We start from the raw sequence: 55,887 nt of genomic DNA on the forward strand, positions 1-55,887 counted from the left end.
CCACCGTATAGGTCTTCGTCGTGCTGCCATCTTCGGCCGTCACCACCGTGGTGATCGTATTGGTGCCGACCGACAGGCTGATCGACCCCGACGCCGTGCCGGAGGTGACCGTGGTGTTGTTCACCGTCACCGTCGCATTGGCGTCCGTCACCGTCGGCGTCACGGTGATCGACGTCGTCGTGTTGGGCACCGACGCCGTGTAGCTGACCGTGTTGGCGGTGAAGCTCGGCGACAGAGTGCCCGACGACAAGGACAGCGCCGACAGCGTCGCATCCGTCGAGGCGGGTGCTGCCCGTGTCACCACCACCGTATAGGTCTTCGTCGTGCTGCCATCTTCGGCCGTCACCACCGTGGTGATCGTATTGGTGCCGACCGACAGGCTGATCGACCCCGACGCCGTGCCGGAGGTGACCGTGGTGTTGTTCACCGTCACCCTCGCATTGGCATCCGTCACCGTCGGCGTCACGGTGATCGACGTCGTCGTGTTGGGCACCGAGGCCGTGTAGCTCACCGTACTCGCGGCAAAGCTTGGCGAGAGCGTGCCGGACGACAGAGACAGCGCCGACAGCGTCGCATCTGTCGAGGCGGGTGCTGCCCGTGTCACCACCACCGTATAGGTCTTCGTCGTGCTGCCATCTTCGGCCGTCACCACCGTGGTGATCGTATTGGTGCCGACGGAAAGGCTGATCGCGCCCGACGCCGTGCCGGAGGTGACGGGAACGTTGTTCACCGTCACCGTCGCATTGGCATCCGTCACCGTCGGCGTCACGGTGATCGACGTCGTCGTGTTGGGCACCGAGGCCGTGTAGCTGACCGTGTTGGCGGTGAAGCTCGGCGACAGAGTGCCCGACGACAGAGACAGCGCCGAGAGCGTCGCATCCGTCGAGGCCGGTGCTGCCCGTGTCACCACCACCGTATAGGTCTTCGTCGTGCTGCCATCTTCGGCCGTCACCACCGTGGTGATCGTATTGGTGCCGACGGAAAGGCTGATCGACCCCGACGCCGTGCCGGAGGTGACCGTGGTGTTGTTCACCGTCACCCTCGCATTGGCATCCGTCACCGTCGGCGTCACGGTGATCGACGTCGTCGTGTTGGGCACCGAGGCCGTATAGTTCACCGTACCCGCGGCAAAGCTTGGCGACAGCGTGCCGGACGACAGAGACAGCGCCGACAGCGTCGCATCCGTCGAGGCGGGTGCTGCCGGAGAACAGGTAGCAACCATGCTTACAGAAGCGACATCCAATCCCCCCTGATAATTTATGCCGATGTCCAGTGAGAAATCGGAAATTGTTCCGTCAAAGGTATAGGATCCAGCTGCCGAAAATGGAGCGGGACCATATGAAGCGTCGTCGAAGTTAACATTCGTATAATCGCCCGCGTAATAGTTTATGTAAGTCAAACCGGAAACGTTGGAAGTCACCTGCCCGCTCACAGACCAGGAAATCTTTTCCCCCACTGTGAAACCACTGTAATCCTCGGGCACGTTGTGAAACGTACCGACCAACAAGGTGGACGTGTCCAGCGTTCGTCCCGCCCCGCCCCAGTCGGCATTGAGCTCCGTACATGCCGTCGACAGCGCAGCCGCTCTGGCAGGCATGGTCATCATGCCAGTTGCCACGAGAAGTGCGACAAGACCGGCTATCGCCATCCCCGAATTGTCCGAAAGCGCCTTCAGACAGCGACCGGCAAGCCGGAGACCACCTGAAGCGGCGCCACCAAGCAGAAGCAAAACAAAGAATAGAATCATCCCAAATCTCTGCCTACCGAGGATCCTTGAGGAATAAAATCACGACATATATTTCAGAACCCGATTCTTACATTGAATTTTCTTCGACAGAAACTCCCAGTTCAAATCCTGCGAGCAAAATCCCCCCTCTGCAACCAAGAACTTTTTGGTTGCGCGAAAAATGCAACACACTTGCAATCTGAAATAGATGCTGTCGCCATCAAGGGAACACAACCTGAAGAGGAGCAGACGGTGTAATCGCCCTTGCGGCAGCGATGGCGGTACCCGGCCGGCGCTTGCGCCGCGCGGACGCTCAGGTGCTTCAAAATTCGGGGCGGCAGCCGGGAACATCCGTTGTGGCGTTCTGCAGGCGCTATTTTTTGATGCATCCTGTTTACGATACACTTTTTAGGTGTATATTCCCGCATGGCTTTCGCTGAAGCGTTGAGCGCAGGCCCATCAGCAAAGGGAGAAGGTAATGATCAACGTGAAGACACTCAGCCAAATCATACTTCGCGGCCTTGCCGCATCCGGAACCATGGCGACCCTTGTCGCAAGCGGCGGCGTCCTTTCGATGACGACGGCATCGCCGGCGCTGGCATGTTCACCGGAGGATTATATCGGGTCGATTTGCATCATGGCCGGCGATTTTTGCCCGCGAGGCTATGTCGAAGCCAAGGGACAGACGGTCGAAGTCAACCAGAACCAGGCCTTGTTCTCCATCCTTGGCTACCGTTATGGCACACAATCCAATCCTAATATGTTCACCCTTCCCGACCTGCGCGGGCGCAGTCCCATCGGCTCCAGCCCAGGGCCTGGGCCTGGGCTTAATACTGCTGTTAACCTCGCCGCAAAGGTCGGTGCGCAGCAAATCTTTCTCAACCCCACGCAAGTTCCCGTGTCGCCGCATACGCATCCCGCGACATTCACCGGAACGGGCTCCGGAACGAAGACAGTGGACGTGCCGGCTCAGGCCGGGACGCTTGCGGTCAGCGCCAAGCTGATTGCCAAACAGACACAAGGCGTGCAGAGTGCTGTTAACGGTGCATTTCTCGGCCAAGGATCCGCCACCGGCGCAACGCAGGCACCCATCTACGTGCCAGCGGCACTGGTGGCAGGGACTGCCGAACTGGGTGGTCTTGACGTACAACTGACGGGAACACCGGGCAGCCCGAAGATCACTTTCGATGTGCCGGTCGGGATTACGGGTGGCACCGTTGCGGTTGGACCAAACTTGCTGGTTGCACCCACCACCGCCGTCAGCACCCAGTCCCCCGGCCTCGGCCTGACCATGTGCATAGTGACGGACGGCCTCTATCCGCCGCGGCCCTGACATTGATGCCCAAGCGAGAAACGCCGGCCCCTGCGTCACAGGGCCGGCGTTCTTCGTGTCGATCGATGCTGATCAGGCGGAAAGCTTCGCCATGACTTCGTCGGACACCTCGAAATTGGAATAGACCGTCTGCACGTCGTCATCGTCTTCGAGATTGTCGATGAGCTTCATCAGCGACTGGGCCTTTTCCTCGTCCACCGGCACGGTGTTCTGCGGCTTCCAGGCGGATTTCACCGTCTGGGCTTCGCCGAGCACGGCTTCGAGAGCCTTGGACACTTCACCCATGCTTTCGAAGGCGCAGATGATGGTGTGGCCGTCCTCGTCGGAGATCACGTCGTCGGCACCGGCCTCGATGGCGGCTTCCATCACCGTATCGGCATCGCCCGCGGATGCCTTGTAGACGATTTCGCCGACATGATCGAAGGAGAAGGACACCGAACCGGTTTCGCCGAGAGCGCCGCCGGCCTTGGTGAAGATGGAGCGCACGTTGGAGGCGGTGCGGTTGCGGTTGTCGGTCAGCGCTTCCACGATGATCGCCGTGCCGCCCGGGCCATAGCCCTCGTAGCGGATCGCATCATAGCTTTCGGCATCGGCGCCGGACGCCTTCTTGATGGCGCGGTCGATATTGTCCTTCGGCATGGACTGCGCCTTGGCGTTCTGGATCGCCAGACGCAGCGCGGCGTTCATGCTCGGGTCGGGCAGACCGCTCTTTGCAGCAACGGTGATTTCGCGTGCGAGCTTGGAGAACATCTTGGACCGGATGGAATCCTGACGGCCCTTGCGGTGCATGATGTTCTTGAACTGTGAATGGCCAGCCATGGCACCCCTTCATGCGTAAAATGTCCGGAATGGCGGGCTTATAGGCACGAATGCGGCTTATGTTCAAGAAAAAAGCGGGCGATCTCGTGTAGGCGGGCAAGCGCCGGCCCGGAACAAAGAGCAGCCGCTCACGTTCTTGCCCCGACCTCCACATCAGGAAAGGACCAGCAATGGCAAGTCTTACGGAAGCACGCGAACAGCCTGCACGCCAGCTCTTTGAAGAGATCGACGCAATTCATGCGGGCATGCTGGGCATCGAAGGCTCCAGCATGCACATGCAGCCGATGGCCCCGCATGCAGACCGCAAGACCAATACGGTCTGGTTTTTCACCCGCAACGATACCGATCTCGTGAAGGCGATCCGCCCCGGCACGCGCGCGCATTTCTGCGTCGTCGGCAAGAACCACGATTATCATGCCTGCCTTGCCGGCGTGATCGAGGTGCGCAAGGATACCGCAAAGATCGATGAATACTGGAGCGCGGTGACGGCTGCCTGGTACGAGCACGGCAAGGACGATCCGGCGCTGACCCTGCTTGCGCTTCACGTCGATGATGCAGAAATCTGGGCCTCGACGGACAGCAGCCTGAAATTCGGCTGGGAAATCGCCAAGGCCAACCTCAATGACGAGAAAATGCCGGATGTCGGCGTCAAGCAGCACCTGACCTTCGCCTGACGCTGCATAAGCCCTCCTGAGGCGATCGATGCGCCGCGTGTCCGAAAAAGGGATGCGCGGCGCTTTCGTTACAGCCCCGCAGGCACCACGATCCGCGGCTTGCGCGGCAGGCTGCGCAGGGACACGGTAAGTGTCGGGCTTTCCGCGTAGACGATGTCATATCGGCTGTCGAACATCGCCAGGAACCGGTCGAGCGACGGCCCGCCGCGATGCATCGGCAGGATCAGCGAGGAGCGCAGGCGCTGCACGACGCGGCTCATGCTGTCCGCCCCCATGGTCAGTCCGCCATCGGTCGGCACCATCAGCACATCGAGACGGCCGATCTCGGCATAATGGGTGTCCGTCAGCTCATGATGCAGATGGCCGAGATGCCCGATGCAGAGGCCTGCTATTTCGAAGATGAAGATCGAATTGCCGTTTTCCTCAAACCCGCCATAGCCGCGGATATCGGTCGTGACATTGCGGATATAGCTGTCGGCGACCGTCACATGATGCTCGGCCTTTTCCCCCGGCACGTCGCTCCAGCCATGAAGGACATGGGCGATGGCGGGATCGGGAGAGAGGGTGAAATGGGTCGAATGCGCCTTGTTCATCGTCACCACGTCAGGCTTTGCCTTGGGCGTGTGATAGCCGCTGAAATCCGTAGCGATCACCACCCCGTCCGGGCTTTCGATCTGATAGGTGGAATGACCGATGAAGGTGATTTTGACCTCTTCACGGCCGACGCGCGCCTGCGCCATCTCGACCGGGCTGACACTGGCAAAGGTCGCCCTTGGAACAGCTTGCGCGATGGCCTGGCACTGGCTGGCCGGCTGCGTCCGCGAGGGGGGCGACGGCGAAGGGATGACCGCCTGAGCTTTTGCCTCGCCCAGTTGGATCGTTGCAGCCAGAAGAACGAATGCGACAGTCCGCAGCATCATGCCACTCCCTTGTCCGGACCCGTTCGGAAAGGATGCGGCAGGACGCGGAGGCCGTAAAGCCGGAAGTTGCGATGACGGCTCACAATGGCGTCATTGCAGCACCTCCCGCAGGTTTGGGTAGCGCGGGCGAAAAAAGGGTCAGCGGGCTTCGCCGTCGGCGGGCGCACGCGGGTCGAGCATCAGGCTTTCCGGCGTGGCAAGCGGCGCATTGGCGGCAGGGGCCGTGGCGTAATTATCCTTTTCCGTGCGCGGCAGCGCTGCCCGCATCCGGCTGCGGAAAATGGCATGGGCGACCACGGCGATATGGGCGCAGGCGGTGACGGCAAACAGCGCGTGCGGGCCGAAATGGGTCATCACCGGGCCGCCAAGCGTCGGGCCGATGATCGTGCCGATGCCGAAGAGCAGCAGCAGACCGCCCGAGACCTTCACGAAATCCTCCGAAGAGGCAAAGTCGTTGGCATGGGCAACGGCAATCGGATAGAGCGCGTTGGCAGCCGCGCCATAGATCGCCACCAGCACGATGATGACATAGACATTCATCGGCTGAAGGACGAAGAGCAGCAGACCGGCGAGCGCCGAAAGGCCCGACAGCCCGGCCAGAACGAAGCGGCGGTCCATGCGGTCCGACAGGCGGCCCGCCGGAAACTGCATGATGGCCCCGGCAAAGATCGTGGTGCTGACCATGATGGCAATCGTGGACTGGTGCATGCCGGCCTGCGCGGCAAACACGGCCACCAGCGTGCCATAGGCGCCATTGGCAATGCCGATCATCAGAATGCCGACGAAGGAGACGGGCGAGTTTCGATAAAGCGCCGGCAGATCAAGGCTCACCCGTTTCAGCGGCTGCGGAGACGCGGCCGTCGACAGTGTGGTGGGCAGGATGGCCAGGCAGTAGAGAATGCCGCAGACCATGAACAGCAAGGGCGTCGTGACATCCGCCACGCCGACCATCAACTGCCCGCCGACCACGCCCAACAGGGTGATCGAAATATAGAGCGAGAAGATCGCGCCGCGGCTCTCATTGGTGGCGCGTTCGTTGAGCCAGCTCTCGATGATCATCGAGGTGCCGGCCGTGCAAAAGCCGGTGACGGCGCGCAGGGTCAGCCAGGCTGCGTCATGGACGAACATGCCGGTGACCAGAACATTCAGGCAGATGATCGCCCCAAAGCCGGAAAAGGCCCTGACATGGCCGATCCGGCGCACCAGTTGCGGCGCAATGAAGCAGCCGAGCACGAAGCCACCTGCCCAGGTCGTGCCGAGGAGACCCAGCACCTCGTTCGAATATCCCTCATGCGTGCCGCGCACGGGCAGCAGGAGCCCCTGCAGGCCATTGCCGAGGAACAGGAAAAGCGTACCGATGAGGAGACTGAGAACAGGCAGGATATTGCGTGGCATCGAGACGGACCGCTGGCGTTCGGTTCAGGTTCTGCCCTGCAGAAAAGCACGGCAATGGTTAAACTTGCAGTGCCAAACGCGCGTAAACGGCAAATTGCCGCACAAAACGACGGTTGACGGCTGAAGGGACAGCGAGCCGGCATCCAATCATGAAAGAACTGGTATCGAATCTCTCTCCCCGGGCCTATCTGTGGTGCAGACCAAAAATGTCCAGCCTGTGGCTGACCGAGCATAAGCTTTGAGAAAATCATGACGAAACTGATCGGCCTCCTGCTTCTGCTCGCCATGATCGTCCACCTCATCAAGCCGCTTGGCCTGCCGTTCCTGAAACGCCGGAGCGATTTCTGGAAGATCGCCATTCTCGCCTTCGTTCTGTGGGCGGCAGCGCTTCTCCTGCGCGATTTCACCTGAGCCCAATGACCCTGCCTGCAAAGGCGTCGGATTTTTTGCGCCCCAGCGGCCTTGAAATCTCTACCGGATGGATAGAGATTGGCCGCTTGGCAAAGGAACCGCCCGGTTCTCGTAACCGGCGGACAAACTGGAGCGCGCATGAAGTATGATGTCGCCGTCGTCGGGGCCGGATTTTCGGCCATCGCAGTCACCATCAACCTGATGCGGCAGCTGCCGGCATCCGCCCGCATTGCCGTGGTCGGAGACGATCCGGGGTTTGGACGCGGCACGGCCTATCGCAGCGAGTTCCACCTGCACCGCCTCAACGTGCCGGCCGCACGCATGTCGATCGACCCGGAAGCGCCCGATGATTTTCTGACCTGGCTTCACGACCACGACCGCGCGATCGGGGGACATGATTTTGCCCCGCGCAGCGATTTCGGGCTTTACCTGCGCGATCGGCTGGCCGCACTTTTGCGCGAACGCGACAGCCGCGCCAAGGTGGATTTCATCAAGGCAAAGGCGGTGGGCTGTCTGGATATCGGCCCTGAAACCACGCTGATCCGGCTCGACAATGGCGACGGGCTGGCGGTGAAGGCGACGGTCCTGTGCCTTGGCGTCGGGGCCGCCCCCTTGCCGCTGCCCGGTGATGCGATTGCGCCATCAACGCGGGCCGCCATCGTGGAAAATCCCTGGCGGCTGAGCTGGCTGTCGAAGGTCGGGCGCCATGACCGCGTCTGCATGCTGGGCTCTGGCCTCACCATGGTGGACCAGGTTCTGGCGCTTCGGGCGACCGGTCATCGCGGCCAGATCCATGTGCTGTCACGGCGCGGGCTTCTGCCGCATGCCCACGAGGTCCATCATGCGGCCGCCGTGCCGCCGGACCTTCCGCACGGCGACCGGCGGCTCAGTGCGCTGCTTGCCCATCTGCGCCGGAAGGTGCGCGAGGGAGCCCCCTGGCGGGCGGTGATGGACGGGCTGCGGCCCCACACGCAGCGCCTCTGGCAGGAGCTGGACGAGGCACAGAAGGCGCGCTTCCTGCGCCATGGGCTTGCCTGGTGGACCGTCCACCGGCACCGGCTGGCGCCCGATGTCGGCGAAAGCCTGAAGGAACTCGTGGCGCAGCAGAAAATCTGCGTACATGCGGGCTACCTGAACCGCATCGAGGCCACCGATCCGGGCGTCACGCTCTCCTATCGCAAGCGGGCAACCAGCACGATCGAACGGCTGACGGTGGACTGGGTGGTCAACTGCACGGGCATGGAACGGGCCGGCATTCGCCATTCACCGCTGCTCCAGGCCATGGCCGGGCGTGGCCAGCTGCAGGGCGACCCGCTGGGCCTCGGCATCGTCGTCAACGGCCAGTCGCAGCTCATCGCCAGGAACGGCGAGACGCATCGCCACATCTATGTGGTGGGCGCGCTGACGGCCGGCCGATTCTGGGAAATCACCGCCGTGCCGGATATTCGCGTGCAGGCGCATGCCGTTGCCCGCGATATATGCGGGGCGCTGGAGATGGCGCCGGCATAATCTCACCGCAGATGCACGTCAAAGGCGGATGTGTCCTTCCATGACGCTGACGCAGCGCCCGCCGATGCGCACCTCCTGAACAGCGCCAGCCAGCTTGTCGACCGTGACCGCAATCAGGCTGCGGCGTCCCATCTCGACGCCCTGTTCGATGGTGATGTGAAACGGACCGTCCGGCGCACTGTCGAGGTGCGCGAGAAAGGCCGAGAGGGCGCCGGACGCGCTGCCGGTGGCCGGGTCCTCAAGCACATTGTCGAGCGGGGCAAACATGCGGGCGCGCAGATGCCAGGGATCGGCGCTGTCGCGCACATAGAGAAACAGCGAAAAATCATGCGGTGACGGTCCGTGGCTTGCGGCCGCATCGCCAAAGGCCGCAAGGTTCGGACGGGCACGGGCAAGGCTTGCCAGATCGGTCAATTCGGCCACGACAAACGGGAGGCCGACCGAGACGGCGCGTGGCGGGTGCCTGTCAACCCGCACAGCTCCATCCGGCAGACTAGCGCAGGACAGAATGATCTCTGGCGGAACCATCTCACCGACAGTCAGCGGCTGCGGCGCACGGATGGTGGCGCCCACCACGGCGGCCTCCTCGCGCTGGAGCACCACCTCGACCAGGCCCGCCTTCTCCTCGAACCGCAGCACATCGCCGATGGCGCGGCCGAACAGGTGGCTCTCCTGCCCGAGAACGAAGGCCGTGCCGACATTCGGATGGCCGGCAAAGGGAATTTCGGCGGTGGGGGTGAAGATGCGCACCCGCGCATCATGAGCCGGATCCTGCGGCGGCAGCACGAAGGTGATTTCCGAATAGCCGAACTCGGCGGCGATCTTCTGCATGGCGTCGTCGCTGATGCCGCGCGCATCGGGAAACACCGCCAGCGGATTGCCGCTGAACCGCTCCTGCGTGAAAACGTCAACGGTCACGAACGCTGCCTTGCCCATACCTGCCTCTCCGGTTTCTTTTTGGAAAGGCATGGCTAGCGCAGGCGCTCCTGCGCCACCAGCCAAAGCTTTTGACGAAAGCCATCAGAAAATGTGAAGGGCCGCCCCCTTTTTAGAGGGCGACCCTTCTCCTCCTCCAGAAAGGCGGGAACTTATACCTTGTTGACGCTTGCGCCGTAGATCTGGTCGATGGTTGCGCCGAGGCTCGTATTGAACTCCTCGTCGCTCATCGACACGCGCAGCCCCTCGGTCAAGCCGCGTGAAAAGCTGGCGATCATGCCGTGATTGTGCGTGAGCTTCTCGCAGGCATCTGCCGTGCTGTAGCCGCCCGACAGGGCAACGAGGCGCACGACCGCCGGGTGGGCGACGAGCGGCGCATAGAAATCGGCAACAGTCGGAATCGTCAGCTTCAGCATGACGGTGACGCCTGCCGGCAGCTTGTCGAGTTCCGCGATAATCTCGTCGCGCAGGATGGCTTCGGCCTCCGCCTTGGTCGGGCTCTTGATCAAGACTTCCGGCTCGATGATCGGCATCAGGCCCTGCGCGATGATCTGGCGGGCCACCTCGAACTGCTGCTTCACGACGGCTGCGATGCCTGTCTTGTCGGCATGGGCGATGACCGAGCGCATCTTGGTGCCGAAAATCCCCTTTTCGCGGCCGCGAATGAGGAGAGCGTCGAGATCCGGCATCGGCTTCATCGTCTGAACGCCGTTTTCTTCCGCGTTGAGGCCCTTGTCGACCTTGAGGAAGGGCACGACACCCCGCTTTTGCCAGAGATAGGTCGGCACTGGCTCGCCATCGACATCGCCGTCCATCGTGCGCTCGAACAGGATGGCGCCGATGACCTTGTCACTCGAAAAGGCCGGCGCCGTCATGATGCGCACGCGCATGGCGTGCATCAGGCGGAACATGTCTTCTTCGCTGGAATAGTCCGTCTCGGACACGCCGTAGAGACGCAAGGCTCCGGGTGTTGAACCACCGCTCTGATCCAGCGCCGCAATAAATCCGGGCGCGGACGTCATCCTGTCCAACATCTTGGCGTACCCCATGCTTACACTCCTGTCCCTTAAGTCGGTGCACAACGCGTTCGTATTTCTCAATACCATTCGCGGATAACAGAAGTTTTTTTTGAGGGAAATCCTACGCTTAAGGCTTGAAACGATTGAAATTATTTCAATCGTTTAAAATATCTAAATTAATTTAAAGTTGTTCGCATCGACAGGCGGCGGACTTGGAAAAGCCGCCGCCTGCGCTAAAGCGTCGCGCCTTAAGCGCCCTTCTGCAGAACGGCAACGCCCGGCAGTTCCTTGCCTTCCATCCATTCGAGGAAGGCGCCGCCCGCCGTCGAGACATAGGAGAAATCATCGGCAACGCCGGCATGGTTGAGCGCCGAAACGGTGTCGCCGCCACCGGCCACGGACACCAGCTTGCCGGCTTTCGTCTCGGCCGCGGCAAGCTTTGCGGCGGCAACGGTTGCAGCGTCGAAGGGCTCGATTTCAAAGGCGCCGAGGGGGCCGTTCCAGACGAGCGTCTGCGCCTTCTCGATCCAGCCGCCGATCACCTCGATGGATTTCGGACCGACGTCCAGCACCATGGCATCGGCCGGGATGGCCTCGATATCAACCACCTCATTGGCGGCACCGGCCTTGAATTCGCGGGCGACGACGCCGTCGACCGGCAGCACGATGGCGCACTTGGCCTCTGCCGCCTCGATCATGATCTTCTTGGCAAGGTCCGCCAGATCATGCTCGCAGAGCGACTTGCCGACATTCGTGCCGCGGGCGGCGATGAAGGTGTTGGCCATGCCGCCGCCGATGACCAGCGCATCGACGCGCTTTACGAGGTTCATCAGGAGATCGATCTTGGTCGATACCTTGGCGCCACCGACGATGGCCACCACCGGACGCGCCGGATTGCCGAGCCCCTTTTCCAGCGCTTCCAGTTCCTGCTGCATGGTGCGCCCGGCATAGGCCGGCAGAAGATGGGCGAGACCTTCCGTCGAGGAATGCGCCCGGTGGGCAGCGGAAAAGGCGTCGTTGATGTAGATGTCGCCGTTTTCTGCGAGCGCCTTCGTGAAGGCCGGATCGTTCTTTTCCTCGCCGGCGTGAAAGCGGGTGTTTTCCAGAAGCAGGATATCGCCATCGGCCATGCCGGCCACGGCGTCGGCGGCGGCCGGTCCGATGCAGTCGGCGGCAAAGAGCACGGCATGGTCAAGCACGGCCTCGACGGCCGGCGCAATCAGCTTCAGCGACATGTCGGCGACGGCTGCGCCCTTCGGGCGACCGAAATGGGCCAGCAGGATGACCTTGGCGCCCTTGCGCGACAGTTCCAGAATGGTCGGCGCCACGCGCTCGATGCGCGTCACGTCGCTGACCTTGCCATCGGAGACGGGCACGTTGAGATCGACACGCACGAGAATGCGCTTGCCGGCAATATCGGTAAGGTCGTCGAGGGTCTTGAAGGCCGCCATGGTCTGCATCCAATCTTGAAGGGTTGTCATTTCGATGCGGACCATACCCCACCTGACCGGCGACGCAAGCCGGGACAGGGGGCGATCAGGGCTGATTTTCACCCGGTCCTGCCGGCGGCGGCAGATCCGTTTCCGGTGTCGCCGGGGCCATCGCCAAGGCAGGCGCAACGGTTGCGGCCGGCGTCGGCTTTCCCCGGTAGCGGCGCAAGGTGTCGCGCACCCGGTGGGCGATTTCGCGCATGTTGATGAAGATCGGCAGCGAGATGGCCGGCTCCACCGGTTCAAGCGAAATGCCGACCGAACGAATATGATCGCTCTCGTCGAGATCCCGGACGATCAGGATGATCGAGCCGAGGCGCACGCGGTCGGCATATTCCGCATTGCCGCCGAGACGATAGGTCATGAGATCGCCGATGGTCATGGCCTGTTCGGCAACGGTGAGGAGCCCCGGACCATAGGCGGCATCAAGCTCACGCGAGGGCCGGCTTGCGGAAATCGCAAAGGCGCCGAAGAAATCCGCATCATCTTCATCGACAGGCGCGCGGCTGGCAAACAGCCGGTCAAGCAGGCGCGAATAGCCGGGAGCGATGAAGAGATAGACGTAATCGTTTTCCCTGAGTCTGCCGGCATACTGGTAGCGCATGCTGCGGCCGTCGCGCACCACGAGAGACGGCGTTGCCCAGCGCGGAATGCGCTCGCCGCGCAGAACCGGACTGTCCTTGATGACGCGGTAGGAAATCAGCTCGTGGGTGGCGCGGCCCGGCAGATCGAGCTCCACCTTGTCCACCTCGCCGAGCCGCGGCGGGATGATGAGGCCGAGCCGTTCGGCCACCGGTTTGATCGTCCAGCCCTGAACCAGAAGCGAGACCAGCACGATGATGAAGGCGGTGTTGAAATAGACATGGCCCGCATCGATGCCGCCGAGGATCGGCATGATGCCGAGCAGGATGGAGACGGCGCCGCGAAGGCCAACCCAGGCGACAAAACCAATCTCCTGCTGGGTAAAATCGAACGGCAGCAGGCTGAGCCACACGGCAATCGGACGGGCGACGAAGATGAGGAAGAGCGCAAGGCCGATCGCCGGCAGGAGGATCGCCGGAAACTGCGAGGGCGTTGCGAGCAGGCCGAGCAGCAGGAACATGATGATCTGCGCAAGCCAGGTCAGCCCGTCCTGGAAACGGGTGATCGCCTCCTTGGCAAAGATCTTGCGGTTTCCGGCAAAGATGCCCGCGACATAGACGGCGAGGAAGCCGCTGCCGCCGACGGCGCCGGTGAAGGAGAAGACCAGAAGCGACAGCGCCAGGACGAAGATGGGAGCCAGCCCCCGATCGACCGGCAGGCGGTTCAGCACCGCGACGATCATGATGCCGCCGAGAAGACCGAGCGCGCCACCGAGCCCCATCTGCTTGACGAACATGGTCAGCAGATCGAGGTTGAAGCCGGAGGCGCCGTGGCCGCTGCTGATGAGTTCCACCAGCGCGATCGTCAGAAACACCGCCATCGGGTCGTTTGTGCCCGATTCCACCTCGAGCGAGGAGCGCACCTTGTCGCGGATATGAATGCCGCCGATGCGCAGAAGGAAGAACACGGCCGCGGCATCCGTGGAGGCAACGATGGAGCCGAGCAGCAGGCCTTCCAGCCAGCTCATTCCCAGAAACAGCGAGGCGGCAAAGGCGAAGATGGACGCCGTCAGCACCACCCCGAGCGAGGCCATGGTGATGGCGGGAACGGCTGCAATGCGAAAGGCATGCAGCGAGGTGCCGAAGCCGCTATCGAACAGGATGACGGCCAGCGCCAGCGACCCCATCATATAGGCTACGGGGTAATTGCTGAACTCGATGCCGATGCCATCGACACCGGCGACAAGCCCGATCAGCAGGAAGACAAGCAGCAGCGGAGCGCCGAACCGGAAGGCAAGAAGGCTGGAAAAGGCGGCCGCCAGCACCAGAACCGTTGCCACCAGCAGGATGATATAAAAGGCCTCCAAGGCTAAAGTCCCCTTTCCGCTCCGTCTTTTGCCGCGCCTTCCGCCTCAACGCTTGTCTTCGGTCGCAATAATCCCGTGCACGGCTTTTGCGTCTTCGCGCCGCGTCACCGCCCCAAAGGAAAGGGGCGAAGGTAAAAAGGAATGCTGGTCCGACTTGCGCCGTAAGGAATCAGGCAATGGCCAATTAGGCATCAGCAAATCCGGCAAGAGAAGGGCGAAGCGCCAAAAAGCTCGGGCTCTGCCGGGTTTTCTTGCCACCATGGGATGTGAGCGCAACCGCCTGCCGGAACGCGGGAGCCCCTCCCCCGCTCGCGACAGTTCTTCAGACGCAAAAGGGCGGCCGAACCGGTCGGCCGCCCCCTCGTTCATCCGTCGGATGACGATCAGATGGTCTTGGCGAGCGCCACGGCCGTGTCCGACATGCGGTTGGAGAAGCCCCACTCGTTGTCGTACCAGGTCAGGATGCGCACGAAGTTGCCTTCGAGAACCTTCGTCTGGTCGAGCGCGAAGATCGAGGAATGGCTGTCGTGGTTGAAGTCGCGCGAAACCAGCGGCTCGTCGGTATAGCCGAGGATGCCCTTCAGCGCGCCGTTGGAGGCAGCGATGATGGCATCGTTGACTTCCTGAACGGTGGTCGTCTTCTTGGCAACGAACTTGAAGTCGACGACCGAGACGTTCGGGGTCGGCACGCGGATCGAGGTGCCGTCGAGCTTGCCCTTGAGGTGGGGCAGAACGAGGCCAACGGCCTTGGCAGCGCCGGTCGAGGTCGGGATCATCGAGAGCGCTGCCGCGCGGGCGCGGTAGAGATCCTTGTGCATGGTGTCGAGCGTCGGCTGGTCACCCGTGTAGGAGTGGATCGTCGTCATGAAGCCATGATCGATGCCCAGCGCGTCATCCAGCACCTTGACCACCGGCACGAGGCAGTTCGTCGTGCAGGAGGCGTTGGAGATGACCAGGTGTTCGCTGGTCAGCTTGTCGTGGTTGACGCCAAAGACGACCGTCAGGTCCGCGCCATCGGCCGGAGCCGAGACGATGACGCGCTTGGCGCCGGCCGTCAGATGCGCGGCAGCCTTTTCGCGCGAGGTAAAGATGCCGGTGCATTCCATGGCGATGTCGACGCCCAGTTCACCATGCGGCAGTTCCGCCGGATTGCGCACGGCCGTCACCTTGATCGGCTTGCCGCCGCCCACGATGATCGTGTCGCCCGACACTTCGACCGAAGCCGGGAACTTGCCGTGGATCGAGTCGTAGCGCAGCAGATGCGCATTCGTTTCGACCGGGCCGAGGTCGTTGATGGCAACCACTTCGATATCCGTACGACCGGATTCGACGATGGCGCGCAGGACGTTGCGGCCGATGCGACCGAAACCATTGATGGCAACCTTGACAGTCATATGCATTCACTCCCTCGAAAATGGGCTTTTATCGAAACTGCGAGGCGCCGGCGGCGCCTCGCCAGATGGATGCGGCAGCCGCGCCGTTACCTGGACTTTAAAGCGCAGGCGGCGCTGCTGCCTGGACCTAGATCAACTCAAAGCTTGGCTTCGGCAGCCGCCACCACGGCTTCGACCGTGATGCCGAAATGCTTGTACAGCTCCTTGGCCGGACCCGAGGCCCCGAAGGACTTCATGCCGATAAAGGCGCCATCATGGCCGATGAAGGCATCCCAGCCCTCGCGCACGGCCGCTTCCACGGCGATCTTCACCGGCGAGTGGCCGATGATCGCGCGGCGGTAGTCCTCGCTCTGTTCGAAGAACAATTCGACGCAGGGCACGGAGACGACGCGGGTTGCAACGCCCTTCGCCTCAAGCGCCTGGGCGGCCTTCACCGCAAGTTCGACTTCCGAACCGGACGCGAAGATCGAGACCTTGGCATCGCTCGACGAGACCAGTTCATAGGCACCGTTGGCGCAGAGGTTCTTTTCCTCGTACTCGGTGCGCACCGGCATCAGGTTCTGGCGGGTGAGCGCCAGGCCCGAGGGGCGATGCTTCTGGTTGAGCGCAATCTGCCAGCACTCGGCCGTTTCGGTCTCATCGGCCGGGCGGAAGAGAAGAAGGTTCGGGATGGCACGCAGTGCGGCGAGATGCTCGACCGGCTGGTGCGTCGGTCCGTCTTCGCCAACGCCGATGGAATCGTGCGTCCACACATGCACGACGCGAATGCCCATGAGAGCGGCAAGACGCACCGAGGGGCGGCAGTAGTCGGAGAAGATCAGGAAGCCGCCGGAATAGGGAATGAGGCCGCCATGCAGCGCAATCCCGTTGATGGCAGCCGCCGTCGCATGCTCGCGAATACCCCAGTGCATGTAACGTCCCGAAAAGTCGTTCGGGCTGATCGACGTCATCTGGCTGGTCTTGGTATTATTGGACGGCGTCAGGTCCGCCGAGCCACCCAAGGTTTCCGGCAGCAGGCCGTTGATCACTTCCAGCACATCTTCCGAGGCCTTGCGGGTGGCAACCGTCGGATTGTTGGCGGCCACCTTCTTCTTGAAGGCATCAATGGCGCTGTCGAAGCCGCCCGGCAGGTCGCCGGCAAAACGGCGCACGAACTCGGCGCGCTTTTCAGAGGCCGTGGCCGCCAGACGCTCTTCCCATTCCTTGCGCGCCTTGGTGGAGCGCAGGCCGGCCAGACGCCAGGCATCCAGCACGTCGGCCGGAATCGCAAAGGCTTCCGATTCCCAGTTCAGCGACTTGCGGGCCGCAGCGATTTCTTCCGCACCGAGCGGGTTGCCGTGAACCTTGTGTGTGCCCTGCTTGTTGGGCGCGCCGAAACCGATGATGGTCTTGGCCGCAATGAAAGTCGGGCGATCGGACTTTTGCGCAGCCTCGATGGCGGCGGCAATCTCGTCCGGGTTATGACCGTCAACTTCGATCGTGTTCCAGTGCACGGCCTTGAAGCGTGCGATCTGGTCGGTCGAATCCGACAGCGACACGGCACCGTCGATGGTGATCGAATTGTTGTCCCAGAAGACCACGAGCTTGTTCAGCTTCAGGTGGCCGGCAATCGCGATGGCTTCCTGGCTGATGCCTTCCATCAGGCACCCGTCACCGACCAGAACATAGGTATGGTGGTTCTGCAGATCGCTGCCGAACTCCGTCGAGAGCTTCTTTTCGGCAATGGCCATGCCGACGGCATTGGCAATACCCTGGCCGAGCGGGCCGGTGGTGGTTTCGATGCCGGAGACGTGGCCGTATTCCGGGTGGCCGGCGGTCTTGGACCCCAGCTGGCGGAACTGCTTGATGTCTTCGATCGTCATGTCCTCGTATCCGGTCAGATAGAGGAGCGAATAGATCAGCATCGAGCCGTGGCCGGCAGACAGCACGAAGCGGTCGCGATCAGGCCAGAGCGGGTTCTTCGGATCGAACTTCAGGTAGCGGCTGAACAGAACGGTTGCGACGTCGGCCGCCCCCATCGGCAAGCCTGGATGGCCGGAATTGGCCTTCTCGACAGCATCCATGGCAAGGAAACGGATCGCGTTCGCCATCCGGTTATGTTTTTCTGGAGAGGTCATGGCTAGCCCGCTGGTTCGCAGTGTCAATCGCGGTCCTGTTGAAGGACCAAATGAGGCGCGGTCGATCCTTATCAGGTGCGACGGCCAAGTCAACAAACGGCATGTTCCCCGATCCGTTCCCGCGACATATGGCGCCTCTGCCGGATCACGGGCCAAACGTCGCGCCCGATTGCACGCCCACGCCGAAAAAACAGTGCAAAACAACGCGATCCACAGCTAAGCGATGCCGCCCCCTGCCGGGTTGATTGACCGCCTCATCCGCCACGCTTACTGTAGAAGGCAGACCACACAGCGGGTCATCACGATTCGTGACTGCCCTGGCGGGCCTTTGAGTACCAGCAGGATGCCGTGGAAAAAACGTTGAATGCAGCCCTGTCCGAGCTTCGCAACGCCGTGAACGGCCTGGAAAACGCCATCGACATGCGCGTTGAACGCCAACGGGAAGCGGGCGACGTGGAAAACGAAGTGCGTCGCGTCCATGCCGATCGCGCACGCCTTGCACAGGAACTCGACCAGTCGGAATTTCGCGCGAACCGGCTGGAGGAAGTCAACCGTGAGGTCTCCCGCCGCCTGGTGACGGCCATGGAAACCATCCGCGCCGTTCTCGACCGGTAAGGCAGTCAGGTAGAGGGTAGAGTAACCGCATGGCGCAAGTCACAGTGATGATCGACGGCAAGGCCTACCGGATGGCCTGCGAGGAAGGGCAGCAAAGCCATCTGGAAGATCTCGCCGCGCGTTTCGACCGCTATGTCGGCCACCTCAAAAGCCAGTTCGGCGAAATCGGAGACCTGCGGGTCACCGTCATGGCGGGCATCATGGTGATGGATGAACTGACCGAAGCCGAACGACGCCTCGCAGCGCTTGAAAACGAACTTGTCGGGCTGCGCCACAGCCGTGAAGGCGCCGTCGAGCAACAGCTGCAGAGCGAGCAGGCCATCGCCGCCGCCATCGGCGAACTCGCCGCCCGCTTGAACGGCATTACGGCAAAACTCAACGCCCGCCCGCAGGCACCGACGAATTAACGTCTGGACCACTGGCGGCGACATCGTTCCTCGCCTATATTGCTGATGCGGTCTGCGCTTCCCGACAGGAACCACAATCCCTGGGGCCATACTCGATCCAAAGGGAGCTGTCCCTGACCAGGCCCGTGGGCTTGGACATATGGCGCCCACCTACGTTTGTAGGCACCCAGGATCGTAAACATCCATCGGTCGCCGTGGATCGCACCTTTCCCTCCTCCTGGTCAAAAGCTTCTCGCCTGTCAGCAGGTTTTTGCGCAGCTCGGCAGTCCTTCACTTGCTGGAGTGCCATGGCGACCCTTGACGGGACTCCCGCGAAATAGCGGCTCGGCCCGTTCTGTCGATAAATGCATGAAAAACACAGGGCTTTTGGCCGCGGCCCCTTGAAAGGCGCGGGTACTGACCCATTTCCCGCAACCAGGGGACAGGTTTTTCGCGTACCATGCCATTTTCAAATTCCAAGTTTGCACGCTCGTCGCTGCTGATGCTCATCATTGGCGCAGCCGTTCTTGCCGCCATCGTCGTTTCGTCCGTCGTGCTGTCACGCATGACGCAGACCTATTTCGACGACGTGGTGCGCCTTCGCGCACTGCGCAGTGCCGCGGCCGATACCATGCTCTATCTGCGCTCGGCGGAAGCCGGCCAGCGCGGCTATCTGATCACCGGCGACGAAAGCTTCCTGAAGCCCTACACGGCCGCCACTGAGGGCATGGCCGAGCAGCGGGAACGGCTGGAGAAAGCCTATACCGCCCAGACCGCCGTGCGCTTCTCCATGGACGAGTTCGACGCGCTTCTCGCCGAAAAGCTCAACGAGATGAAATCGACGGTCGATCTGGCCACCAGCGGCAAGTTCGACGCTGCGATCGACATCGTGCGCGATGCCCGCGGCCAGAAGATGATGGAGGACATCAGCAGCAAGCTTGCCGGCCTGATCAGCGATCTCGACCGCAAGCTGACGGCCGGCGTGCAGGAACTGCGCGACGTCGCCTCGATGCTGCAATGGTTCACCATCGGCGGCGGCCTGGTGATCATGGCCGTTGTCGGCGGCGCCATCGCCGTCGTCATGCAGCATGTGCGCGAGCTGTCGCGCGCGCACCGCGAGGTGGAGGAACTGAATGCCGGGCTGGAAGAGCGCGTCAACGAGCGCACCGACGACCTCATCCAGGCCAATCGCGAGATCCAGCGCTACGCCTATATCGTCTCGCACGACCTGCGCGCCCCGCTCGTCAACATCATGGGCTTCACCAGCGAGCTGGAACAGACGCTGAAATCCATCCGCAGTTACGTGCTTGCCGACGACATCGAGACGCTGCGTGAGGACGAACTGCGCGAGGCGCGGCTTGCGGTGGAGGAAGACCTGCCGGAAGCGATCTCGTTCATTCGCTCCTCGACGAAGAAAATGGACGGCCTCATCAACGCCATCCTGAAAATTTCCCGCGACGGCCGGCGCGAGCTGAAGCCGGAGCCCGTCAACCTGCAGTCGCTGCTGGAAGCCACCGCCGACAGCATCAATCATCAGGTGACCGAAGGCGGCGGCGAGGTGTCGATCGCGGTTGCGGCGGCCCGTCCGCTGATCACCGACCGCTTCTCGCTGGAACAGATCTTCGGCAACCTGTTTGACAATGCGGTCAAATACAAGGACCCTACCCGCGCGCTCAATCTGACCGTGCGGGCCTTTTCCGTCGGCCGGAACGCGCTGCGCATCGAGGTGTCTGACAATGGCCGCGGCATTGCACCGGAAGATCACGAGCGTGTTTTCGAGCTTTTTCGCCGCTCCGGCCTGCAAAACAGCCCCGGCGAAGGAATTGGCCTTGCACATGTGCGATCATTAGTCAGAAATTTAGGCGGGGAAATTACGGTCTCCTCCACGCTCGGCGGCGGATCGACCTTCATCATCCGCCTGCCGATGGATTTATCCCAGTATGTCAGGAGTGATGGGACATGAAGGCAGCAGGTCGCGAAGTGACGATCGTCATGGTCGAAGATGATGAGGGCCATGCGCGCCTCATCGAGAAGAACGTGCGCCGCGCCGGCGTCAACAACGAGATCGTGCCGTTCACCAACGGCAACGCGGCCCTCGACTACATTCTGGGTGCGGACCGCAGCGGCGACAATATCCAGAACCGCTACATGCTGATCCTTCTCGATCTCAACCTGCCGGACATGTCTGGCATCGACATCCTGGAAAAGGTGAAATCCAACGCGCATGCCAAGCGGCTGCCGGTGGTGATCCTGACGACGACGGATGACGAGCGGGAAATCCAGCGCTGCTATGACATGGGCGCCAATGTTTACATCACCAAGCCGGTGGATTACGACAGCTTTGCAAATGCCATCCGGCAGTTGGGCCTGTTCTTCTCCGTCATGCAAATACCCTGAACGTCCCGTGGAGCCGATGCCGCAGAAGACCATCCTATATGTTGACGATGACGTGGCGCTCGGGCGCCTCGCGCAACGGTCTCTCGGTCGCGTCGGCTACACCGTGCACCATGTCGTTGATAGTGAAAGCTGTCTGGCGGCCCTGGATGCGGGCAAGTTCGATGCGGTGGTGCTCGATCATTATCTGCGCGGCGAAACCGGGCTCGACATTCTGAAGGCCCTCAACGCCCGCGGACGGGTCGTTCCGACCATTTATGTCACCGGTTCCAGCGAAGCGACGATTGCCGTGGACGCGCTGAAGAACGGCGCATCGGACTACGTCATCAAGACCGTGGGCGACGAATTCTGGTCGCTGATGGACAGTGCGCTGGCCCATGCGATTGCAACCGCCGAGCTTCGCCGCGCCAAGGAGCGCGCCGAGCAGGAGATCCGCCTCGGCAAGGAACGAGCCGAGGTCCTGTTGGCGGAAGTCAACCATCGTGTCGCCAACAGCCTTGCACTGGTGGCGGCCCTCATCCGTTTGCAGGCTACCAACAGCCGTGACGAGACGGTGCGCGAGGCGCTGTCGGAAACGCAGGCGCGCATTTCCGCCATCGCCGGCATGCACCGCAGCCTCTACACCTCCGATGATGTGCGCCATGTCGAGATGGACAAATACCTCGGCACGCTGGTGCAGGAGGTGCAAAGCTCGGTCAATATCGAAAGCCAGGGCCCGTCGATCCGGCTTGAAGCCGAGCCGGTCTCGCTCACCTCAGACCGCGCCGTGTCCGTCGGCATGATCGTCACCGAACTTCTGACCAATGCCATCAAATATGCCTATCCGGCCGGCGTCGAGGGCGAGGTGCGCGTCATGCTCACCCGAAGCGGCGACAATCAGGCGCTGCTTGCCGTCGAGGATGACGGCGTCGGGCTGGTGGAAGGATCGAGCCCGAAAGGCACCGGTCTCGGCAGCCGCATCGTGCGCTCCATGGCCGCCACGCTCGGGTCGGCCATCCGTTACGTGCCCTCCGCTGTCGGCACGCGGGCGGAGCTCAGCCTTGAATTGGCCGCCGATGCCGGCTGATCCTGTTGCAATGGCAGGACCTGACCGTTAAGATTGCCGCAACGTCAGCCTGCCACCCCGTCAACCGCTGTTTCCGTGGGTTGTGGCCGGCAGGATCAGCCGGTTAGCGTGCTGATCCGGGATCGCCGCGTGTCGTGCGGACATGGTCCTTGACTGTAACCGAAGAGTGTCTCTTGTTAACCGAAATTCTGATTGTCGTCTGCCTTACCATTCTGAACGGCGTTCTTGCCATGTCGGAATTGGCGGTTGTCTCCTCGCGCCCCATCCGTCTGAAGATGATGGCCGAACAGGGCAATAAGGGCGCCACCATGGCGATGCGCCTTGCCGAAAACCCCGGCCGCTTCCTGTCCACCGTCCAGATCGGCATCACGCTTGTCGGCGTGCTGTCCGGCGCCTTTTCCGGCGCGACGCTTGGCGCGCGCCTTGCCGGCTGGCTGCAGACGCAGGGGCTCTCTCCTGCCCTTTCCGACGGACTTGGGGTCGGCACGGTTGTCGTTGCCATCACCTACCTGTCACTGATCCTCGGCGAACTGGTGCCCAAGCAGATCGCGCTTCGTGCGCCGGAAAATGTCGCGGCCCGTGTGGCGCCGGCCATGGTCGTGCTGTCGAAGGTGTCGCTGCCGCTCGTCTGGCTGCTCGATGCCTCCGGACGGGCCGTGCTGCGGCTTCTTGGCCAGCAGGGCCAGTCCGACGACCGGGTGACGGATGAGGAAATCCGCAGCGTTTTGGCCGAAGCCCATAGCGCAGGCGTCATAGAATCGGAAGAATCGGCGATGATTTCCGGCGTCATGCGGCTCGCCGACCGCACGGCGCGCGGCCTGATGACGCCACGCCGCGACGTCGAGGTGATCGACATTGAGGATGACCTTTCCGAGATACGCGAACAGCTGCGCAACACGCAGCGCTCCCGTCTTCCGGTCCGCAACGGTTCCTCCGACGAAATCCTCGGGGTATTGTTTGTCAAGGATGCCTATGAGGCCATCGCCCAGGGACTCGACCTCGATATCCGCAACCGCATGCGCGAGGCGCCGGTTGTTTCCGACCTGACCGGTGCCATCGACGTGATCCAGGGCCTTCGCCGCACATCCGCACAGATGGTGCTGGTCTATGACGAATACGGCCACTTCGAAGGCATCGTCACCTCCGGCGACATCCTGGAAGCCATTACCGGCGTCTTCGAGGAAGACAATGTCGAGGAACCCGCCGTGGTTCTGCGCGAGGATGGCTCCTATCTGGTGGCCGGCTGGATGCCGGTGGACGAGTTCGCCCACCAGATGGGCTTCACCATGAAGGACGATCCCGATTACGAAACCGTCGCCGGCTTCGTGCTCGATGAATTGAAGCACCTACCGCAACTTGGCGAAAGCTTTGTCTGGAACGGCTGGTCCTTCGAAGTGATCGACCTCGACGGCCGGCGCATCGACAAGCTGCTCGTGCGCAAATTGGCCGAGGACGCATGAGCGGAAGCGGCGCGGAAAAAGCGCAGCTGCGCAAGGAGAGGCTTCTTCAGCGCGACACGCTGTCAGAGGACGAGCGCATCGAAAAAAGCCTCGCCATCGCCGATCATGGCAGTGCCGCACTGCGGGACGAGGCGTTTGCCGTCGTCTCCGGTTTTCTGCCGATCCGATCGGAAGCCGATATCCGGCCGCTGCTCTCGACGCTGCGCCAGACCGGTGCCCGCATTGCCCTTCCCGTCATCCTCGACAAGGAAACCATCGTCTTTCGCGAGCTTCTTCCCGGCGCCGAACTGGTGCCGATGGGGTTTGGCACCTATGGACCGGGGCCGGAAGCAGCCGTGCTCGACCCCGACCTGATGCTGGTGCCGCTCGCCGCCTTTGATGCTAGAGGCCAGCGGATCGGCTATGGCGGCGGCTATTATGACCGCGCCATTGACCGTTTGCACAGAAAAGGCCTCTCTCCGCGCCTCATCGGCATTGCCTTCGATTGTCAGGAAGTGGCATCTGTTCCGGCAGAAACCCATGATGTCCGGCTGCACGCGGTCTTGACCGAAAGCGGCCTTCGACGCTTCAACCCTTGATCGGATCGGCATGCGACTTCTTTTTCTCGGTGACATGGTAGGCAAGACGGGCCGCACGGCCGTCTGGGATCGCCTGCCCGGCCTCGTCTCCGACCTCAAACTCGATTTCGTCATCGTCAACGGCGAAAATGCCGCTGGCGGCTTCGGCATTACCGAGGACATTTTTCTCGAAACCGTCAACGCCGGTGCTGACGTGGTCACCACCGGCAACCACGTCTGGGACCAGAAGGAAGCCGTGAGCTTTGCCGGCCGCCACGATCAGTTTTTGCGCCCGGCGAATTACCCGGCCGGCACGCCCGGTCGCGGCTCGGGCCTCTTCTATGCCCGCAATGGTGCGCGCGTGCTCGTCGCCAATGTCATGGGCCGCGTCTTCATGCATCCGGAACTCGACGACCCCTTCAAGAGCGCCGAAGCGATCCTTGCCGCCTGCCCGCTGAAAGAACAGGCGGACGCGATCATCTTCGACTTCCACGCCGAGGCGACCAGCGAAAAGCAGTGCTTTGGCCATTTCGTCGATGGGCGCGCAAGCTTCGTGGTCGGCACCCACACGCATGTACCGACCGCCGACCACCAGATCCTGAACGGCGGCACCGCCTATATGTCGGATGCCGGCATGTGCGGCGATTACGATTCGTCGCTCGGCATGGAAAAGGAAGAGCCGCTCAACCGGTTCATTTCCAAGATGCCGAAGGGCCGTTTCGAGGCAGCCAGCGGCCCGGCGACGATTTGCGGCGTCGGCGTGGAGATCTCCGACACGACGGGGCTTGCGGAAAAGATCGCGCCTCTGCGCATCGGTCCGCGCCTCACCGAGACCATTCCGGACTTCTGGCGCTAAAGGACAAGAAACGATGGGCCTCTTTGACGACGACCGCCCGAAAAAGCCGTCACAGCACGAGATCGGCAGCGATCTGTCGCTGCTGTCGGTCGAGGAGATCGACCTTCGGGTGGCGCTCCTTGAAGCGGAAATCCAGCGTCTTTTGGCGGAACGCAAGACGAAGGAGGCGGGCCGCAAGGCTGCGGACAAGCTGTTCAAGCTTTGACCCGCGTTCGCCGGGCAACGGCGCTCGCCTTTGCTGCTGAGGCGCGCTTTAAGTGGATATTAAGCATTTCCGGTAATTATGCAGCTGTCCGGTTCTGCCGGGCTCAGACGGTTTCTCCAGTCGGCGAATTGGTCTGATTCTCCCTGTTTTACCTTGAGAGCCGCTTTTGCGGCTCTTTTTTTATGTCCTTGTGGAAACTGTGGGAATTAACCCTTCCTTAAGAATTGCCTTGCGGATTTCCGCTAGTGGTATCATCTTCTGGGCATGAACGGCGGGGCGCGGAACTTTTTGCCCGCTTCCGTCATTGCTGAACAAGTGAATGCGTTAGCAGGATAATCTCGATGTCAGAACAGGTATTGAATACCGTCAGTTTCGCCGGCCGCGCCGCTAACTCGTCGCAGTTCAAGGCTCTGTATGCGGAGGGCATGTCGCTGGTGGAGGAGACCGCGGCCTATCTCGACGGTCCCGGCCGCGCTGCCTCGAAAGTGCTTCCGCGCCTTGCAACGGTGCTTTATGCGGCCGAATCCATGCGCCTGACGACCCGCCTGATGCAGATGGCATCCTGGCTTCTGCTGCAGCGCGCCGTCAACAACGGCGAAATGAGCCAGGATCAGGTCCTGTCGGAAAAGAGCAAGGTGCGCCTCGACGGCTTCAACGTCGACCGCATGGCACCGGGCTGGGGCGACCTGCCGGAAGCCTTCCGCGATCTCGTCGAGCGTTCGCTTCGCCTGCAGAACCGCGTGGCCATCCTCGACCGGGAAATCTACCGCCCGAACGACACCATCGTGCCGGACAACGAAAACAGCGTCCGCGCCCAGCTCGATCTCCTGCGCACCGCATTCACCAGCTAAGCTGGCATAGGGTTCGGGACTACGAAAAAAGCGGGCCCGCCCCGCTTTTTTGATTCTTTCTCTCTGCAGTGAGACGCCGCCTCCCCTTTCAGGTCTTCGGCTTTGCGGTGTCGACCGAAACCGTCTTCGTTCCCGGCGCCTTGGCCGCCACCGATGCCGGCTTGACCACCGCCGGCAGATGCCGGTCCATCATCGCCATCATGTCGGCATCGCGCTCGCCCGCGCTCTTGCCACCGAGCACAACGCCGATCAGGTGATGGCCGGCGCGATCGACGGAGGTCACGAGATTATAGCCGGAGGCATCCGTATAGCCGGTCTTGATGCCGCTTGCGCCCGGATAGGCGTTCAGCACGCCGTTATGACCGCGCAGCTTCATGCCGCGAAAGGTGATCGTGCGGTTGGAGAAGAGCTTGAACTCCTCGGGAAAGTCGCGCATCAGCGCCAGACCAAGCTTGGCCATGTCTTCAGCCGTCGTCACCTGCTCAGGGTCGGGAAGGCCCGCCGGATTGCGGAACACGGTCTTCGACATGCCGAGCTGATGCGCCTTCTGGGTCATCAGAACGCCAAAACCGGCTTCCGAACCGCCAAGCGTCTCGCCCATCAGCACGGCCGCATCATTGGCCGAGAGCACCACCATCCCCAGCACCGCCTCGCGCACGGTGATCGTGCGGCCAGCGCCGACGGCGAACTTGAACGGCTCCTTGTTATTGGCGTTTTCCGACATCACCACCTTCTGGTCCCAGCTGAGACGGCCCTGATGCAGGGCCTCGAAGGTGAGATAGAGCGTCATCATCTTGGTGAGCGACGCGGGGTAGTTCAACTCGTCGGCATGATCCGACTCAAGCACCTTGCCGGTTTGCGCATCCATGAGAAACCGAGCCTGGCCGCTGAAGGCAGACGAAGTGCCGGCCGCCAGCAGGCAAAGGGAGAGAGCGGCGGAGGCGGCAAGACGGGAAAAGGACAGCATAAAAACCTCAAGACTACGCATCGCAGGCTTTCAAAAGCCGGCGGGAATACAGATGGGGAAACGAAAAAACCGCCCGAAGACATGATCCCCGGACGGTTTCAAATACATCATGCCAGCTGCACCGGGACAAGCCCGATGAGGCGGATCAGAGGCCGAGGCCGCCGAAACGCTTGTTGAACTTGGATACGCGGCCGCCGCGGTCCATCAGCTGCTGGTTGCCGCCGGTCCAGGCCGGATGCGACTTGCTGTCGATTTCAAGGTTCATGACAGCGCCTTCCGAACCCCACGTGGAGTAGGTTTCATACTCTTCGCCGTCGGTCATGACGATCTTGATCTTGTGGTATTCCGGATGGATATTGGCCTTCATGTCACTCTTCCTGCTGCGGGGTCCATTTGTCGCAATTGCAGCGAGAGACCCTGTCCCATAAATGAAGCCGCAGACCGGACCGGCCACGGCTTCCCAATTCGATGCGGAGCCTATACAGGAAGGTCTCCCAAAGCACAAGTACCCGCGCCCGCACTTGAAGGGCCAGAATACGGGGCCATCGTGAGCGATAGTCAGACCACAAACGACAAGAAACGCCGTTCTCCGCAGCCCCTTTTGCGGCTGATTCCTTACGTGTTGCGCTACAAGCCGATGGTGATGGCGGCCTGCGCCTTCCTTGCCATTGCCGCCGGCACGACGCTTGCCCTGCCGCTTGCCGTGCGCCGCATGATCGACCACGGTTTTGCCGCCTCCGACGGGACATTCATCAACAGCTATTTCGCCATGCTGCTGGCGCTTGCCGCCATGCTCGCGATCTCCAGCGCGCTGCGTTATTACTATGTCATCACGATTGGCGAGCGGGTGGTGGCGGATCTGCGCGGCGAGGTGTTTTCGCACGTAGCGTCGCTCTCGCCCTCCTTCTTCGACGTCAACCAGTCGGGCGAGATCGTCTCGCGGCTGACGGCCGATACGACGCAAATCAAGTCCGCCTTCGGGTCGGCTGCATCGCAGGCGCTGCGCAACATCATTCTCTGTCTCGGCGCCATGGCGATGATGATCTTCACCAGTCCAAAACTGTCGGCGCTGGTCCTGGGGGCGATCCCGCTCATCGTGTTTCCGCTGGTCGGCTTTGGCCGTTCGGTGCGCGGACGTTCGCGCGCGGCGCAGGACAGGCTCGCCGCAACCTCCGCCTTTGCCTCCGAAACCATCGCGGCCACCCGCACGGTACAGGCATTTGGCGCCGAAAAAGCCGCCTCCGCCCGGTATCAAGACGCAGTCGAACAGGCCTACCAGGCCGCCCGCACGGCCATCCGGTCGCGGGCGCTGCTCACCGGCTTTGCCATCCTTCTCATCTTCGGCAGCATTGTCGGCGTTCTCTGGTATGGCGCGCAGAGCGTTCTTGCCGGCACGATGAGCGCCGGAACGCTGGGCCAGTTCGTGCTCTATTCCGTCATTGCCGCAAGCTCGCTCGGGCAATTGTCGGAAGTCTGGGGCGAACTCTCGCAGGCCGGTGGCGCCGCCGAACGGTTGACCGAACTCCTGCGCGAGGTGCCGGCTATTCGCGATCCGCAGACGCCGCTTGCGCTGCCAGCCCCGGCGCGTGGCGAGGTGGTGTTCGATAGGCTCTCCTTCGCCTACCCCTCCCGGGTGAGCGGGATTGCCCTCAACGATCTTTCCTTTACCGTCCACCCCGGCGAAACGGTGGCGATCGTCGGCCCTTCCGGCGCGGGCAAGAGCACGGTGCTGTCGCTTCTCATGCGCTTCTACGATCCGACGGCAGGCGCCATCCGGCTCGATGGCGTCGATTTGCGTGAGGCCAAGCTGTCGGAGCTTCGGGCGCGTCTGGCCATCGTGCCGCAGGACGTGACGATCTTTGCCGCCTCGATCCATGACAACATCGCCTTCGGTCGGCCGGAGGCAAGCCGCGAGGCGGTGCGCCAGGCCGCCATTGCCGCCCAGGCCGACGAGTTCATCACCAAGCTCGACCAGGGCTATGACACGATGGCCGGCGAACGCGGCGTGACGCTGTCCGGCGGCCAGCGCCAGCGCCTCGCGATCGCCCGTGCCATCCTGAAGGATGCCCCGGTTCTCCTCCTCGACGAGGCAACCTCGGCGCTCGACGCCGAAAGCGAAACGCTGGTGCAGAAGGCGCTCGACGGGTTGATGGAGAACCGCACCACGATTGTCATCGCCCACCGCCTCGCCACCGTGCTGAAGGCCGACCGGATCCTGGTCATGGATGGCGGGTGCATTGTCGAGGAAGGCAGCCACAGCCAGCTGGTGGCACGGGGCGGGCTCTATGCCAACCTTGCCCGCCTGCAGTTCGATGCCGGCATGGAAGGCTTTATCGCAGCCCAATAGGGACATCAGCGATGCGGGGGCGCCGAGTGCCCCCCGGACATTGGGCGGCGCTCCCCCGCACATGCCCCTCACGGGAACATTGTGCACGACACCTTTTCCCTCCATTGTGAGATGGCAACATGTCGTCATCTCTGGGAGGAGTTTCCATGTCACTGTTGAAATCCATCGCCGCAGCCGCCGTCTTTGCCGGACTGCTTGCCGCCGGCTCGGCCCGGGCGGAATTTCCCGATCGCATGATAACGCTCGTCGTGCCCTTTGCGGCGGGCGGGTCCACCGATGTCGTCGCACGCATCATTGCGCAGCGCATGTCCACCGATCTTGGCCAGCAGGTCATCGTGCAGAATGTCGCCGGCGCAGGCGGCAGCCTCGGGGCCGGAAACGTCGCGACCGCACAGCCGGATGGCTATACGATCCTGATGGGCACCGTTGCCACCCACGCGCTCAATCCGCTGATCCTCAAGCAGAAGCCCTATGATGCAGAGAAGGATTTTGCGCCGGTTTCGCTTCTCGTCGTCGTGCCGAATGTTCTGGTGGTCAATCCGCAATTGCCGGTCAAGACCGTGCCGGAACTGCTGGCGCTCCTGAAGGCCGATCCGGACAAATATGCCTATGCATCGTCCGGCAATGGCACGCCGCTGCATCTGTCGGGTGAATTGTTCAAGAGCATGGCCGGCGTCAGCATGCAGCATGTGCCCTACAAGGGGTCCGGCCCGGCGCTCAACGATGTCATCGCCAATCAGGTCCCGATCATGTTCGACAACCTGCCCTCCTCCTCCGGCCATATCAAGGCCGGCACGCTGCGGGCGCTGGCCGTCACCACCCCCCAACGCGCGCCATCCTTCCCGGATGTCCCGACCATCGCCGAATCCGGCATTCCGGGCTACGAGACCTACACCTGGAACGCGCTCTTTGCGCCGGCCAAGACGCCGCAGCCGGTTGTCGCCCGGCTGAACGCCGCCGCCAAGGTGGCGATGGCCGATCCCGCGGTGGCGGAACGCATGAAGGAATTCAGCGCCACCATCGTCGCCTCCTCGCCGGAAGCGCTGGCCGCGCATGTGAAGGCCGAGATCGCCAAATGGACGCCTGTCGTCAAGAACGCCAACGTGCAGATGGATTGATCCCGGCAACCCGCTCGAGGCTGACGGCGCGGATTACCGTTCCGTCAGCTTCAGCTCGATACGGCGGTTCTGCGAGCGCACCTCCGGCGTATCCCCCTCGGCAATCGGCTGGTACTGGCCAAAGCCTGCGGCCACCAGCCGGTTTGCCGCAACGCCCCGGGAAATCAGGTATTTGACCACCGATGTGGCGCGGGCGGACGAAAGCTCCCAGTTGTCGCGGTAACGGCCGGCGCCGGAGAGCGGTGCATTGTCGGTATGGCCATCAACGCGCAGCACCCAGTTGATTTCCGGCGGAATTTCCTGCGCCAGTTCAAGGATGGCGGTCGCAAGCTTGTCCATTTCGGCGCGGCCGGCATCATCGAGATCGGCGCCGCCGACCGGAAACAGCACTTCCGACTGGAAGACGAAGCGGTCGCCGACGATGCGGATATTCTGGCGGTCCGAGAGAATTTCGCGCAAGCGTCCGAAGAAATCGGAGCGGTAGCGGTTCAACTCCTGCACGCGCTGGGCAAGCGCGACGTTCAGGCGGCGTCCAAGATCGGAAATGCGCGCCTGCGACGACTGGTCCTTGGCTTCAGACGCCTGAAGCGCCTGTTCGACAGCGGCGATCTGGGCGCGAAGGGCGGCGATCTGCTGGTTGAGCAGTTCCACCTGGCTCATGGCCCGGGCGCTCGCCTGCTGTTCCTGCGACAGCTGTTCGGTCAGCGCCCCGACCCTCGCATTCGCCGCATCGCTGGAACCTGCACCGCGGTCGAGAAGCGCCTGGAGGCGGGACCGTTCGGTTTCCGATTGCGTCAGCGAGGCCTGCAGGTTGGCAAGCGTATCTTCTGCATCCTGCTTGCCGCTTTTTTCCAGCGCCAGAAGCTGGGTCAGCTCGGCAATCTGGCTGTTGAGCTGGTTCAGGACCGTGTCGCGACCGGAAATCTCGCGGCCCAGAATGAACTGGGCGAGCACGAAGACGGTGAGCAGGAACATGATGGCCAGAAGCAGCGTCGACAGCGCGTCGACGAAGCCTGGCCAGTAATCGACGCCGCGTTCGCGCCGGCGGTTGCGGCCGAGCGCCATCGCTTACTTCCCCCCGATCTTGTCGGACAGGCGGTCGAGCGTGCGGCGCATGGCCTTCGATTCCTCCTGCTGCGCCTCGATCCAGTCACGCAGCATCTGCTGTTCGTTGCGCATGTTCTTGACCAGCCCCTGGATGCCTTCGGCAAGGCTGTTCATCGCGGCAAGCGAACGCTCGTTCTGCGCGGCTTCGGTTTTCGACTGGGAGGCGATCAGCTTGCGCAGCTGCTCAGCCACACGCCGCAGGTCTTCGCCCGCGCCATCGACTGTCGCAGCACTTGCCACCGGCAATTCCGCGCTCACTTCCGTGACGGAGGAGAGCCAGTTTTCCAGTTCGGTATAAAAACGGTTCTGGGCGCGGCCGGCCTGGAGATCGAGGAACCCGAGGATCAGCGAGCCGGAGAGGCCCAGCAGCGACGAGGAAAACGCCGTGCCCATGCCGGAAAGCGGCGCCGTCAACCCGGTCTTCAGCGCCGACAGGATATCGTTGTTGTTGCCGGAGCTCGGATCGAGCCCGCGGATGACCTCGCTGATCGAGCCGATCGTGCCGATGAGGCCCCAAAACGTGCCCAGAAGGCCGAGAAAGACCAGAAGGCCGATCAGATAGCGCGAGATGTCGCGCGATTCGTCGAGCCGGGTTCCGATCGAATCAAGAATGGAGCGCAGCATGTTGGTCGACAGCGCCAGCCGCTGGCTGCGCCCGAGAAGCGAGCGCATCGGCGCCAGAAGCCGTGGATCGCGCCCGACGCGATCGGCGCTGCCGGCGGCGCGGAACGAGTTGAACCAGCGCACTTCCGGAATGAGGCTCGCAACCTGCAGGAAGATCAGCAGGATACCGATCGCCAGAACCCCGACGATCAGGCCATTCAGGCCCGGATTGGTCATGAAGGCGGCATGCGCCTGCCGGTAAAGAATGGCGGCAATGAAGCCGACGATGATCAGGAAGATCATCATCGTCCACAGGAAAGGCACCGGATTGGACAGCTTGTAGGCCTGTGGACGGGGTGCCAGCTCTGAACCGTTCACATCCCCAAGGGTCTCGTTCGCCATGTGCCGCTGCCTCTTTCGCTTTACAACGCGGCGGAGGCTAGTGCAAAAATAAGACGAATTGAAGTGATGGCCACTCGGAAATCGTCGCAAGCCCCAAGGCTTTTACCCTTCATTCACCGCAGAAGCGAGGAATGCCCGATCAACGGGTGGGCACGGGACGGTTGGTCACTTCCACGAGCTGCTTCTGGATCAGCTCATTGCCGGCGACAACGGTTCCTGCGTCCATCATGTCGTTGCCACCCTTGAGGTCGCTGACAAAGCCGCCCGCTTCGCGGATGATGACAAGGCCTGCAGCCATATCCCAGGGAGAAAGACCGACTTCCCAGAAACCGTCGAGACGGCCGGCCGCCACATAGGCGAGATCGAGCGCCGCCGCGCCAAAGCGGCGCACACCGGCCACTTCGCCCATCACGTGGCGCAGTTCCACCAGGAACTTGCCGTGGTTGCCGCGGCCGAGATGCGGAACACCGCAGCCGATGACGCAATCGGACAGAACGCGGCGTGCGCCGACGCGGATGCGGCGATCGTTCAGGAAGGCGCCGCCGCCCTTTTCAGCCGTAAACAGCTCATCCGTTGCCGGATTGAAGATGACGCCGGCCACCACTTCGCCATTGCGCTCCAGCGCGATGGAAACGGCGAACTGCGGAATGCCGTGCAGGAAATTCGTCGTGCCGTCGAGCGGATCGACAATCCAGCGATGCGCGCCGTCCGTGCCCTTCTCTTCCTCGCCTTCCTCACCGAGGAAGCCATAGGTGGGGCGTGCCTTCATCAGCTCGTCATGGACGATCTTCTCAGCCTTCAGATCCGCCTGGGAAACGAAGTCGCCCGGGCCCTTCACCGAGACCTGGAGGTTCTGCACTTCGCCGAAATCACGCGACAAAGACTTGCCGGCCTTGATGGCGGACTGAACCATGACATTGAGAAGGGCTGAACGAGCCATTGGGGGATCCTTGCGGGTATAGGGCGGGTGTCCCTGTCGAACAGGAACGAACGTCGATCTGAACTTTCATGAATAGGCGCGTTCAGAACCACAAAAGCAGGCACAATTCAAGTCACGCGACCGGATAAGGCCGCAATCGGTGGCATTAGGGTGAATACCGGCCACCCCGGCGAAGGCTCAGCCGCGGCGAAAACGGTTGGCAGCGTCGATCGCCTGTTTCTGCTGATCCTCGTTGATGCCGAGGTAAAAATCCTCAAGAACCGGATCGGCAAGGCCGGCGCGGCGCGACAGCACATACCATTTGGCCGCCTCGACAGGATTGGGTCGGGTGCCGAGCGCATAGATATAAAGATGCGCAAGCTTGTTCTGGGCCACCACATTGCCGCGCGTGGCGGCGATCCGCAGCCATTCAAAACCCTGCTCGTAGTCGCGCGGGCCTCCGACTCCGTTAACGAACCAGATGCCGGCATCGAGCTGGGCCGTGTCATAGCCTGCCTTTGCAGCGCGCAGCAGCCATTCGCGGGCCTTGGCCTTCTTTTCCGGCGCAATGTCCTTCACCCCCTCATAGAGCTGCGAGACGGCGTATTGCGCGTCGGCTACGCCCTGTTCGGCGGATTTCTCGTAAAACGGCAGCGCCAGCTTCAGGCCCTTTTCACCGGGATTGTCGGCCACCAGGATCTGGCCCCAGTTGAACTGGGCCGATGCATTGCCGGCCTCGGCGGCGCGGCGCATGTAATCGTCTGCCTTCGCCTTGTCGCGCGGCACATTGCGCCCTTCCATCAGAAGCAGCGCATACTGGAACATCGCGGCCGGATCGCCGCGCTTGGCCGCTTCGCCATACCAGAAGGCAGCACCCTTCGCGTCATGCACGATGCCGAGCCCGCGGGTCATCATTTCCGCAACCAGCGTCTGGGCTGCCGCGTCACCGGCTTCTGCACGCGGCAGGGCCTTGTCGAGGGCGGTCATGTAACGGCCACGCTGATAGGCGCCATAGGCCTCGTCGATCGGGCCGTGATAGGCTTTTTCCGGCGGAACGGCGGGCAGATCAGAGCCCATGCGCTGGTAAAGCGTCACGCCGGAGGACGGGTAAGGATCATCGCTCGCGTTGGAGGATGCGCCATCCGGCGCGCCGGTGGCGTCGGCCGCACCCTTGTCCTTTGTCGCGTCAGCGCCATCGGCCGGCACCTTGCGCAAGGGATCTGCCCCGGACGGAACCGGGCGGGTCACCGCGCGCTCGGTTCCTTGCGCAAGCGCCGGCTGCACGCCCTCTTGCCCGCCGGCAAGGCAGGACAGGATGACGGGAGCGGTGATGAGCAGGCGGGATCTGAGGCGCATGCTGACCTTCAAGCGTCAAACCGTGGCGCTTTTTCGTCCAACAGTGCGTTGATTTCAGAGATAGCGGCCGCACTGCCCGCCGGATGATCGAAAACGGCGGAGCGAAGGGCGACGAATTCGGCACCGGTTTCGGCCACCTGCAGCACGGAGGCGATATCGGTGCCGCCCATCACGATGCAGGGGATCTCCACCATCGAAGCCCACCATTCGCCAAGCGCCAGGTTCTTCGGATGCGCCTCCGGCTTGATGTCGCCATCGAGCTTGCCGAAGAAGATGTAATCGGGGCGCGCCTCGCCCACTTCGAGAGCGGTGTGGCGGTCGCTTGCCCCGCCTGCGCCGACGATCATCTTCGGCGTGAATTTCTCGATCGCCTCCGCCAGCTCCTCGACCTTGCCGAGAATATGCAGGCCGTCGGCCTTGGCGCGACCGGCCACGCGACTGTCGCCGGCCACCAGGGCTGCGGCGCCCGCTTCCTGCACGATCGCCACAAGACCTTCGGCACGCTTCTGGAAGGAAACCTCGTCCAGACCGTATTGCGGCAGAATGACGGACGCGACATCGCCACCGCGCAGCGCATGCGCCAGCTTTTCGGACAGAACTGCATCGTCATCGGCGTCCGGCACGATCAGCACGAGGCGGCAGCGGTCTTCCAAAAGTGTCATGGCGTGTCCAATCTGGCAGGTGTCTGGCCGCGATCTGGCCAATGGCATGTCGGTGTCTGTTGCGGATCCGGGCCCGGATCGGACCGCCTGTCATAAAATGCAGGCTCGATCCGGTTTGGGGCTCGTCATCCCGTGCTAAGTCCGATAGACCGGTCCGGCCTTCCGATCAACTCCATATGCTGGCCCCCTGGCGCTCCATGCTTGGCTTCGACCTTCCCAGTCTCACCTTTTTTGCCGCCGCTATCCCAGCCGTGGCGCTGGTCGGCCTCTCCAAGGGCGGCCTTGGCGGCGCCTTTGCGCTGATCGGCGTGCCGCTGATGGCGCTGGTGGTGAGCCCGGTGGATGCCGCCGCCATCTTCCTGCCGATCCTCATCGTCATGGACATCGTGGCGCTTTACGCCTGGCGCAAACATAACGACCGAAAGCTGCTTCTGGCCTTCCTGCCCGGGGGCATGGTGGGCGTTGCGCTCGGCTGGGCAACCTCTGCCTATGTGCCGCCGGATGTGCTGCGCTTCGTCATCGCCGTGTCGATGATCCTGTTTGCCTTGCGCTATTTCTACCAGGTCTATGGTCCGGCCAAGGGCGAACTTCCGCCGCCGGCCGGCCACCGCACGGGCCCTGCGCTGTTCTGGGGCACCTTGTGCGGTTATGGCAGCTTCGTTGCCCATGCCGGCGGCCCTCCCTTCCAGATCTATGCGCTGCCGCTCAGGCTCGATCCGAAGGCCTATACAGGCGCCAGCGTGCGCTTTTTTGCCCTCGTCAATGCCATCAAGGTCATACCCTATGTGGCGCTCGGCGCGCTCGATACGAAGAACCTGTCGATTTCGATGACACTGCTGCCGGTCGCCCTTGTTGCCACCATGGCCGGCGCGGTGATCGTGCGGCGACTGAAGCCGGAGGTATTTTACCCGCTGGCCTATGGCCTCGGGCTTATCGCGGCGCTGAAACTACTGTGGGATGTGCTGCCCCATTAAAAAATCATACTAAAAATGATCTTTGATGCTGCGATGCACAAGAATAGTCTTGCCGGGCTACACTGTGTCGCGTAAGTTGCAATGCATGACGACGATTGATCCTTTCGCTGCTATTGCTGACCCGAACCGGCGTTACTTGCTGGAGGAGCTGAGGCGTGCCCCGCGCACCGTCAACCAGCTGGCGGAAGGCCTGCCGATCAGCCGGCCCGCCGTATCGCAGCACCTGAAGGCGCTGCTCGACAGCAACCTCGTCACAGTCACGGCGGAGGGCACGAAGCGGATCTACGCCTTGAACAGCAAGGGCTTCCAGAAGCTCAACCTCTGGCTCGATCAGTTCTGGTCCTGAGAGATGTTCTGGGGCGGGGCGTCGGGCTGCCGAAAAAACCGGTTGCGGCCCTCATCGCGGGTCTTTTGCAAATAAAACCGCCGCCTCGTATGGCCTGTGGCCTGGAGCGGGCGGCGGCTGGTCTTGATCAGTAACGCATGCAAGAACTCATAGGCTCTCGTCGAAAGATCAGTGTCGCGTGTCGGTCCTCAGCCGCTCCATTTGGTCCTTGATGCGCAGCTTGCGGCGCTTCAGGTCGGCAATATCCTTGTCATCAGAGGATGGGGACGCAAGAACAGCCTGGAGCTCCTCCTCAAGAGCACCATGCTTCTTTTCGAGCGATGCGATATGAGCCTGTATGGTCATGTGGCACGTCCTTCCCTTTTTGCCTGCCATCGGCTCTCCATGGGGCCGTGGCTTCAGGTTTGCGAAGGAATTGTGACACGATCGGAGTCCTTTGTCGAAGGCGAAATCGTGACATCTCCGCGGCAAATCGGTGCATGTGTTTAAGGGCTAATAAATGCTTGGAAAATTCTTCTCTTAGCCTGCCCCGCCTCGAAACAGGGGGAAGCGTTTACCCAATGCGACATTTGCCGTTGATTAATCGGCGCGTCTCTGGCTCGAATGGGGGCCGAGATTTGCCGCCCATCGCTCTAGTCGTTCTGAAGGTTTGATGGTAGGAGCTTGCGGGCATTCCCCGGCGAGACAAAGACCGGAATGAAGACAAGGGGACACGGGATCCATGGCCGATCAGGAACAGGCGGATATCAGGCTGACGCTGGCGCGGCTGCGTCAGGAACACGAAGACTATGACGCCGCCATCAACGCCATGATCCAGACAGGCTGCGAGGCGCTGCGTATCCAGCGCATGAAGAAGAAGAAGCTCGCCATCAAGGACAAGATGACGCAGCTCGAAGACCAGATCATTCCAGACATCATCGCGTGACGACAGAGGATGTAAGCGTGCCGCAAGAGAGACCGCCCGTTGCCATCATCATGGGAAGCCAGTCGGACTGGGAAACCATGAAGAACGCCGCCGATACGCTGGATGCTCTCGATGTCGGCTATGAGGCGCGCATCGTCTCTGCCCATCGCACACCCGAACGCATGGTGGCCTTTGCACAAGGGGCACGCGCGGAGGGGTTCCAGATCATCATCGCCGGCGCCGGCGGTGCGGCCCACCTGCCGGGCATGGTGGCAGCCCTCACACCGCTTCCGGTGTTTGGCGTTCCGGTTCAGTCGAAGGCGATGTCGGGCCTCGACAGCCTTTATTCCATCGTGCAGATGCCGGCCGGCATTCCGGTTGGAACGCTTGCCATCGGCCGCGCCGGTGCTGTCAATGCGGCGCTTTTGGCAGCTGCCGTGCTTGCCCTTTCCGACGACGACCTGGCCGACCGGCTGGACGATTACCGCGCCCGCCAGACGGCCGCCATTGCAGACTATCCCATCGACGAGGCGCCATGACGCTCAAAACCCTTGGCATCATCGGCGGCGGCCAGCTTGGCCGCATGCTGGCGATGGCCGCCGCCCGGCTGAATTTCAAGACCATCATCCTCGAGCCGCAACCGGATTGTCCGGCAGCGCAGGTGGCCAACCGCCAGATCGTTGCCGCCTATGACGATCCGGCAGCCCTTGATGAACTGGCCGCCGCCTGCGACGTCATCACCTATGAATTCGAAAACGTGCCCGTCACGGCGGCCACGCATCTCTCGGCATCCCGCCCGGTCTATCCGCCGGCAAAGGCGCTGGACGTGGCGCAGGACCGGCTGACGGAAAAGCGATTCCTCAACGGTTGCGGCATAGAGACCGCCCGTTTTCATGCGGTCGACAGCGATTCGGATCTTGTGGCCGCACTTTCCGATTTCGGCGGCCGCGGCGTCCTAAAAACCCGCCGCATGGGTTACGATGGCAAGGGACAGCGGGTGTTTCGGGGGCCGGAAGACACAGCCGATGGCGTCTTTGCCGCCATGGGCGGCGTGCCGCTCATTCTGGAAAGCTTTGTCGCCTTTGAGCGCGAAGTTTCGGTGATTGCCGCCCGCGCCATCGACGGCACAGTCAAAAGCTTCGACGTGGCGGAAAACGTTCATCGCAGCGGCATTCTGTATACCTCCACGCTTCCGGCGAGAATCACGCCTGAGACAGAAGAGAGGGCCAGACTCGCTGCCGAACGGCTGCTGTCGGCGCTCGATTATGTCGGCGTCATCGGCATGGAATTCTTCGTGATGCCGGACGGGGCCTTGATTGCCAACGAGATCGCACCGCGCGTTCACAATTCCGGACATTGGACGGAGGCGGCCTGCGTGGTCTCGCAGTTCGAACAGCATATCCGCGCCGTCACCGGCCTTGCCCTTGGCGATCCGGCCCGCCATTCCGATTGCGTGATGACCAACCTCATCGGCGACGACATGGACGACGTGCCCGCATGGCTGGCAAAGCCTGACGTGCTCGTTCATCTCTACGGCAAGAGCGAGGCGCGGCCGGGCCGCAAAATGGGCCATGTCACACAGCTTTTGCGGTGAAATGCCTTGGCCGAAAAGGCAGGCGCGGTTGACAGGCAGGTGGTGAACCTGTATCAGCCTCCCATCCTAAAGGGGGTGCCCATGGCGCCCTTTGATTGTCAGAGACATGAGTGGCCCAAGCGCCCTCGATACCGCGGATCAGAACAATGAAGATCAAGAACTCGCTCAAAGCGCTTAAGGCCCGTCACCGCGATAACCGTCTGGTTCGCCGCAAGGGTCGCGTTTACATCATCAACAAGGCTAACCCGCGTTTCAAGGCTCGTCAGGGCTGATCGACGGTCGAACCGGCATGATCTTGTTATCGCCGGCTCCTGAAGATCACTTTCTCGAAAAGCTTCGAAATTTCGGTTTCCACTAGAGCGCATGCGGGTTACCTTATCTGCATGCGCTTTTTCAGTTTGCCCCTTGCGATTCTGCTGACCAGCCTTGCAGCCTTGCCCCCCGCACTGGCGCGCGAGAGCGCGCCTGCCGGCACCGGGAGCGCCAAACCGGTGGTCCGTGAAGCCTCGCCGGCCCCTTCCCCCCAGGCCACACAGCAAACCCTGTTTGACGCCCTGAAACGCGAGCGTGATGCCGACAAGGCCCGCAGCATCGCCGAGCAGATCGCCGCAAACTGGCACCAGTCCGGCAGCGCCACCATCGATCTTCTGATGCAATGGGCCTCCAAGGCCGCGACCGACAAGAACAACAGCGCGGCACTGGATTTCCTCGATCAGGTGACCGTGCTGCAGCCGGATTACGCGGAAGCCTGGAACCGGCGCGCGACACTTCATTACACGATGGGCGACCTGCGCAAATCCATGGCCGATATCAATCAGGTGCTGAAGCAGGAGCCGCGCTACTTTCCAGCCATTGCCGGCATGGCCACGATCCTCACCGATTCGGGCGAGGACGCGCTTGCCCTGAAGGCCTGGGAGCGCTATCTCGCGATCTATCCCGCCGATCGCGATGCCCAGGAGAACATGCAAAAGCTCTCCGAAAAGCTCGCCGGCAGCCGCACCTGAGGCGCAGCCCCTGTCCTATCTCCTGATCTTCCTTGTCTTTATCGTAGCACTCTGCGCCGCAGCCTTTGGCTTTACAGCCTACGAATCGGCTCGGATCGAGCGGCAGTTCCCCAATGAGGGCACGCTCACCGATATTGGCGGCTATCGTCTCAACGCGCTCACCGTGCCGCCGGGCGCCGATCCGGACCTGCCGCCCATCGTCTTCATCCACGGCGCCAGCGGCAATCTGCGCGACCAGGAGGCGGCCTTCCGCGCCCCCCTTCAGGGCCGCGCCGAACTGCTGTTCGTCGATCGCCCCGGCCATGGCTATTCCGAGCGCGGCGGCGCGGAAAACGATTTTCCCGACGGCCAGGCGGACGCCATTGCGCGCCTCATGGAAAAGCGCGGCATCGACAAGGCGATCATCGTTGCCCATTCCTTCGGCGGTGCGATTGCCGCAAGTTTTGCGCTGAACCACCCCGACAAGGTGATAGGCACGGTGTTTCTCTCGGCCGCCACACACCCCTGGCCGGGCGGCATCGACTGGCATTACCGCCTCACGGCCATGCCCGTCCTCGGCTGGTTCTTTAGCCACACCCTGGTCATGCCGGCCGGCCTGATGATGCTGGACCCGGCAACCCGGTCGGTTTTCCGTCCGAACCAACGCCGCGAGCGATACCTGGAAGAAGGCGCCCCTGCCCTCGTGCTGCGGCCCCAGACGTTCCGCAACAATGCCCGGGATGTCGCAAACCTGCTCTCCTATGTGCGCGGCATTGCGCCGCGCTACACAGAGATAAAAAGCCCGGCGGTGATCATCACCGGCGACAGCGACCCCATCGTGCTTGCCGATATCCACTCGACCGGCCTGAAACGCGATCTCGAGCACTCCGAACTTGTCTGGGTCAAAGGCCTTGGTCACAAGCCGGATTATGTCGTGACCGATCTTGTCATCGCCGCCATCGAAAAACTGTCAGGCAAGGACCGCGACCTGCAAGCCATCGCGCGGGTGGATGAGCAGCGCATTGCCGCTGAAAATGCAGCAGGCGCGCAGAGCAGACCATAATTGCCGGCTCGCCGGTTCAACCGCCCACGACGACACGGATCGCCTTAAGGGCGCCGCGTGGCCTGGACTTTACTCGTCTTCGCCAAACAATCCGGTCGGCAGCCCGTCGAGGCTGACGCGGTTCTTTTCCCGCCAATACTGCTCGATGCTGTCCGGCCCCTTGGAGCGGGCCCAGGCATCCATCTGCGGACGCTCCTCCCGGTAATCGAAGAGCGGTACGCCATAGCCGCAGGATGTCTGGACCATGTCGATATCGAGGTGAACCATCTGGCGGGCGCCGAGCGGTGCCTGGTCGTCAAACTGCTGAACAAGCCGTGTGGCAAACTCCGGATCCTCCCGGTGGATGACCCGGCCCTTTCCGTAAAGGCGCATGATCAGCGGCGGGCCATCCACGGCACAGAACATGATCGTCAGCCGGCCGTCCGCCTTCAGGTGCGCCGCGGTCTCGTTGCTGCTGCCGGTCCTGTCGAGATACATCACGGCGGTGTCCGACAGGATCCGGAACATGTCGGTGCTGCGCGGCGACACATTCACATGGCCAACGGGCGCTGCCGATGCGGTGAAAAACAGATGCTGCCCGGCGATGAACCGGACATGATGATCATTCAGCTGGGGGAATTGTTTTGCCATGGCTGCGCCGAGAGTTTTCCGGGAAGGGCCGCGTGCCGGAAGCCCCCGAAACGTCGGGGGAAAGCCGAGGCCGCGACAACAGACAATAAAAAAGGGGGCGAAAACGGCGCCCCCTTCTTTCGAACCTTGCGTCAGACGCCCGACTGGCCGTCGGGGCCGATATAGGCGATGCGCAGCATATTGGTGGCGCCGGGCGTACCAAGCGGCACGCCGGCCGAAATGATGATGCGGTCGCCGGCCTTGCCAAAGCCTTCCGAGGCGACGATGCGGCAGGCCTTGTTCACCATGTCGTCCATGTCCGCCGGCTCTTCGGATACCACGCAGTGCAGGCCCCAGCAGACCGACAGGCGACGCGCCGTCTGGACGATGGGCGAAAGCGCGATGATCGGCACCTGCGGGCGCTCGCGCGAGGCGCGAAGGCCCGTCGTACCGGACGAGGTATAGGTGACGATAGCCGACAGTTTCAGCGTTTCGGCGATCTGGCGGGCAGCGAGCGAAATCGCATCGGCACCTGTTGCTTCCGGCTGCGGACGCTGCGCGTAGATGATGTTGGAGTAATACGGATCCTTTTCGACCGTGCTCGCAATCGAGGCCATGGTCGAGACGGCTTCCACCGGATACTGGCCGGATGCCGATTCGGCCGACAGCATGATTGCATCGGCGCCTTCGAAAACGGCGGTTGCAACGTCGGACACTTCGGCGCGCGTCGGAACGGCGGCGGTGATCATCGATTCCAGCATCTGGGTGGCGACCACAACCGGCTTGCCGGCACGACGACAGGCGCGGGTCAGCTGCTTCTGCAGGCCCGGAACCGCTTCGAGCGGCATTTCGACGCCGAGATCGCCGCGCGCCACCATCAGCGCATCGGAGAGCTCGATGATTTCCTCGATGCGCTCGATGGCCTGCGGCTTTTCGATCTTCGACATCAGGCCGACGCGGCCGCGCGAGATCTTGCGCACTTCGGCGAGATCCTCCGGACGCTGCACGAAGGAGAGCGCGACCCAATCGACCTCGTTGGTGGCCAGAACCGCATCAAGGTCCAGCCGGTCCTTGTCGGTCAGCACGCCGACGGCCAGCAGCGTATCGGGAAGGCTTACCCCCTTGCGATCGGAAATCGAGGTGCCGGAGACGACCGTCGTGACGATGCTCTTGCCGTCGCACTGTTCGGCGCGCAGGTGAAGCTTGCCGTCATCGATCAGCAGGCGGTCGCCCGGCTTCACCGATTCCAGGATTTCCGGATGCGGCAGGTAGACGCGGGTGGTATCGCCCGGCGCCTCATTGTTGTCGAGCGTGAAGGTCTGGCCGGCAACCAGCGTCACCTTCGTATCGGCAAACTTGCCGACGCGCAGCTTCGGACCCTGCAAATCGGCAAGAATGCCGATCGGGCGCCCGCAGCGGGCTTCGACGGACCGGATGCGGGAGATCAATGTGCGCATCAGATCATGGCTGGCATGGCTCATGTTGATGCGGAACAGATCGGCGCCGGCCTGATGCAACTTCTCGATCATCGCCTCGTCGGAAGAGGCCGGTCCGAGGGTCGCGAGGATCTTTACTTTGCGGTTGCGCTTCATCAATTCTGGCCTTCTTGCGTTCCGGGCGTATCAGACAGCTGGACCATCCAACTTCCCTGGCGACCGGTGTCATATTCCTTGAAACCCATGCGCTGGAAACCGCGGGCAAAGCAGTCGCCGACACCGGTGATCTTGAACTCGTTTTCGGCAACGCACATGTTGACGTCGCCGGTCCAGCGGCCGCCGCGCGCGGCATCCTCCGCATAGAGATAGTAGTAGCGAGACTGCAATTCGCCCTCGATCAGCGTAGCGCAGCTGGAGGCGGGAACCTGCCACCAGCCCTCCGAAATCCAGCCCTCGCCGGCCCGGTAGCCGATGGCCACTCCGACAAGGTTCTGGGTGCCGTTGCACACGCGAAAATCAGCATGGGCGGCATCGGCGATCATGAGAACGGGAACACTGACCGCAGCAAACGCAAGCGAGGGCAGCAATCTCAGCGAGATATGGGACAATAGGCTTTTCGGCACGGCTTCCGCTGGGACTCCATGTGAGATCATTGCACTGTCTTCGCCTGCCGCCATGGGAAAGTCAATGAAATCTAATCGATTATAATAGAGTGGTTACCGGTTGACTTCATCGGACACGCGCTTGCGCGTCACCCCTTGGGCATGCGAACAGCATGGGTGAGAGACACCTCAATTCAGGCAAGCGGATGGCGATGCACAGTTTCAGTTCGCATGAAGTGATACACGGCAATCGTGACAGCGGCATGGTGCTTCTGGGCGACCACGCCATGAACCGGCTTCCGCCGTCCTATGGCACGCTCGGCCTTGATGCCGAAGCCTTCAAGCGGCACATCGCCTATGACATCGGCATAGAGGGGTTGACGCGCGCGCTGGCGGAGCGCCTCGGCGTTCCGGCCGTTCTGTCGTGTTTTTCGCGCCTGCTGATCGATCCGAACCGCGGCGAGGATGACCCGACGCTGATCATGAAAATCTCCGACGGCGCCATCATTCCCGGCAATCATCCGATCACGGCTGAGGAATGGCAGCACCGGCTCGATACCTATCATCGGCCGTATCATCGCGCCGTGGACGAGGAATTGCAGGCGGTGGCGACAGCGAGCGGCAAGGCACCGCTGGTGCTCTCTCTCCATTCCTATACGCCGGCCTGGAAAGGCGTGCCGCGTCCGTGGCATGCGGCCGTGCTGTGGGACACGGACCACCGGGCGGTTCTGCCGCTCCTTGATCTCCTGCGCCGGCCGGGCGATATTCTCGTGGGCGACAACGAACCTTATGATGGTGCGCTGAAGGGCGATACGATGTATCGTCACTGCATGGCCAAGGGTCTGGCGCATGCGCTTCTGGAAGTGCGCCAGGACCTGATCGGCGACGAGGACGGCATTCTGGCCTGGGCCGACCGGCTTGCCCCGATCTTTGCGGAACTGAACGCCGATCCTCGTCTTCACGAGAGACAGATCTTTGCCTCGCGCACAGGGCCCTATGCGTGAGCAGATCGCATCAGGAGAGTTTTTATGACCGAGCTTACGCCACAACAGCGCCTTGAACTGGAAGCGGCGGCGTTTCGCCGGCTTGTCGCCCATCTGCGTGAGCGCACCGATGTGCAGAACATCGACCTGATGAACCTCGCCGGCTTCTGCCGCAACTGCCTGTCCAACTGGTACCGCGAGGCGGCCGAAGAAAAAGGCCTGCCCGTCAGCAAGGACGCCTCCCGCGAAATGGTCTATGGCATGCCTTACGAAGACTGGAAAAACCTGCATCAGGGCGAAGCCAGTGCCACACAAAAAGCGGCATTCGCCCTCAACACACCGCACAAATAAGCCAGTGCAGCGGTGAAACGCCTTGACCTTGCCCGCACTTCACGGCAGGTGACACCACTCACGCAAATTGCCCTTTAAACACAGGAGGCCCCGATGTCTGATGCTGCCCACGGCGTCGCCCGCGACCAACTCCGCGCCTTTGTCGAGCGCATCGAACGGTTGGAAGAAGAAAAGAAGACCATCGCCGACGACATCAAGGACGTCTATGGCGAGGCCAAGTCCATGGGCTTCGACACCAAGATCCTGAAGAAGGTCATTGCGCTGCGCAAGAAGGACGAGCAGGAGCGGATGGAAGAGGACATGATCCTCGACACCTATCTGGCAGCCCTCGGCATGGTTCTTGCGCCGGAAGAAGAAGCCGCCTGACGGTTCATAAAGCCGGTTTCACAAAGCCGAAATAAAAAAGGGCCCGCCTGTTCATTCTGACAGGCGGGCCTTTTTTTGATCCGGGAAGAGCGTTGAGCCGGTTACGGCTTCACCTGGTTTGCGCCGCTGAACCGGTTGGGATCGACCGCAACGGTTGCCGAGACCGGCCGGAAGCCACCGCTATAGGCCGCGGAATATTCGCTGTTGAGTGCGCGGGTGATGAGGCGTGGCGCCTTGATCGAGGCCACGGCCTCCTTGCGATTGGTCGAGCTTGCCCATTGCGCCAGCATATTGCCTGTCAGCACTTTTGGACCGGGCGTTGCCGGATTGCCGCCAAGCTTGGTCACAGCGCCGCCCTTCACCACTTTCGCAGGCGCGCTCTGGGCGGATGGCTTTGGCGTATCGAAGCCATCGTTGAACACCATGGCACCGCTATCGGCGGGTTTCGGCGAGGCGGACGCCACCTGCATCGGCTTTTCTGCAGCCGGCAGGTTTTCGGCAGCCGCCGGCCTTTCAGGCCGCAGCGCCGGTGTCGGGGCATAATCGGCGCTGGCCGCCAGGCTTGCCACCAGTTCCGGCGTCAGCTCACGCTGCTCGGAAGCGGACGCCACGGCGGGCGGTGCGGCCGCGGGCAGGCTGACAGTCTCGGCTGCGGCCGGTCGCCCAATATCCGGCCGATGGGCCGGGACCGGAATGGCCGCCAGCAGCATCGGATCGTCTTGCGCAGGGCTTGCTGAGGCGGTCATCGGGCCGGCCGTCTGCGCATCGCCCTTCAGACCGCGCGGACCAAGCAGCGTCGGCACCGGAATATTCATACGGGCAAGATCGACAAAGCTCTCACCCGGGGGCTCGGGCCGCGCCATCGGCATGACAGGTGTTGCCGGAAGGGCGGCCTGGAGGGCATCCTGGGCAGGGTTGCGCGGCGGCTGGTAAAGCGCCGTTGCAAGGCCTCCCGGCGAAGGCTGCAGCTCAGGCCGCGCAACAGGAACCGGCGCGCCGACAGCCGGCGCGGAGGGCGCAGCGGACGCCACGGCAACGGGTGCCTCTTCGTCGGGCTCGGCAGCAACCGGCACCGGCGGAACATTGCGCTGCCGCGCAACGACGGGTGCTGCAATCGATTCGGAATCTTCCTCCTCGTCCGCACCACCGCCAAACAGCATGGCGGCAAGCGTATTCTGCCGCTTGGCGCGCGTGGCGGAGAAGGAACCACCCGCCGTGCTTGCGAGCTGGATGGAATCGGACGAAACGCGGCGCTTGTAATCGGCAACCGCCTGCTCATAACCCGGCAGCGGCTTGCCATCGGCCGGCACGTGCATGGTATTGCCTTTGGGGAAGAGCTGCACCAGTTCCTGGCGCGACATGCGCGGCCAGGCGCGCACGCCGCCCACATCCAGATGCACGAAGGGCGAGCCGGAGGTCGGATAATAGCCGACGCCGCCGACCTGCATCTGCATGGCAATGCCACGCAGCGTCGCAAGCTTCACGCCGGGAATGAAAAAGTCCATGGCCTTGCCCAGCATGTGCTGGCTGCTCTTGGCGACACCCTTGGTGCGCGAGCGCAGCATGCCGTTGGTGGCCGGCGAGCGATAGGCGGAGACGACGTGAATGTAATCGGTGGCACCGGACCGGCGATAGACTTCCCACACGAGATCGAACAGGCGCGGATCCATGCGCGTCGGCTCATTGCGGCGCCAGTCGCGCAGGAAACGGTTGATCTCCTGCAGACCCTTGGGATCATACCGGCCATTGCGCTTGAAGGTGATTTCGGCCCGTTCGCCCGTGTGGACGAAGTAGAGCTTCAGGGAGCGTGTTTCGCCGGCCGCCGCAGCGGGGGCCGCCGGAACGGTCATGACAGACGCGGTCAGTGCCAGCGACATGAACACGGCGGCGGCGCGCTTCACGAAAGACCGGATCATGCGCACCAGAGGGCGCCGTCCGTTGTCACCCGTAGGCGTCGATTCTGCATACTGATACGGCAAGTCGTTCCCCGTCTGATTGACAACATCCGGTGCTGCCTCACATGACCGTGAATTGCGTTTACACGATGGCAAATGTGCCACACATGCACAAGCGCTACTTTCTTAGTCAATAAATGACTACCGAAAGGTTGACGAGGTGTAACAAAACATACTTGCCCGAAAATTAACAGACCCCGTTTGCCAAAGGATGAAGGCCAGAGGGAAAGGGGTCACAGGATGACAGAGCGCGGGGGCGCCGCGCTCTGTCCCGTCTTCTCATAGATCGTCCGGCTGAGGCGACGTGGGGTTTACGCCGCCTCCTTCAAAGGGTCGTCGGGGTCGATCCCGTAATCCTTGAGCTTGCGGTAGAGCGTCGAGCGGCCGATGCCGAGCTTGCGCGCCACCTGGCTCATCTGGCCGCGGTAGAATTTCAGCGCAAAGCGGATCAACTCCTCTTCCACATCGGCAAGCTTGCGCACTTCGCCGGCGTCATCGGTGCTGACGATGATGTTCTCGGGTCCCCCGAACATCTGCGTCAGCGCCGTTTCGGCGCGGGCAAGGCGCAAGGCCTCCGACATGGCCGCTTCGGCCGGGTCGTTTTCGATTGTCGTTTCGGCCGCAACGGCCGTCGCGCGCAGTTCCGGGCTCTGGAAATCGGGAACCTGGGCGGCGATCTGCGGAAAATCCTTCTCCGTCAGTTCCGAGCCTTCCGCCAGAACGACGGCACGGAAGACGGCGTTTTCCAGCTGGCGGATATTGCCGGGCCAGTCATAGGCGGTCAGCAGCGCCATGGCGCCGGCCCCGACCTGCAGGCCCTGCCCCAGCTTCTGTTCTTCCGAAAAGCGCTGCGTGAACACACGGGCCAGATGCGGAATGTCTTCCTTGCGCCGGCGCAGTGCCGGAATGGTGATGGGGAAGACGTTGAGGCGATAGTAGAGGTCCTCGCGGAACCGGCCGGCACGAACCTCTTCGATCAGATCCTTGTTGGTGGCCGAAATCAGCCGCACATCCACCTTCTGCACCTTGGCGGCGCCGACGGTTTCGATCTCGCCCTGCTGCACGGCGCGCAGAAGCTTGACCTGCACGTCGAGCGGCAGGTCGCCGATTTCATCCAAGAACAGCGTGCCGCCATCGGCTTCCATGAACTTGCCGGTGTGACGTTCGGTCGCCCCGGTAAAGGCGCCCTTCTCGTGACCGAACAGGATGCTTTCGACCAGGTTGGAGGGGATGGCGCCGCAATTGACGGTAATGAACGGTTTGGAGGCGCGCTCGCCGCCGGCCTGGATGGCGCGGGCGATCATTTCCTTGCCGACGCCCGATTCGCCCTCGAGCACGACAGGGATATTGGAATGGGAGGCGCGCTGCGCCAGATCGATCACCCGCAGCATGTCGGGGCTTGCCGAAACGATATCGCCGAAGCTGACATTGGGGCTCTTGGTGCCGCGCACGGCGCGCACCTTCGCCTCGCGATGGTCGAGCTTCAGCGCATTGGAGATGGAGGCGGCGATGCGCTCCGGCGATACCGGCTTCACCACGAAATCGAAGGCGCCGGCCCGCATGGCCTGCACCACCGTCTCGATGCCGCCCTGCCCCGTCTGCACGATCACCGGAATATCGATGCCCATTTCGCCGATGGCCTGGAGGAAGCCCAGCCCGTCCAGTTCCGGCATCATCAGGTCCAGCACGATGACGTTGAACTGATTGGGGTTTCGCTTGAGGAACTCAAGGGCGATCCGGCCGTTCTCGGCCAGGTGCGCCGCATGGCCATACCGCTCCACGGCGTTCTTCAAGAGGCGCCGCTGAACCGGATCATCGTCGACAACAAGAATATGGGCCGTCATGCTCGCTCCAAAATCATGTCCTTGTCCCACAGCGGGACCCTGTATGCAAGGTTGTGTCACGCGGGCTTAAACATCCCGTTTTGAGAAATGCTTGCATTTTACCTGCCGCCCGTGAAAACAACCGACATCAGAACAGACGAGAGAGAACAGGGAGCCAGAACGTGACATCCACCACTTTCACCCACCATGAAAACCTCCTCCGATCCCTGCGTTTCGCAGCAGCAGACGCCGTTTCCTCCAGTGCGGACGACGCCGCTCTAGGTAACCTGCCCACCTGGCGGCTGGAAGATCTCTATCCGTCCCGCGATAGCGCAGTATTTGTTAACGATGTTTCGCGCGCGGATGCAATGGCCCTTGCCTTCGAAATAAAGTGGAAAGGCAAACTTACCGATGCTGCTGCCAAGACTGGCGCGGACGGTTTGGGTGCTGCAGTAGCCGAATACGAGGCGATTGACGATCTGGTGGGCAAGATCGGCTCGTTTGCCGGCCTCACCTATTTTTCCGATACGTCCAATCCGGCCAATGGCAAATTCTTTGGCGACATCCAGTCGAAACTAACGGATCTTTCCGCCCATCTCCTGTTCTTCCCGCTGGAACTGAACCGAATCGATGATACGCGTCTGGAACAGAGCCTCGCCGACGATCCGCAGGCCCGCCACTACGCGCCCTGGCTTCTCGACCTGCGCAAGGACAAGCCCTTCCAGCTGGACGACCGGCTTGAGCAGCTGTTTCTCGAAAAGTCGATGACGAGCGCTGCCGCCTTCAACCGGCTGTTCGACGAGACGATGGCCGAGCTTCGGTTCGAGATCGACGGCGAGATGCTGCCGCTGGAGCGCACGCTCAATCTTTTGCAGGAGCCGGAGGCGGACAGCCGCGCCAAGGCGGCGGCCGCGCTGTCCAAAACATTTGGGGAAAACCTGCGCGTCTTCACGCTCATCACCAATACGCTGGCCAGGGACAAGGATATTTCCGACCGCTGGCGCGGCTTTGAAGACATTGCCGATTCGCGCCACCTGTCGAACCGCGTCGAGCGCGAGGTGGTGGATGCGCTGGCAGCCGCCGTCAAGGAGGCCTATCCGCGCCTGTCGCATCGCTATTATGCCATGAAGGCCCGGTGGCTCGGCATGGAGCGGATGAACTTCTGGGATCGCAACGCGCCGCTGCCGGAAACGCCGAAGGCGCTGATCGCCTGGGACGCAGCCAAGGACATGGTGCTGTCCGCCTATGGCAATTTTTCGCCCGACATGGCCGGCATCGCCCGCCGCTTCTTCGACGAGCATTGGATCGACGCCCCGGCCCGCCCCGGCAAGGCACCGGGCGCCTTTGCCCACCCGGTCGTGCCGTCCGCCCACCCGTATGTGCTCGTCAACTATCTCGGCAAGCCGCGGGACGTCATGACGCTTGCCCATGAGCTCGGCCATGGCGTGCATCAGGTTCTGGCCGGCGGCCAGGGCGCGTTGATGTGCCAGACGCCGCTGACGCTTGCAGAAACGGCCTCCGTGTTCGGCGAAATGCTGACGTTTCGCGCGCTCCTGAAGACGACGACCGACCCGCGCGAACGCAAGGCGATGCTTGCCCAGAAGGTCGAGGACATGATCAACACGGTCGTGCGCCAGATCGCGTTTTACGATTTCGAGCGCAAGCTGCACACGGCGCGCAAGGAGGGTGAGCTGACCTCCGGGCAGATCGGCGAGCTGTGGCTGTCAGTCCAGGAAGAAAGCCTCGGGCCGGCCATCCGCATCTCGGAAGGCTATGAGACCTGGTGGACCTATATCCCCCACTTCATCCATTCGCCCTTCTACGTCTATGCCTATGCCTTCGGCGATTGCCTGGTGAACTCGCTTTATGCCGTTTACCAGAACGCCGAGGATGGCTTCCAAGAGAAATACTTCGACCTCCTGAAGGCCGGCGGCACCAAGCATCACTCCGAACTTCTGGCCCCCTTCGGCCTCGACGCCACCGACCCGACCTTCTGGTCGAAGGGCCTGTCGATGATCGAGGGCCTGATCGACGAGTTGGAGGCGCTTGACCGGCAGTTGCAGGCAGGCGCCAACGGTTGACGGCGATCGTCCACATCCGCCCCCCTCTTGGTCTGCGGGGGCGGATGACGAAACCTCTGTTCTCCCGGTAGAGCGCAGAGTAGAAGGCAGCAGCCGGAACGGAGCCTGCCACAGACAAGAATGAGCGCCACACCCCCCTTTGCCCTTTTTCGAGACGACCGGGCGGCGACGAGCCTTGTCTTTGATCAGCCGCTGGAGATCGTCACGGCTCACACCGCCGAGGAGATCCTGCCGGCCTTGGCGCGTCTGGAAGCGGCTCGGCGGGACGGGCGCTGGCTTGCGGGATACCTCTCCTATGAAGCGGGCCACATCTTTGAGGAAAAGCTTGCGTCGCTGATCGTGGCGAACCGGGAGACGCCGCTGATCGCCATGGGCATTTTCAGGGCCCCGGCCCCTCAAGACCATCCGTTGTCGCGCCCGCCGGCAAGCGTGGTCAGCGACGACGAGGCAGAAACGCCGTTCCTGACGGATCCGCATGCCGCCTGGGATATCGCTGCCTACCGTCAGCGTTTCGAGGCTCTGCACGCCCATATCCGCCGCGGCGATTGCTACCAGGCCAATCTGACCATGCCGATCACGGCGCGCTGGGACGGCGATCCGGCCCGCGCCTTCTGGTCGCTCGTGGCTCGCCAGCCGGTGCGCTACGGTGCCCTGATCGATCTCGGCGGCCCGATCATACTCTCGCGCTCGCCCGAACTGTTCTTCAAGGTGGATGAAGACGGTTTTATTGAAACGCATCCGATGAAGGGCACGGCCGCGCGGGGAAAGACGGCCGAGGAAGATAAGGCCATCATCGCCGCCATGCTCGCCGACGAAAAGACGCAAGCCGAAAACCGCATGATCGTCGATCTCCTGCGCAACGACGTCTCGGCAATTTCTGAGGTGGGCACGCTCACCGTGCCAAAGCTGTTCGACATCGAAACCTATCCGACGGTCCACCAAATGGTGAGCCATGTCAGGGCAAAACTTCTGCCGGACATCGGCCTGCCGGGCATTCTTGCCGCCCTCTTTCCCTGCGGCTCGATCACCGGCGCGCCAAAGATGTGGGCGATGCAGATCCTGGCCGGGCTGGAACAGGGCCCGCGCGACATTTATTGCGGGGCAATCGGCTGGTGCGATCCGAAGGGTCCGATGCGTTTTTCAGTGGCCATCCGCACACTGACCCTTTTCAACACCGGAAATGCCGTCTTCAATGTCGGCGGCGGCATTGTCTACGATTCGAAGGCCGAGACGGAATATGAAGAATGTCTGCTAAAAGCGCGCTTCGCAGTAAGCCATCAGCCGATTTCCTGCTGATCGAAACCCTGCGCTGGGAACCGGGTGCGGGTTTTCTGCGCCTCGATCCGCATCTGCGCCGGCTTGCACGCTCGGCCGATGCGCTTGGCTTTCGCCAGCCGCAGGATGCATCGGCACAGCTTGCAGAGGCTGTCGGCGGCGATGAACCCTTGCGCGTGCGCCTCACCATGACCTATCGCGGCAAGATCGAGATCACCACGACACCCTTTGTCGCCGAGCCGACGGGCAAGGTCTGGCACCTGCGCATCGCCCGCCAGCGGCTCTCGTCCGACGATACGCTCTACCGCCACAAGACGACCCGGCGCGAACCCTACGAGGCGGCACGGGCGGAATTTTCGCGCGACGAGGCCGATGAGGTTCTGCTGCTCAATGAGCGCGGCGAGGTCTGCGAGGGCACCATCACCAATCTTTTCGTCGAGGCCGAAGACGGGCAGCTGCTGACACCACCGCTCAGCTGCGGTCTTCTGCCGGGCATCCTGCGTGCCGACCTCATCCGCGAAAGGAAGGCCCGTTCCGAAACGATCATGCCGGCCGATCTCAAGGGCCGCCGCATCTTTGTAGGCAATTCGCTGCGGGGGCTGATGGCGGCGGAACTGGTGACGGGTTAGTAAGCCCGATCGGAAGGACGCAGCACGATGTTGCCCTACACCCCCTATGACGGCTCGTCGCAACCCTTCACCATCGGGCTGTCGCAGCTTGCGGCAGACGACTGGATCGAGCCGGATGACAGGCTGCCGGCGGCGCTTGCCGAAAAGGCGCAGTTGCTGGGCGTGCATCGCGACGCGATCTTTCGGGCCGAGCCGGGAACGGATGAGGCGCAGCAGGAACTCTTGACGCTGCTCTCCAATTATCTGCCGGCGCGCTACCCCGAGCTTTATCGCCGCACCGGCGACACGATGCAGATCAAGGGCGCGGCAGACGTGTCTCTGGCGGATGAGGCGGAGCCGGCCCTTGTCCGCGCAGGCCTGATGGTCGCGGACGATCTCGTCGTCATGCGGCGCGGCGACAAGGGCTGGCGTATTGCCGCCGCCTTCGTGGCCTTCCCCTCCTCCTGGTCGCTGGAGGAGAAATTCGGGCGGGTGATGGATGAGGTTCATGCCGAAGTCCCTGATTTCGAGGGCGGCAGCCGCAATGCCGAGCTGATCAACCGCATGTTCGACCGGCTGCCGGGCGATCGGCTGGTCAGCCGGATGAACTGGTCGGTGAACGCCACCGGCGAGCTCTTCCTGCCGAAATCCAAGAGCCAGCGCGTGATGCCGGAGAGGCCGCCTGCCGCCCATTTCCTGAGGGTGGAGCGCCAGACGCTGCGCAAGCTCCCGGTCTCCGGCGACATCGTCTTCACCATCCGCATCTATCTCGATCCGCTGGCGCAGCTCGCCCGCGAGCCGGATGCCGCGCGCCTCATGGCCTCGCTTGCCGACCAGTTGGACGCCATGAGCGAGGCGCAGGCCGCCTACAAGGGGCTGTCGCACAAACGCCCGGCGATGATCGCGCTTTTGCAAAAAGCCGCGGAAACCGGTGATTATTCGCAGCTTCTGCCATAGGCTTGTTGTGTTCGCCCTCTTTATTGTGAAGGCGTTTTATGATCTAGACCGCCGCCAATCAGCGCATGCGAAACTTGCGTAGGAAACACGGTCCTCAGCGGCACTAGGCCGCGGGCCGAAGGAGCAACAGATGACTGAAACTACCCATCCGGTTTATGCCGCAATCACCGGGCCCATCGTCATGATCGGGTTCGGCTCCATCGGCCGCGGCACGCTGCCGCTCATCGAACGTCACTTCAAGTTCGACAAGAGCCGGATGGTCGTCATCGACCCGCGCGAGGAGCCGTCGGATATGGCGATCCTCGAAAAGCACGGTATTCGCCACATCAAGGCACATGTCACCCGGGACAATTACAAGGAACTGCTGAAGCCGCTCCTCACCGAAGGCGAAGGCCAGGGCTTCTGCGTCAACCTGTCGGTCGATACCGGCTCGCTCGACCTGATGAAGCTGTGCCGCAAGCTGGACGTGCTCTACATCGATACCGTCGTCGAACCCTGGCTCGGCTTCTACTTCGACAAGAGCATGAAGAATTCCGAGCGCACCAATTACGCGCTGCGTGAAACCGTGCGCGCGGAAAAGCGCAAGAACCCCGGCGGCACGACGGCCGTTTCCACCTGCGGCGCAAACCCGGGCATGGTCTCCTGGTTCGTCAAGCAGGCGCTGGTCAACCTCGCCAACGACACCGGCCTGAAGTTCGAAGAGCCCAACCAGAACGACCGTGAAGGCTGGGCCAAGCTGATGAAAAAGCTCGGCGTCAAGGGCATTCACATTGCCGAGCGCGACACGCAGCTGACCAAGCATCCGAAGCCGCTCAACGTGTTCTGGAACACCTGGTCGGTCGAAGGCTTCATCTCCGAAGGCCTGCAGCCGGCCGAACTGGGCTGGGGCACGCATGAAAACTGGATGCCGAAGAACGCCAAGAAGCACAAGAAGGGCTGCAAGGCCGCCATCTATCTGGAACAGCCCGGCGCCAACACCCGCGTGCGCACCTGGTGCCCGACACCCGGCCCGCAATACGGCTTCCTCGTCACCCATAACGAATCCATCTCGATTGCCGATTACTTCACGGTTGAGAAGGATGGCGAAGTGGTCTATCGCCCGACCTGCCATTACGCCTATCACCCGGCCAATGACGCGGTTCTGTCTCTGCATGAAATGTTCGGCAATGGCGGCCACCAGCAGCCGGTCCTGCATGTTCTCGACGAGGACGAGCTGGAGGAAGGCATCGACGAACTCGGCGTGCTGCTCTACGGCCACGAGAAGAACGCCTACTGGTACGGCTCGCGCCTGTCGCTGGAAGAAACCCGCCGCATCGCGCCTTACCAGAACGCAACGGGCCTGCAGGTCACTTCGGCGGTTCTCGCCGGCATGGTCTGGGCGCTCGAAAACCCGAAGGCCGGCATCGTTGAAGCCG

55 protein-coding genes and 1 other RNA gene (1 of these 56 only partly in view) are annotated in these 55,887 nt (G+C 62.3%); 33 read left to right on the top strand and 23 right to left on the bottom strand.

What is annotated here, in order from left to right; genetic code table 11:
* Positions 1-1,222: cadherin-like beta sandwich domain-containing protein (locus ACEXP3_RS06920; RefSeq protein ID WP_377296607.1), on the bottom strand; the 1,222-nt coding region annotated here is incomplete at its 3' end.
* A gap of 982 nt (positions 1,223-2,204) precedes the next feature.
* On the opposite strand from ACEXP3_RS06920, the gene ACEXP3_RS06925 reads away from it, so the two are divergent.
* Complete coding sequence (locus tag ACEXP3_RS06925; protein ID WP_377296608.1) at positions 2,205-3,059, top strand: phage tail protein; 855 nt, start codon at positions 2,205-2,207, stop codon at positions 3,057-3,059.
* 72 nt (positions 3,060-3,131) lie between these two features.
* Here ACEXP3_RS06925 and ACEXP3_RS06930 read toward each other — a convergent pair whose 3' ends face one another.
* Complete coding sequence (locus tag ACEXP3_RS06930) at positions 3,132-3,878, bottom strand: YebC/PmpR family DNA-binding transcriptional regulator (protein WP_210105632.1); 747 nt, start codon at positions 3,876-3,878, stop codon at positions 3,132-3,134.
* 170 nt (positions 3,879-4,048) lie between these two features.
* On the opposite strand from ACEXP3_RS06930, the gene ACEXP3_RS06935 reads away from it, so the two are divergent.
* Positions 4,049-4,552: a pyridoxamine 5'-phosphate oxidase family protein gene (locus tag ACEXP3_RS06935; protein WP_210105631.1), complete on the top strand. Its 504-nt coding sequence runs from the start codon at positions 4,049-4,051 to the stop codon at positions 4,550-4,552.
* Between the two features lie 68 nt (positions 4,553-4,620).
* Here the strand turns inward: ACEXP3_RS06935 and ACEXP3_RS06940 are convergent, their stop codons facing one another.
* Positions 4,621-5,472, bottom strand: a complete 852-nt coding sequence (locus ACEXP3_RS06940; protein WP_377296609.1) for an MBL fold metallo-hydrolase — start codon at positions 5,470-5,472, stop codon at positions 4,621-4,623.
* Between the two features lie 138 nt (positions 5,473-5,610).
* Positions 5,611-6,867 (bottom strand): MFS transporter, encoded by a 1,257-nt coding sequence (locus ACEXP3_RS06945; RefSeq protein WP_377296610.1) that lies wholly within the window; start codon positions 6,865-6,867, stop codon positions 5,611-5,613.
* Positions 6,868-7,116: 249 nt separating this feature from the next.
* Here ACEXP3_RS06945 and ACEXP3_RS06950 point away from each other — a divergent pair, with 249 nt between their 5' ends.
* On the top strand, positions 7,117-7,278 hold the full coding sequence (locus ACEXP3_RS06950) for a hypothetical protein (RefSeq protein ID WP_210105628.1): 162 nt from the start codon (positions 7,117-7,119) through the stop codon (positions 7,276-7,278).
* Between the two features lie 138 nt (positions 7,279-7,416).
* Positions 7,417-8,787, top strand: a complete 1,371-nt coding sequence (locus tag ACEXP3_RS06955) for an FAD/NAD(P)-binding protein (protein WP_210105627.1) — start codon at positions 7,417-7,419, stop codon at positions 8,785-8,787.
* A gap of 18 nt (positions 8,788-8,805) precedes the next feature.
* Here the strand turns inward: ACEXP3_RS06955 and ACEXP3_RS06960 are convergent, their stop codons facing one another.
* The 6 genes from ACEXP3_RS06960 to tkt all read right to left on the bottom strand — a co-directional run bounded on the left by ACEXP3_RS06960 (position 8,806) and on the right by tkt (position 17,691).
* Positions 8,806-9,723 (bottom strand): PhzF family phenazine biosynthesis protein, encoded by a 918-nt coding sequence (locus ACEXP3_RS06960; RefSeq protein ID WP_377296611.1) that lies wholly within the window; start codon positions 9,721-9,723, stop codon positions 8,806-8,808.
* A 152-nt stretch (positions 9,724-9,875) separates the two neighbouring features.
* Positions 9,876-10,772, bottom strand: coding sequence for a fructose bisphosphate aldolase (locus ACEXP3_RS06965; protein ID WP_377296613.1), 897 nt, complete (start codon positions 10,770-10,772; stop codon positions 9,876-9,878).
* A gap of 218 nt (positions 10,773-10,990) precedes the next feature.
* Complete coding sequence (locus ACEXP3_RS06970) at positions 10,991-12,193, bottom strand: phosphoglycerate kinase (RefSeq protein ID WP_377296614.1); 1,203 nt, start codon at positions 12,191-12,193, stop codon at positions 10,991-10,993.
* 85 nt (positions 12,194-12,278) lie between these two features.
* Positions 12,279-14,180, bottom strand: coding sequence for a potassium/proton antiporter (locus tag ACEXP3_RS06975; protein WP_210105623.1), 1,902 nt, complete (start codon positions 14,178-14,180; stop codon positions 12,279-12,281).
* 383 nt (positions 14,181-14,563) lie between these two features.
* Positions 14,564-15,574, bottom strand: coding sequence for a type I glyceraldehyde-3-phosphate dehydrogenase (gene gap, locus ACEXP3_RS06980; protein WP_377296615.1), 1,011 nt, complete (start codon positions 15,572-15,574; stop codon positions 14,564-14,566).
* Between the two features lie 137 nt (positions 15,575-15,711).
* A complete protein-coding gene (gene tkt, locus ACEXP3_RS06985; protein ID WP_377296616.1) occupies positions 15,712-17,691 on the bottom strand; it encodes a transketolase in 1,980 nt (659 codons plus the stop codon).
* A 360-nt stretch (positions 17,692-18,051) separates the two neighbouring features.
* Between tkt and ACEXP3_RS06990 the strand changes: the two genes are divergently transcribed.
* From ACEXP3_RS06990 to rcdA, 11 genes are all read left to right on the top strand, one after another.
* On the top strand, positions 18,052-18,306 hold the full coding sequence (locus tag ACEXP3_RS06990) for a DUF4164 domain-containing protein (protein WP_210105674.1): 255 nt from the start codon (positions 18,052-18,054) through the stop codon (positions 18,304-18,306).
* Positions 18,307-18,335: 29 nt separating this feature from the next.
* Positions 18,336-18,713, top strand: coding sequence for a cell division protein ZapA (locus ACEXP3_RS06995; protein ID WP_210105620.1), 378 nt, complete (start codon positions 18,336-18,338; stop codon positions 18,711-18,713).
* 46 nt (positions 18,714-18,759) lie between these two features.
* A non-coding RNA gene (ssrS, locus tag ACEXP3_RS07000) (6S RNA) lies at positions 18,760-18,918 on the top strand.
* A 234-nt stretch (positions 18,919-19,152) separates the two neighbouring features.
* Positions 19,153-20,655: a sensor histidine kinase gene (locus ACEXP3_RS07005; RefSeq protein WP_377296617.1), complete on the top strand. Its 1,503-nt coding sequence runs from the start codon at positions 19,153-19,155 to the stop codon at positions 20,653-20,655.
* A complete protein-coding gene (locus tag ACEXP3_RS07010) occupies positions 20,652-21,089 on the top strand; it encodes a response regulator (RefSeq protein ID WP_210105618.1) in 438 nt (145 codons plus the stop codon). The genes ACEXP3_RS07005 and ACEXP3_RS07010 overlap by 4 nt, the downstream gene beginning before the upstream one ends.
* Before the next feature lie 16 nt (positions 21,090-21,105).
* Entirely contained in the window at positions 21,106-22,152 is a 1,047-nt protein-coding gene (locus ACEXP3_RS07015) for a sensor histidine kinase (protein WP_210105617.1), read from the top strand.
* A 188-nt stretch (positions 22,153-22,340) separates the two neighbouring features.
* Positions 22,341-23,612: a hemolysin family protein gene (locus ACEXP3_RS07020; RefSeq protein WP_377296892.1), complete on the top strand. Its 1,272-nt coding sequence runs from the start codon at positions 22,341-22,343 to the stop codon at positions 23,610-23,612.
* Positions 23,609-24,190, top strand: a complete 582-nt coding sequence (locus ACEXP3_RS07025) for a 5-formyltetrahydrofolate cyclo-ligase (RefSeq protein WP_377296618.1) — start codon at positions 23,609-23,611, stop codon at positions 24,188-24,190. Before ACEXP3_RS07020 ends, ACEXP3_RS07025 begins: the two co-directional genes overlap by 4 nt.
* 10 nt (positions 24,191-24,200) lie before the next feature.
* Positions 24,201-25,025, top strand: coding sequence for a TIGR00282 family metallophosphoesterase (locus tag ACEXP3_RS07030; RefSeq protein WP_210105615.1), 825 nt, complete (start codon positions 24,201-24,203; stop codon positions 25,023-25,025).
* Positions 25,026-25,038: 13 nt separating this feature from the next.
* Positions 25,039-25,230 (top strand): DUF1192 domain-containing protein, encoded by a 192-nt coding sequence (locus ACEXP3_RS07035; protein WP_377296619.1) that lies wholly within the window; start codon positions 25,039-25,041, stop codon positions 25,228-25,230.
* Positions 25,231-25,571: 341 nt separating this feature from the next.
* Positions 25,572-26,081, top strand: a complete 510-nt coding sequence (gene rcdA / locus ACEXP3_RS07040) for a protease adaptor protein RcdA (protein WP_210105613.1) — start codon at positions 25,572-25,574, stop codon at positions 26,079-26,081.
* Between the two features lie 88 nt (positions 26,082-26,169).
* On the opposite strand, the gene ACEXP3_RS07045 is transcribed toward rcdA, so the two are convergent.
* Both ACEXP3_RS07045 and rpmE read right to left on the bottom strand, forming a co-directional pair.
* Positions 26,170-27,048 (bottom strand): D-alanyl-D-alanine carboxypeptidase family protein, encoded by an 879-nt coding sequence (locus ACEXP3_RS07045; RefSeq protein ID WP_377296620.1) that lies wholly within the window; start codon positions 27,046-27,048, stop codon positions 26,170-26,172.
* A 145-nt stretch (positions 27,049-27,193) separates the two neighbouring features.
* Positions 27,194-27,415, bottom strand: a complete 222-nt coding sequence (gene rpmE / locus ACEXP3_RS07050; RefSeq protein WP_210105611.1) for a 50S ribosomal protein L31 — start codon at positions 27,413-27,415, stop codon at positions 27,194-27,196.
* Between the two features lie 180 nt (positions 27,416-27,595).
* Here rpmE and ACEXP3_RS07055 point away from each other — a divergent pair, with 180 nt between their 5' ends.
* Positions 27,596-29,395 carry an ABC transporter transmembrane domain-containing protein gene (locus ACEXP3_RS07055; protein WP_377296621.1) on the top strand — a complete coding sequence of 600 codons (1,800 nt, stop codon included), beginning with the start codon at positions 27,596-27,598 and terminating at the stop codon, positions 29,393-29,395.
* A gap of 146 nt (positions 29,396-29,541) precedes the next feature.
* Entirely contained in the window at positions 29,542-30,513 is a 972-nt protein-coding gene (locus ACEXP3_RS07060; protein ID WP_377296622.1) for a Bug family tripartite tricarboxylate transporter substrate binding protein, read from the top strand.
* Positions 30,514-30,546: 33 nt separating this feature from the next.
* On the opposite strand, the gene ACEXP3_RS07065 is transcribed toward ACEXP3_RS07060, so the two are convergent.
* The 5 genes from ACEXP3_RS07065 to ACEXP3_RS07085 all read right to left on the bottom strand — a co-directional run bounded on the left by ACEXP3_RS07065 (position 30,547) and on the right by ACEXP3_RS07085 (position 35,562).
* Positions 30,547-31,578 carry a peptidoglycan -binding protein gene (locus ACEXP3_RS07065; RefSeq protein ID WP_210105608.1) on the bottom strand — a complete coding sequence of 344 codons (1,032 nt, stop codon included), beginning with the start codon at positions 31,576-31,578 and terminating at the stop codon, positions 30,547-30,549.
* Between the two features lie 3 nt (positions 31,579-31,581).
* The gene (locus tag ACEXP3_RS07070; protein ID WP_210105607.1) at positions 31,582-32,625 is read right to left on the bottom strand and encodes a flagellar motor protein MotA; all 1,044 of its coding nucleotides are present in this window, start codon (positions 32,623-32,625) and stop codon (positions 31,582-31,584) included.
* A gap of 139 nt (positions 32,626-32,764) precedes the next feature.
* The gene (locus ACEXP3_RS07075) at positions 32,765-33,565 is read right to left on the bottom strand and encodes an inositol monophosphatase family protein (RefSeq protein ID WP_210105606.1); all 801 of its coding nucleotides are present in this window, start codon (positions 33,563-33,565) and stop codon (positions 32,765-32,767) included.
* A gap of 177 nt (positions 33,566-33,742) precedes the next feature.
* On the bottom strand, positions 33,743-34,900 hold the full coding sequence (locus ACEXP3_RS07080; RefSeq protein WP_377296623.1) for a tetratricopeptide repeat protein: 1,158 nt from the start codon (positions 34,898-34,900) through the stop codon (positions 33,743-33,745).
* Positions 34,901-34,908: 8 nt separating this feature from the next.
* Entirely contained in the window at positions 34,909-35,562 is a 654-nt protein-coding gene (locus ACEXP3_RS07085) for a thiamine phosphate synthase (protein ID WP_377296624.1), read from the bottom strand.
* Between the two features lie 176 nt (positions 35,563-35,738).
* On the opposite strand from ACEXP3_RS07085, the gene ACEXP3_RS07090 reads away from it, so the two are divergent.
* Positions 35,739-36,536, top strand: a complete 798-nt coding sequence (locus ACEXP3_RS07090; RefSeq protein WP_377296625.1) for a sulfite exporter TauE/SafE family protein — start codon at positions 35,739-35,741, stop codon at positions 36,534-36,536.
* 85 nt (positions 36,537-36,621) lie between these two features.
* The gene (locus tag ACEXP3_RS07095) at positions 36,622-36,882 is read left to right on the top strand and encodes an ArsR/SmtB family transcription factor (RefSeq protein WP_210105602.1); all 261 of its coding nucleotides are present in this window, start codon (positions 36,622-36,624) and stop codon (positions 36,880-36,882) included.
* A 168-nt stretch (positions 36,883-37,050) separates the two neighbouring features.
* Here ACEXP3_RS07095 and ACEXP3_RS07100 read toward each other — a convergent pair whose 3' ends face one another.
* Entirely contained in the window at positions 37,051-37,227 is a 177-nt protein-coding gene (locus ACEXP3_RS07100) for a YdcH family protein (protein ID WP_210105601.1), read from the bottom strand.
* 376 nt (positions 37,228-37,603) lie between these two features.
* On the opposite strand from ACEXP3_RS07100, the gene ACEXP3_RS07105 reads away from it, so the two are divergent.
* From ACEXP3_RS07105 to ACEXP3_RS07130, 6 genes are all read left to right on the top strand, one after another.
* The gene (locus ACEXP3_RS07105) at positions 37,604-37,807 is read left to right on the top strand and encodes a YdcH family protein (protein ID WP_210105600.1); all 204 of its coding nucleotides are present in this window, start codon (positions 37,604-37,606) and stop codon (positions 37,805-37,807) included.
* Positions 37,808-37,857: 50 nt separating this feature from the next.
* On the top strand, positions 37,858-38,325 hold the full coding sequence (purE, locus tag ACEXP3_RS07110; RefSeq protein ID WP_210105672.1) for a 5-(carboxyamino)imidazole ribonucleotide mutase: 468 nt from the start codon (positions 37,858-37,860) through the stop codon (positions 38,323-38,325).
* The gene (locus tag ACEXP3_RS07115; protein WP_377296626.1) at positions 38,322-39,380 is read left to right on the top strand and encodes a 5-(carboxyamino)imidazole ribonucleotide synthase; all 1,059 of its coding nucleotides are present in this window, start codon (positions 38,322-38,324) and stop codon (positions 39,378-39,380) included. The genes purE and ACEXP3_RS07115 overlap by 4 nt, the downstream gene beginning before the upstream one ends.
* Positions 39,381-39,526: 146 nt before the next feature.
* Positions 39,527-39,652, top strand: coding sequence for a type B 50S ribosomal protein L36 (gene ykgO / locus ACEXP3_RS07120; protein ID WP_062279996.1), 126 nt, complete (start codon positions 39,527-39,529; stop codon positions 39,650-39,652).
* 111 nt (positions 39,653-39,763) lie between these two features.
* Positions 39,764-40,384 (top strand): tetratricopeptide repeat protein, encoded by a 621-nt coding sequence (locus tag ACEXP3_RS07125; protein WP_377296628.1) that lies wholly within the window; start codon positions 39,764-39,766, stop codon positions 40,382-40,384.
* Positions 40,329-41,426: an alpha/beta fold hydrolase gene (locus ACEXP3_RS07130; RefSeq protein WP_377296629.1), complete on the top strand. Its 1,098-nt coding sequence runs from the start codon at positions 40,329-40,331 to the stop codon at positions 41,424-41,426. The genes ACEXP3_RS07125 and ACEXP3_RS07130 overlap by 56 nt, the downstream gene beginning before the upstream one ends.
* Positions 41,427-41,495: 69 nt before the next feature.
* On the opposite strand, the gene ACEXP3_RS07135 is transcribed toward ACEXP3_RS07130, so the two are convergent.
* The 3 genes from ACEXP3_RS07135 to ACEXP3_RS07145 all read right to left on the bottom strand — a co-directional run bounded on the left by ACEXP3_RS07135 (position 41,496) and on the right by ACEXP3_RS07145 (position 44,058).
* Positions 41,496-42,056, bottom strand: coding sequence for a pyridoxamine 5'-phosphate oxidase family protein (locus ACEXP3_RS07135; protein ID WP_377296630.1), 561 nt, complete (start codon positions 42,054-42,056; stop codon positions 41,496-41,498).
* A 131-nt stretch (positions 42,057-42,187) separates the two neighbouring features.
* Positions 42,188-43,627, bottom strand: a complete 1,440-nt coding sequence (gene pyk / locus ACEXP3_RS07140; RefSeq protein WP_210105596.1) for a pyruvate kinase — start codon at positions 43,625-43,627, stop codon at positions 42,188-42,190.
* Positions 43,627-44,058, bottom strand: coding sequence for a DUF1036 domain-containing protein (locus ACEXP3_RS07145; protein ID WP_377296893.1), 432 nt, complete (start codon positions 44,056-44,058; stop codon positions 43,627-43,629). The genes pyk and ACEXP3_RS07145 overlap by 1 nt, the downstream gene beginning before the upstream one ends.
* Before the next feature lie 227 nt (positions 44,059-44,285).
* On the opposite strand from ACEXP3_RS07145, the gene ACEXP3_RS07150 reads away from it, so the two are divergent.
* From ACEXP3_RS07150 to ACEXP3_RS07160, 3 genes are all read left to right on the top strand, one after another.
* Positions 44,286-45,077 carry an N-formylglutamate amidohydrolase gene (locus tag ACEXP3_RS07150; protein WP_210105669.1) on the top strand — a complete coding sequence of 264 codons (792 nt, stop codon included), beginning with the start codon at positions 44,286-44,288 and terminating at the stop codon, positions 45,075-45,077.
* Between the two features lie 24 nt (positions 45,078-45,101).
* Positions 45,102-45,407, top strand: coding sequence for a DUF1244 domain-containing protein (locus tag ACEXP3_RS07155; RefSeq protein WP_377296631.1), 306 nt, complete (start codon positions 45,102-45,104; stop codon positions 45,405-45,407).
* A 93-nt stretch (positions 45,408-45,500) separates the two neighbouring features.
* Positions 45,501-45,773, top strand: a complete 273-nt coding sequence (locus tag ACEXP3_RS07160) for a DUF2312 domain-containing protein (protein ID WP_210105594.1) — start codon at positions 45,501-45,503, stop codon at positions 45,771-45,773.
* 101 nt (positions 45,774-45,874) lie between these two features.
* On the opposite strand, the gene ACEXP3_RS07165 is transcribed toward ACEXP3_RS07160, so the two are convergent.
* Together ACEXP3_RS07165 and ACEXP3_RS07170 are read right to left on the bottom strand one after the other, a co-directional pair.
* A complete protein-coding gene (locus tag ACEXP3_RS07165; RefSeq protein ID WP_377296633.1) occupies positions 45,875-47,689 on the bottom strand; it encodes a peptidoglycan L,D-endopeptidase MepK in 1,815 nt (604 codons plus the stop codon).
* A gap of 350 nt (positions 47,690-48,039) precedes the next feature.
* Positions 48,040-49,572 (bottom strand): sigma-54-dependent transcriptional regulator, encoded by a 1,533-nt coding sequence (locus ACEXP3_RS07170; protein ID WP_377296634.1) that lies wholly within the window; start codon positions 49,570-49,572, stop codon positions 48,040-48,042.
* A 206-nt stretch (positions 49,573-49,778) separates the two neighbouring features.
* On the opposite strand from ACEXP3_RS07170, the gene ACEXP3_RS07175 reads away from it, so the two are divergent.
* The 5 genes from ACEXP3_RS07175 to ACEXP3_RS07195 form a co-directional block, all read left to right on the top strand.
* Positions 49,779-51,632 (top strand): M3 family oligoendopeptidase, encoded by a 1,854-nt coding sequence (locus ACEXP3_RS07175; protein ID WP_377296894.1) that lies wholly within the window; start codon positions 49,779-49,781, stop codon positions 51,630-51,632.
* Between the two features lie 120 nt (positions 51,633-51,752).
* Positions 51,753-52,928 carry an aminodeoxychorismate synthase component I gene (locus ACEXP3_RS07180; protein ID WP_377296635.1) on the top strand — a complete coding sequence of 392 codons (1,176 nt, stop codon included), beginning with the start codon at positions 51,753-51,755 and terminating at the stop codon, positions 52,926-52,928.
* Positions 52,877-53,536: an aminotransferase class IV family protein gene (locus ACEXP3_RS07185; RefSeq protein ID WP_377296636.1), complete on the top strand. Its 660-nt coding sequence runs from the start codon at positions 52,877-52,879 to the stop codon at positions 53,534-53,536. The genes ACEXP3_RS07180 and ACEXP3_RS07185 overlap by 52 nt, the downstream gene beginning before the upstream one ends.
* A gap of 27 nt (positions 53,537-53,563) precedes the next feature.
* Positions 53,564-54,472 carry a heme-dependent oxidative N-demethylase family protein gene (locus ACEXP3_RS07190; RefSeq protein ID WP_377296637.1) on the top strand — a complete coding sequence of 303 codons (909 nt, stop codon included), beginning with the start codon at positions 53,564-53,566 and terminating at the stop codon, positions 54,470-54,472.
* A 130-nt stretch (positions 54,473-54,602) separates the two neighbouring features.
* Positions 54,603-55,887: the 5' portion of a homospermidine synthase gene (locus ACEXP3_RS07195; RefSeq protein WP_377296638.1), read on the top strand. 167 nt of this gene lie beyond the right edge of the window; the window shows 1,285 of its 1,452 coding nt (coding positions 1-1,285); its start codon is at positions 54,603-54,605; its stop codon lies beyond the right edge, outside the window.

This window comes from Neorhizobium fuzhouense, from assembly GCF_042611105.1.
GTDB classification, from domain to species: Bacteria; Pseudomonadota; Alphaproteobacteria; order Rhizobiales; family Rhizobiaceae; genus Neorhizobium; species Neorhizobium galegae_A.

Coding starts and splice junctions, on each gene's coding strand:
- ACEXP3_RS06925 (WP_377296608.1), top strand. CDS start 2,205: ATGATCAACGTGAAGACACTCAGCCAAATCATACTTCGCGGCCTTGCC.
- ACEXP3_RS06930 (WP_210105632.1), bottom strand. CDS start 3,878: ATGGCTGGCCATTCACAGTTCAAGAACATCATGCACCGCAAGGGCCGT.
- ACEXP3_RS06935 (WP_210105631.1), top strand. CDS start 4,049: ATGGCAAGTCTTACGGAAGCACGCGAACAGCCTGCACGCCAGCTCTTT.
- ACEXP3_RS06940 (WP_377296609.1), bottom strand. CDS start 5,472: ATGATGCTGCGGACTGTCGCATTCGTTCTTCTGGCTGCAACGATCCAA.
- ACEXP3_RS06945 (WP_377296610.1), bottom strand. CDS start 6,867: ATGCCACGCAATATCCTGCCTGTTCTCAGTCTCCTCATCGGTACGCTT.
- ACEXP3_RS06950 (WP_210105628.1), top strand. CDS start 7,117: ATGACGAAACTGATCGGCCTCCTGCTTCTGCTCGCCATGATCGTCCAC.
- ACEXP3_RS06955 (WP_210105627.1), top strand. CDS start 7,417: ATGAAGTATGATGTCGCCGTCGTCGGGGCCGGATTTTCGGCCATCGCA.
- ACEXP3_RS06960 (WP_377296611.1), bottom strand. CDS start 9,723: ATGGGCAAGGCAGCGTTCGTGACCGTTGACGTTTTCACGCAGGAGCGG.
- ACEXP3_RS06965 (WP_377296613.1), bottom strand. CDS start 10,772: ATGGGGTACGCCAAGATGTTGGACAGGATGACGTCCGCGCCCGGATTT.
- ACEXP3_RS06970 (WP_377296614.1), bottom strand. CDS start 12,193: ATGGCGGCCTTCAAGACCCTCGACGACCTTACCGATATTGCCGGCAAG.
- gap (WP_377296615.1), bottom strand. CDS start 15,574: ATGACTGTCAAGGTTGCCATCAATGGTTTCGGTCGCATCGGCCGCAAC.
- tkt (WP_377296616.1), bottom strand. CDS start 17,691: ATGACCTCTCCAGAAAAACATAACCGGATGGCGAACGCGATCCGTTTC.
- ACEXP3_RS06995 (WP_210105620.1), top strand. CDS start 18,336: ATGGCGCAAGTCACAGTGATGATCGACGGCAAGGCCTACCGGATGGCC.
- ACEXP3_RS07005 (WP_377296617.1), top strand. CDS start 19,153: ATGCCATTTTCAAATTCCAAGTTTGCACGCTCGTCGCTGCTGATGCTC.
- ACEXP3_RS07010 (WP_210105618.1), top strand. CDS start 20,652: ATGAAGGCAGCAGGTCGCGAAGTGACGATCGTCATGGTCGAAGATGAT.
- ACEXP3_RS07015 (WP_210105617.1), top strand. CDS start 21,106: ATGCCGCAGAAGACCATCCTATATGTTGACGATGACGTGGCGCTCGGG.
- ACEXP3_RS07025 (WP_377296618.1), top strand. CDS start 23,609: ATGAGCGGAAGCGGCGCGGAAAAAGCGCAGCTGCGCAAGGAGAGGCTT.
- ACEXP3_RS07030 (WP_210105615.1), top strand. CDS start 24,201: ATGCGACTTCTTTTTCTCGGTGACATGGTAGGCAAGACGGGCCGCACG.
- ACEXP3_RS07035 (WP_377296619.1), top strand. CDS start 25,039: ATGGGCCTCTTTGACGACGACCGCCCGAAAAAGCCGTCACAGCACGAG.
- rcdA (WP_210105613.1), top strand. CDS start 25,572: ATGTCAGAACAGGTATTGAATACCGTCAGTTTCGCCGGCCGCGCCGCT.
- ACEXP3_RS07045 (WP_377296620.1), bottom strand. CDS start 27,048: ATGCTGTCCTTTTCCCGTCTTGCCGCCTCCGCCGCTCTCTCCCTTTGC.
- rpmE (WP_210105611.1), bottom strand. CDS start 27,415: ATGAAGGCCAATATCCATCCGGAATACCACAAGATCAAGATCGTCATG.
- ACEXP3_RS07060 (WP_377296622.1), top strand. CDS start 29,542: ATGTCACTGTTGAAATCCATCGCCGCAGCCGCCGTCTTTGCCGGACTG.
- ACEXP3_RS07065 (WP_210105608.1), bottom strand. CDS start 31,578: ATGGCGCTCGGCCGCAACCGCCGGCGCGAACGCGGCGTCGATTACTGG.
- ACEXP3_RS07070 (WP_210105607.1), bottom strand. CDS start 32,625: ATGGCGAACGAGACCCTTGGGGATGTGAACGGTTCAGAGCTGGCACCC.
- ACEXP3_RS07075 (WP_210105606.1), bottom strand. CDS start 33,565: ATGGCTCGTTCAGCCCTTCTCAATGTCATGGTTCAGTCCGCCATCAAG.
- ACEXP3_RS07080 (WP_377296623.1), bottom strand. CDS start 34,900: ATGCGCCTCAGATCCCGCCTGCTCATCACCGCTCCCGTCATCCTGTCC.
- ACEXP3_RS07085 (WP_377296624.1), bottom strand. CDS start 35,562: ATGACACTTTTGGAAGACCGCTGCCGCCTCGTGCTGATCGTGCCGGAC.
- ACEXP3_RS07090 (WP_377296625.1), top strand. CDS start 35,739: ATGCTGGCCCCCTGGCGCTCCATGCTTGGCTTCGACCTTCCCAGTCTC.
- ACEXP3_RS07095 (WP_210105602.1), top strand. CDS start 36,622: ATGACGACGATTGATCCTTTCGCTGCTATTGCTGACCCGAACCGGCGT.
- ACEXP3_RS07100 (WP_210105601.1), bottom strand. CDS start 37,227: ATGACCATACAGGCTCATATCGCATCGCTCGAAAAGAAGCATGGTGCT.
- ACEXP3_RS07105 (WP_210105600.1), top strand. CDS start 37,604: ATGGCCGATCAGGAACAGGCGGATATCAGGCTGACGCTGGCGCGGCTG.
- purE (WP_210105672.1), top strand. CDS start 37,858: ATGGGAAGCCAGTCGGACTGGGAAACCATGAAGAACGCCGCCGATACG.
- ACEXP3_RS07115 (WP_377296626.1), top strand. CDS start 38,322: ATGACGCTCAAAACCCTTGGCATCATCGGCGGCGGCCAGCTTGGCCGC.
- ykgO (WP_062279996.1), top strand. CDS start 39,527: ATGAAGATCAAGAACTCGCTCAAAGCGCTTAAGGCCCGTCACCGCGAT.
- ACEXP3_RS07125 (WP_377296628.1), top strand. CDS start 39,764: ATGCGCTTTTTCAGTTTGCCCCTTGCGATTCTGCTGACCAGCCTTGCA.
- ACEXP3_RS07130 (WP_377296629.1), top strand. CDS start 40,329: ATGCCCAGGAGAACATGCAAAAGCTCTCCGAAAAGCTCGCCGGCAGCC.
- ACEXP3_RS07135 (WP_377296630.1), bottom strand. CDS start 42,056: ATGGCAAAACAATTCCCCCAGCTGAATGATCATCATGTCCGGTTCATC.
- pyk (WP_210105596.1), bottom strand. CDS start 43,627: ATGAAGCGCAACCGCAAAGTAAAGATCCTCGCGACCCTCGGACCGGCC.
- ACEXP3_RS07150 (WP_210105669.1), top strand. CDS start 44,286: ATGCACAGTTTCAGTTCGCATGAAGTGATACACGGCAATCGTGACAGC.
- ACEXP3_RS07155 (WP_377296631.1), top strand. CDS start 45,102: ATGACCGAGCTTACGCCACAACAGCGCCTTGAACTGGAAGCGGCGGCG.
- ACEXP3_RS07160 (WP_210105594.1), top strand. CDS start 45,501: ATGTCTGATGCTGCCCACGGCGTCGCCCGCGACCAACTCCGCGCCTTT.
- ACEXP3_RS07165 (WP_377296633.1), bottom strand. CDS start 47,689: ATGATCCGGTCTTTCGTGAAGCGCGCCGCCGCCGTGTTCATGTCGCTG.
- ACEXP3_RS07170 (WP_377296634.1), bottom strand. CDS start 49,572: ATGACGGCCCATATTCTTGTTGTCGACGATGATCCGGTTCAGCGGCGC.
- ACEXP3_RS07180 (WP_377296635.1), top strand. CDS start 51,753: ATGAGCGCCACACCCCCCTTTGCCCTTTTTCGAGACGACCGGGCGGCG.
- ACEXP3_RS07185 (WP_377296636.1), top strand. CDS start 52,877: ATGTCTGCTAAAAGCGCGCTTCGCAGTAAGCCATCAGCCGATTTCCTG.
- ACEXP3_RS07190 (WP_377296637.1), top strand. CDS start 53,564: ATGTTGCCCTACACCCCCTATGACGGCTCGTCGCAACCCTTCACCATC.